39 protein-coding genes and 4 pseudogenes (1 of these 43 only partly in view) are annotated in these 57,671 nt (G+C 70.4%); 31 read left to right on the forward strand and 12 right to left on the reverse strand.

The features are described 5' to 3' along the window. From ilvC to CIB93_RS11540, 6 genes are all read left to right on the forward strand, one after another. Positions 1 to 94, forward strand: partial view of a ketol-acid reductoisomerase gene (ilvC, locus tag CIB93_RS11515; protein WP_096626688.1) — the 3' end only. Its footprint begins 908 nt before the window's first position; the window shows 94 of its 1,002 coding nt (coding positions 909-1,002); its start codon lies beyond the left edge, outside the window; its stop codon occupies positions 92 to 94. A 287-nt stretch (positions 95 to 381) separates the two neighbouring features. Continuing rightward, positions 382 to 1,974, forward strand: coding sequence for a phosphoglycerate dehydrogenase (gene serA, locus CIB93_RS11520; RefSeq protein ID WP_096626689.1), 1,593 nt, complete (start codon positions 382 to 384; stop codon positions 1,972 to 1,974). A gap of 210 nt (positions 1,975 to 2,184) precedes the next feature. Further along, positions 2,185 to 4,704, forward strand: a complete 2,520-nt coding sequence (locus CIB93_RS11525) for a Tox-REase-5 domain-containing protein (protein ID WP_096626690.1) — start codon at positions 2,185 to 2,187, stop codon at positions 4,702 to 4,704. Between the two features lie 145 nt (positions 4,705 to 4,849). Beyond that, the gene (locus CIB93_RS11530; protein ID WP_096626691.1) at positions 4,850 to 5,548 is read left to right on the forward strand and encodes a hypothetical protein; all 699 of its coding nucleotides are present in this window, start codon (positions 4,850 to 4,852) and stop codon (positions 5,546 to 5,548) included. Next, positions 5,545 to 6,090 carry a hypothetical protein gene (locus CIB93_RS11535; RefSeq protein WP_096626692.1) on the forward strand — a complete coding sequence of 182 codons (546 nt, stop codon included), beginning with the start codon at positions 5,545 to 5,547 and terminating at the stop codon, positions 6,088 to 6,090. The genes CIB93_RS11530 and CIB93_RS11535 overlap by 4 nt, the downstream gene beginning before the upstream one ends. A 104-nt stretch (positions 6,091 to 6,194) precedes the next feature. Further along, entirely contained in the window at positions 6,195 to 6,977 is a 783-nt protein-coding gene (locus tag CIB93_RS11540) for an isoprenyl transferase (RefSeq protein ID WP_096626693.1), read from the forward strand. A gap of 226 nt (positions 6,978 to 7,203) precedes the next feature. On the opposite strand, the gene CIB93_RS11550 is transcribed toward CIB93_RS11540, so the two are convergent. Continuing rightward, the gene (locus tag CIB93_RS11550) at positions 7,204 to 8,352 is read right to left on the reverse strand and encodes a CdaR family transcriptional regulator (protein WP_096626694.1); all 1,149 of its coding nucleotides are present in this window, start codon (positions 8,350 to 8,352) and stop codon (positions 7,204 to 7,206) included. Between the two features lie 212 nt (positions 8,353 to 8,564). On the opposite strand from CIB93_RS11550, the gene CIB93_RS11555 reads away from it, so the two are divergent. Both CIB93_RS11555 and pruA read left to right on the forward strand, forming a co-directional pair. Further along, a complete protein-coding gene (locus tag CIB93_RS11555) occupies positions 8,565 to 9,491 on the forward strand; it encodes a proline dehydrogenase family protein (protein WP_096626695.1) in 927 nt (308 codons plus the stop codon). A gap of 79 nt (positions 9,492 to 9,570) precedes the next feature. Beyond that, positions 9,571 to 11,202 (forward strand): L-glutamate gamma-semialdehyde dehydrogenase, encoded by a 1,632-nt coding sequence (pruA, locus tag CIB93_RS11560; RefSeq protein ID WP_096626696.1) that lies wholly within the window; start codon positions 9,571 to 9,573, stop codon positions 11,200 to 11,202. A gap of 147 nt (positions 11,203 to 11,349) precedes the next feature. On the opposite strand, the gene CIB93_RS11565 is transcribed toward pruA, so the two are convergent. Then, positions 11,350 to 12,060, reverse strand: a complete 711-nt coding sequence (locus tag CIB93_RS11565; protein ID WP_096626697.1) for a nitroreductase family protein — start codon at positions 12,058 to 12,060, stop codon at positions 11,350 to 11,352. A gap of 164 nt (positions 12,061 to 12,224) precedes the next feature. Between CIB93_RS11565 and CIB93_RS11570 the strand changes: the two are divergent. Together CIB93_RS11570 and CIB93_RS11575 are read left to right on the forward strand one after the other, a co-directional pair. Further along, positions 12,225 to 12,614: pseudogene (locus CIB93_RS11570) on the forward strand (S1 family peptidase); the annotation flags it as partial. A gap of 122 nt (positions 12,615 to 12,736) precedes the next feature. Further along, entirely contained in the window at positions 12,737 to 13,291 is a 555-nt protein-coding gene (locus tag CIB93_RS11575; protein ID WP_096626698.1) for a GNAT family N-acetyltransferase, read from the forward strand. 77 nt (positions 13,292 to 13,368) lie between these two features. Here the strand turns inward: CIB93_RS11575 and CIB93_RS11580 are convergent, their stop codons facing one another. Next, complete coding sequence (locus CIB93_RS11580) at positions 13,369 to 14,379, reverse strand: NADP-dependent oxidoreductase (protein ID WP_096626699.1); 1,011 nt, start codon at positions 14,377 to 14,379, stop codon at positions 13,369 to 13,371. 147 nt (positions 14,380 to 14,526) lie between these two features. Here CIB93_RS11580 and CIB93_RS11585 point away from each other — a divergent pair, with 147 nt between their 5' ends. The 12 genes from CIB93_RS11585 (at position 14,527) to CIB93_RS11640 (ending at position 29,477) form a co-directional block, all read left to right on the forward strand. Next, a complete protein-coding gene (locus tag CIB93_RS11585) occupies positions 14,527 to 15,444 on the forward strand; it encodes a LysR family transcriptional regulator (RefSeq protein ID WP_096626729.1) in 918 nt (305 codons plus the stop codon). Positions 15,445 to 15,727: 283 nt separating this feature from the next. Next, complete coding sequence (locus CIB93_RS38805) at positions 15,728 to 15,856, forward strand: hypothetical protein (protein ID WP_096626700.1); 129 nt, start codon at positions 15,728 to 15,730, stop codon at positions 15,854 to 15,856. Positions 15,857 to 16,010: 154 nt separating this feature from the next. Next, positions 16,011 to 17,054, forward strand: a complete 1,044-nt coding sequence (locus tag CIB93_RS11595; protein WP_096626701.1) for a 3-isopropylmalate dehydrogenase — start codon at positions 16,011 to 16,013, stop codon at positions 17,052 to 17,054. Between the two features lie 256 nt (positions 17,055 to 17,310). Next, positions 17,311 to 18,414, forward strand: coding sequence for a branched-chain amino acid aminotransferase (locus CIB93_RS11600; RefSeq protein ID WP_096626702.1), 1,104 nt, complete (start codon positions 17,311 to 17,313; stop codon positions 18,412 to 18,414). A gap of 163 nt (positions 18,415 to 18,577) precedes the next feature. Then, complete coding sequence (locus tag CIB93_RS11605) at positions 18,578 to 19,615, forward strand: agmatine/peptidylarginine deiminase (RefSeq protein WP_096626703.1); 1,038 nt, start codon at positions 18,578 to 18,580, stop codon at positions 19,613 to 19,615. 76 nt (positions 19,616 to 19,691) lie between these two features. Next, positions 19,692 to 20,306, forward strand: a complete 615-nt coding sequence (locus tag CIB93_RS11610) for a TetR/AcrR family transcriptional regulator (protein WP_096626704.1) — start codon at positions 19,692 to 19,694, stop codon at positions 20,304 to 20,306. A gap of 311 nt (positions 20,307 to 20,617) precedes the next feature. Then, positions 20,618 to 22,225: a citramalate synthase gene (cimA, locus tag CIB93_RS11615; protein ID WP_096626705.1), complete on the forward strand. Its 1,608-nt coding sequence runs from the start codon at positions 20,618 to 20,620 to the stop codon at positions 22,223 to 22,225. A gap of 216 nt (positions 22,226 to 22,441) precedes the next feature. Continuing rightward, entirely contained in the window at positions 22,442 to 23,923 is a 1,482-nt protein-coding gene (locus CIB93_RS38810) for a family 1 glycosylhydrolase (RefSeq protein ID WP_257002144.1), read from the forward strand. A 70-nt stretch (positions 23,924 to 23,993) separates the two neighbouring features. Continuing rightward, positions 23,994 to 27,116 (forward strand): glycoside hydrolase family 3 N-terminal domain-containing protein, encoded by a 3,123-nt coding sequence (locus CIB93_RS11625; protein WP_096626706.1) that lies wholly within the window; start codon positions 23,994 to 23,996, stop codon positions 27,114 to 27,116. Between the two features lie 67 nt (positions 27,117 to 27,183). Then, entirely contained in the window at positions 27,184 to 28,563 is a 1,380-nt protein-coding gene (locus CIB93_RS11630) for a hypothetical protein (protein ID WP_096626707.1), read from the forward strand. Between the two features lie 187 nt (positions 28,564 to 28,750). Further along, positions 28,751 to 29,236, forward strand: a complete 486-nt coding sequence (locus CIB93_RS11635) for a hypothetical protein (protein WP_306454811.1) — start codon at positions 28,751 to 28,753, stop codon at positions 29,234 to 29,236. Between the two features lie 7 nt (positions 29,237 to 29,243). After that, positions 29,244 to 29,477, forward strand: coding sequence for a hypothetical protein (locus CIB93_RS11640; protein ID WP_096626709.1), 234 nt, complete (start codon positions 29,244 to 29,246; stop codon positions 29,475 to 29,477). A gap of 280 nt (positions 29,478 to 29,757) precedes the next feature. On the opposite strand, the gene CIB93_RS11645 is transcribed toward CIB93_RS11640, so the two are convergent. The 3 genes and pseudogenes from CIB93_RS11645 to CIB93_RS11655 all read right to left on the reverse strand — a co-directional run. Next, positions 29,758 to 32,040 (reverse strand): FlgD immunoglobulin-like domain containing protein, encoded by a 2,283-nt coding sequence (locus CIB93_RS11645; protein ID WP_096626710.1) that lies wholly within the window; start codon positions 32,038 to 32,040, stop codon positions 29,758 to 29,760. Between the two features lie 336 nt (positions 32,041 to 32,376). Next, positions 32,377 to 32,646 (reverse strand): DUF397 domain-containing protein, encoded by a 270-nt coding sequence (locus tag CIB93_RS38815; protein ID WP_096626711.1) that lies wholly within the window; start codon positions 32,644 to 32,646, stop codon positions 32,377 to 32,379. A 41-nt stretch (positions 32,647 to 32,687) separates the two neighbouring features. Next, positions 32,688 to 33,482 (reverse strand): annotated as a pseudogene (locus tag CIB93_RS11655) (Scr1 family TA system antitoxin-like transcriptional regulator); the annotation flags it as partial. Positions 33,483 to 33,595: 113 nt separating this feature from the next. On the opposite strand from CIB93_RS11655, the gene CIB93_RS11660 reads away from it, so the two are divergent. The 3 genes from CIB93_RS11660 to CIB93_RS11670 all read left to right on the forward strand — a co-directional run bounded on the left by CIB93_RS11660 (position 33,596) and on the right by CIB93_RS11670 (position 35,330). Further along, the gene (locus CIB93_RS11660; protein ID WP_096626713.1) at positions 33,596 to 34,009 is read left to right on the forward strand and encodes an ATP-binding protein; all 414 of its coding nucleotides are present in this window, start codon (positions 33,596 to 33,598) and stop codon (positions 34,007 to 34,009) included. A gap of 95 nt (positions 34,010 to 34,104) precedes the next feature. Beyond that, positions 34,105 to 35,064 carry an NAD(P)/FAD-dependent oxidoreductase gene (locus CIB93_RS11665; RefSeq protein ID WP_096626714.1) on the forward strand — a complete coding sequence of 320 codons (960 nt, stop codon included), beginning with the start codon at positions 34,105 to 34,107 and terminating at the stop codon, positions 35,062 to 35,064. Between the two features lie 65 nt (positions 35,065 to 35,129). Next, on the forward strand, positions 35,130 to 35,330 hold the full coding sequence (locus CIB93_RS11670) for a hypothetical protein (protein ID WP_096626715.1): 201 nt from the start codon (positions 35,130 to 35,132) through the stop codon (positions 35,328 to 35,330). Positions 35,331 to 35,412: 82 nt separating this feature from the next. On the opposite strand, the gene CIB93_RS11675 is transcribed toward CIB93_RS11670, so the two are convergent. Together CIB93_RS11675 and CIB93_RS11680 are read right to left on the reverse strand one after the other, a co-directional pair. After that, positions 35,413 to 35,604, reverse strand: coding sequence for a hypothetical protein (locus CIB93_RS11675; RefSeq protein WP_096626716.1), 192 nt, complete (start codon positions 35,602 to 35,604; stop codon positions 35,413 to 35,415). Further along, complete coding sequence (locus CIB93_RS11680) at positions 35,601 to 35,900, reverse strand: hypothetical protein (RefSeq protein ID WP_096626717.1); 300 nt, start codon at positions 35,898 to 35,900, stop codon at positions 35,601 to 35,603. The genes CIB93_RS11675 and CIB93_RS11680 overlap by 4 nt, the downstream gene beginning before the upstream one ends. Between CIB93_RS11680 and CIB93_RS11685 the strand changes: the two genes are divergently transcribed. The 5 genes from CIB93_RS11685 (at position 35,875) to CIB93_RS11705 (ending at position 48,508) form a co-directional block, all read left to right on the forward strand. Next, on the forward strand, positions 35,875 to 36,489 hold the full coding sequence (locus CIB93_RS11685) for an N-acetyltransferase (RefSeq protein WP_179500064.1): 615 nt from the start codon (positions 35,875 to 35,877) through the stop codon (positions 36,487 to 36,489). The two genes, CIB93_RS11680 and CIB93_RS11685, sit on opposite strands and share 26 nt — an antisense overlap. Positions 36,490 to 36,628: 139 nt before the next feature. Beyond that, positions 36,629 to 37,045, forward strand: a complete 417-nt coding sequence (locus CIB93_RS11690) for a VOC family protein (protein WP_096626719.1) — start codon at positions 36,629 to 36,631, stop codon at positions 37,043 to 37,045. A gap of 667 nt (positions 37,046 to 37,712) precedes the next feature. Further along, complete coding sequence (locus tag CIB93_RS11695; protein WP_257002145.1) at positions 37,713 to 41,405, forward strand: LamG domain-containing protein; 3,693 nt, start codon at positions 37,713 to 37,715, stop codon at positions 41,403 to 41,405. Positions 41,406 to 41,778: 373 nt separating this feature from the next. Then, positions 41,779 to 48,051, forward strand: coding sequence for an RHS repeat-associated core domain-containing protein (locus tag CIB93_RS11700; RefSeq protein WP_257002146.1), 6,273 nt, complete (start codon positions 41,779 to 41,781; stop codon positions 48,049 to 48,051). A 64-nt stretch (positions 48,052 to 48,115) separates the two neighbouring features. Beyond that, a complete protein-coding gene (locus CIB93_RS11705; protein WP_143660026.1) occupies positions 48,116 to 48,508 on the forward strand; it encodes a hypothetical protein in 393 nt (130 codons plus the stop codon). A 161-nt stretch (positions 48,509 to 48,669) separates the two neighbouring features. Here the strand turns inward: CIB93_RS11705 and CIB93_RS11710 are convergent. From CIB93_RS11710 to CIB93_RS11725, 4 genes and pseudogenes are all read right to left on the reverse strand, one after another. After that, positions 48,670 to 50,048: pseudogene (locus CIB93_RS11710) on the reverse strand (IS1380 family transposase). Between the two features lie 122 nt (positions 50,049 to 50,170). Continuing rightward, positions 50,171 to 50,797 (reverse strand): YceI family protein, encoded by a 627-nt coding sequence (locus CIB93_RS11715; RefSeq protein WP_096626722.1) that lies wholly within the window; start codon positions 50,795 to 50,797, stop codon positions 50,171 to 50,173. Positions 50,798 to 51,019: 222 nt separating this feature from the next. After that, positions 51,020 to 51,670: a peptidoglycan-binding domain-containing protein gene (locus CIB93_RS11720; RefSeq protein ID WP_096626723.1), complete on the reverse strand. Its 651-nt coding sequence runs from the start codon at positions 51,668 to 51,670 to the stop codon at positions 51,020 to 51,022. Between the two features lie 298 nt (positions 51,671 to 51,968). Beyond that, positions 51,969 to 53,180, reverse strand: coding sequence for a glycoside hydrolase family 64 protein (locus CIB93_RS11725; protein WP_179500067.1), 1,212 nt, complete (start codon positions 53,178 to 53,180; stop codon positions 51,969 to 51,971). Positions 53,181 to 53,602: 422 nt separating this feature from the next. Here CIB93_RS11725 and CIB93_RS11730 point away from each other — a divergent pair. Continuing rightward, positions 53,603 to 57,473: pseudogene (locus tag CIB93_RS11730) on the forward strand (endo-alpha-N-acetylgalactosaminidase family protein). Positions 57,474 to 57,671: the final 198 nt, after the last annotated feature.

A 57,671-nucleotide genomic window follows, 5' to 3' on the forward strand; every position in this document is an offset into this window, starting at 1 on the left:
CGAGTACAAGAAGGCCGACAGCGACCACCTGCTGGAGACCACCGGCCGTGAGCTGCGCAAGCTCATGAGCTGGGTGAACGACGAAGAGGCCTAGGCCTCGGGGAGCGGGGCGGGTCCGGAAGGGCCCGCCCCGCTCCGCATCACCGGAAGCATCACCGGAAGCACTACCGGAAGGTGCGGGTTCTGTGCGGGTGTACACCACGTCCACCCCGTGCGGGTGATCCTTCCACCAGGGCGCAGTAGAAGGCCCTCCGCATGACTACACTTCTCAACACATACACGCGTCAGGGCCCACAGTGTCGTGCGTCTACCACGCGGCTAGCCCCTCCACCGCCTGCGGCCGTCGGGACGGCCGTCCGCACTGGACTTGTGAGGACTCACGTGAGCTCGAAACCTGTCGTACTCATCGCTGAAGAGCTGTCGCCCGCCACGGTCGACGCTCTGGGTCCGGATTTCGAGATCCGGCACTGCAACGGCGCGGACCGCGCCGAGTTGCTCCCCGCGATCGCCGATGTCGACGCGATCCTGGTGCGCTCCGCGACCAAGGTCGACGCCGAGGCCATCGCCGCCGCCAGGAAGCTCCGGGTCGTGGCCCGCGCGGGCGTCGGTCTGGACAACGTCGATGTCTCCTCGGCCACCAAGGCCGGCGTGATGGTCGTCAACGCCCCGACCTCCAACATCGTCACCGCCGCCGAGCTGGCCTGCGGTCTGCTGGTCGCCACCGCGCGGAACATCCCGCAGGCCAACACCGCCCTGAAGAACGGCGAGTGGAAGCGCTCCAAGTACACCGGCGTCGAGCTCAGCGAGAAGGTCCTCGGCGTCGTGGGCCTCGGCCGCATCGGTGTCCTGGTCGCCCAGCGCATGTCGGCCTTCGGCATGAAGGTCGTCGCCTACGACCCCTACGTCCAGCCCGCCCGCGCCGCGCAGATGGGCGTCAAGCTCCTCAGCCTGGACGAGCTGCTGGAGGTCGCCGACTTCATCACCGTGCATCTGCCCAAGACCCCCGAGACCCTCGGCCTCATCGGGGACGAGGCGCTGCACAAGGTGAAGCCCTCGGTGCGCATCGTCAACGCCGCGCGCGGCGGGATCGTCGACGAGGAGGCGCTGTACTCCGCGCTCAAGGAGGGCCGCGTCGCGGGCGCGGGCCTCGATGTGTACGCGAAGGAGCCCTGCACGGACTCCCCGCTCTTCCAGTTCGACCAGGTCGTCTGCACCCCGCACCTGGGCGCCTCCACCGACGAGGCCCAGGAGAAGGCGGGCATCGCGGTCGCCAAGTCCGTCCGTCTCGCGCTCGCGGGTGAGCTGGTCCCGGACGCGGTCAACGTCCAGGGCGGCGTCATCGCCGAGGACGTACGCCCCGGCCTCCCGCTCGCCGAGAAGCTCGGCCGGATCTTCACCGCGCTCGCGGGCGAGGTCGCGGCCCGGCTCGACGTCGAGGTGTACGGCGAGATCACCCAGCACGACGTGAAGGTGCTGGAGCTCTCGGCGCTCAAGGGCGTCTTCGAGGACGTCGTCGACGAGACCGTCAGCTACGTCAACGCCCCGCTCTTCGCGCAGGAGCGCGGTGTCGAGGTCCGCCTCACCACCAGCTCCGAGTCGCCCGATCACCGCAATGTGGTCACCGTGCGCGGCACGCTCTCCAGCGGCGAGGAGGTCGCGGTCTCCGGCACGCTGGCGGGCCCGAAGCACCTCCAGAAGATCGTGGCCATCGGCGAGCACGACGTGGACCTGGCCCTCGCGGACCACATGGTGGTCCTGCGCTACCAGGACCGTCCCGGTGTGGTCGGCGCGGTCGGCAAGATCCTCGGCGAGGCCGGGCTGAACATCGCGGGCATGCAGGTCTCGCGGGCGGCCGTGGGCGGCGAGGCGCTCGTCGTCCTGACCGTCGACGACACCGTCCCGCAGACGGTGCTGACCGAGATCGCCGACGAGATCGGCGCCTCCTCGGCCCGCTCGGTGAACCTCACCGACTGACACACCCCGCACGACCCCGCCCTGTACCCGGTGGCCGGGCCCCTCGTCCCGTACGAGAGGCCCGGACGCCGGGTACAGCGCTTTCCGCGGACAGCCAACCCGCCGGGGTGGGCCCGGGGTTGGGCCCTGGGGCCCACGACGCGCGGCGGCCCCCGACCCTAGGGTGACCGATTATCAGGTCACTCAGGGGTACCGGGGGTCGGATCACGTATGTCTGCTGTCGGTGGCATACCCGTAGCGGGAGGACCGGCCCCGGCCGCCGCCCCGCGGCGTGAACTCCCGGGCCCCCTCGTCCTCGTAAGAGCGCTGCTCCTCGTCCTTCTCGGCGCGACGGTCCTGGGCGCGATCGGTCTCTCCGGCTCCGCGCTCGCCGTGGACGCGATGGGCGCCGAGGTGCTCGGCATCCTGCTGTACGCCTCCGCGCCCGGGGTGCTCGGCGCGCTGCTGGCCCGGCACGTACGGACCGGCGGCACGCGGGTGCGGTGGGGGATCGTCGCCGTTCAGGGGTGGTTGATCCTCGGCGGGCTCGCCAACCTCGGGAACGGTTCTCCGGACGGGCTGACCCAGCTGGTCCTGCCGATCCTGATCATCGTCCTGATCAGCCGGTCCCCGAGCCGTGCGTGGTTCCGGCTGCCGTCGGCCGAGCGGGGCCGGCCGCCGAAGTTCTCGCTCCCGCACATGATCACCTGGCGCCGGGACCGGGGGCAGACCGCCCTGGAGTACCTGGGCCTCGTCCTGATCGTCGTCGCGCTGATCGCGGCCCTGACAGTGGGCGGCCTCGGCGGCCGGATCACTGACGGCCTCCAATCGGCGATCTGCTCGCTGACCGGCAGCTCCTGCCCGGTGTCCGGAGGCAGCGACTCCGTCGAGGCGGGGGACGGCCCGGGCGGGGGAGCGGACGGGGGTACCTCGGGGAGCGCGGACGGCGGTGTGGATGGCGGCGCTGATGGCGGTGCGAACGGGGGTGCCGACGGCGGCGCTGACGGTGGGTCGACAACCACGGGCGGGGCGACCGGCGGCGATGCGACGGGCGGGACGGGGAGCACGGGAGGTACCGGCAGTACTGAGGGGACGGGCGGGACCAGCAGTACAGGCGGGACCAGCAGTACAGGTGGGACCAGTGGTACAGGTGGGACCGGCACCGGCGGCACCGCGTCCGGCGGCTCCGGAAGTACCGGCGGAACCGGGGGCGGCACCGGCGGGCCCGACGACACCGGGCGTCCCGGCACCGGTGAGGACACCTTCCCGGAGGAACACGAGGAGCCCGAGGCCGCCTACGACGTGCCCGCCTCCGCCGAGGGCGAGGGCGGTGGGGAGCAGGCCGAGGAGCAGGAGGACTGCGGCGGCTGGGGCTTCTTCGGCTGCGCCTGGGACCGTACGACCCAGGTCTTCAAGGGCGTCGTGGTCGACGGGATCTGGGGCGACATCACCGGGATCATCGACCTGTTCAAGCCCGAGACCTGGTCGGGCCTCGTGGACTACGGAGGCCGGCTCGCCGACCAGTGGGCGGCCGACTCCGCGGGCGCGGGCGACAAGTGGGCGGACGGCGACTACCTGGGCGCGCTCCGGGACTGGGGCGGGGCCTCGGTCAACACGGTGATCACGGTCGGCGACGACATCTTCGTCGGGGACGAGGTCCGTGAGCGCTGGAACAACGGGGAGAAGACCCGGGCCGTCACCGATGTGATCTGGAACGTCGGCTCGCTGTTCATCCCCGGCTACAACGTCGCCAAGGTGGTCAGCAAGGCCGGGAAGCTCGGCAAGGTCGGCAAGGCGGCCTCCGAGGTCGCCGACGCTGCGGGCGACGCGAGCGCGGCCGCCCGCCGGGCTCGCCAGGCCGCGGAGGCGGGCGACCTGGACGGCGTACGCAAGGCGGCGAGGGAGGCCGACGAGGCGGCGGACAGCGCCGAGGACGCGGCGCGCCGGACCGGTTGCGCCATCGCGTCCGGGACGCCGTCGGTGCGGTACGGGGGAGGCGGCACCGGTGGAGTGCCCGGCTCCGGTACCGGGGTGCTGGCGGGCGGCCCGCCGGGCCGGATCATCCTCGCGGAGGGCGGCTGCGACGAGGCGGCCAGGAAGTCGGCCGAGGAGGCGCGGGCGGCGGAGCGCCAGGCGCATCTGGACCAGAAGCGGCTGGAGGAGCCCGAGCGGGCCCGGAAGGCCGAGCTGGACAAGAAGAAGTACCCCGAGCCGCAGCGCAACGACACCTCCGACCCGCGCAACTACAACCCGCCGTCCTGGGCCGACGGCCTCAAGGACCGTACGCTCGGCGACGCCGACGCGGGCGACGGCTACTGGGCCGGCCGGGACCGCAACCCCGCGCCGAACTGGAAGAACGAGTCCTGGCTCCGCTACCAGGAGCAGATCACCGGGACGAACCGGGGCCAGGAGTACGTCGTACCGCACCCGCGCGAGGGCAAGCCGGCCGTGGAGTACGACGGGTGGGACTCCTCCCGGCAGACCTACCTGGAGGCCAAGAACGGCTACGGCAGCTATCTGTCCAAGACCGACCGCTCCAGTCTCACCCCGTCCGGCAAGGACAAGTTCGTCGCCGAGGCACGGGCCCAGGTGGAGGCGTCCGGCGGCCGCGCCGTGGAGTGGCACTTCTCCGACCCGGACGTGGCCAAGGCGGCCCGCAAGGCGTTCCGTGAGGAAGGGCTGCCGATCAAGGTGATCAACACCAAGCCGCACCCCGGCGACAGCACCAGGAAACCGGAAGCATTCGACTGAGGGCTGTCCCGCCAGGGATGACCCGACAGCCCTCAGCGGCCGAGTAGCCTGCAACGCGTGGTGCCCCCGGCCGTCGGGCCCCGTCGGCGTGCGGCTGGGGGAGCCGCGCGACGCGGGACGGCCGGCCGACGGAGGAGAGACGAGCATGCGACGTGTAGTGCGGGGCTTCTGGGGTCCGAGGCCCGAACCGGTCGAGGCCCTGGCCGACCGTTGGCAGCGGACCCTGGACGGGTTCGCCGAGCTGGTCCCGCAGGCGGCCGACGTCTGGAGCCAGGTGCACGGGAACGGACCCGCGACCGCCTTCACCGCAGGAGAGGACGGTCTGCTCGGCGCGCTGCGGACCGCCCAGGACGCGGCCGACTGGTCGGACCTCACCGGTACCGGGCTGCGGCTCGTCGGCACGGGGGCGCCCGGCTGGGAGGCGGAGGTCAGCGGACTGGCCGGGGGCTCACCGCGGTTCCTGCTCCAGTCGCTCGCGATCGTCCTCCACGCACCGGACATCGCCGTGGTCCCGGAGGAGGAGATCCTGTCCCTCCTGGCCCGGGTGTGGGAGCCGGACTTCGGTGACGTGAGCGACGACGACGTGCTGGACGCCCTGGAGGATGACGCCGGGTATTCCGTCGGCGACCCGGTCGTCGGCCGCACCGGCTACCTCTCCCCGGCCCGCGCCGCCCTGGTCCCGGCCGGCCTGGACGTGGTCCGGCAGCAACTCCCGGCAGGCGGTGAGCTGCTGAGTATCGCGGCCCCCGGCGACAGTGCGACGGTGGTGCGGGTGTACGAACGGCTGCGCGAGGCGGGGGCGCTGGCCCCGCTGCCCCGCCCGTTGGACCGGCCCGTACTGTGACCGCCCGGGCCGGGGAGGCCTTCGACGCGGACCGGGCGGCCGCCGAGGTCGAGGAGCTCCTCGCCGCCCCCGTACGGGCCACCGGCCCCACCGCCGCCGAGGGCGACCCGGCCACCGGCGAGTGGACGCTCAGCACGGGGGCGGGGTTCCGGATCGTGCCGCTGTGGGAGGGCGACCCGCTGACCGGCGTGTACGCCCCCGAGTGGAACGACGCCGAGGAGGCCGCGGCCGCCCGGCTCGACTCCCTGGCCCGAGTACTGGACACCCGCTGGGGTCCGCGCCGCACGGTCCCGCTGCACGGGCCGCTGCTGCGGTGGCAGGGCGGTTCGCCCGTGGAGCCGCTGTTCGAGGCGCTGTTCGCGGAAGATCTGTACGGGGACCTGAGCGTCTGGGGTCCGGTCGGCTCCGACGGAGCGGCCCCGGGCGGCCGCTGGGTCGCGCTGACCGTCGGTCACAGCGACGCGGACGCGCCGATGGTGCTGGCCGCACTGGTCAGCGACCGGCCGGTGGTCGAACCGGAGGGCGCGGACGGCCCGTTGTGAGGCCCCCAGGCCCCGCCGTCGTGCTCCCGTGCGACCCCGCCGGGGGTGGCCGCGGACGCTGGTAGGGTCCTTCGGCACCACCCATCCCGTGATGGAGAAGGTCCATGAAGCTGCTCCCCCTGTTCCTGCGACGCCCGATCGAAGCGGTGTACGAGCGTCGGCTCGCCGCCACCCTGGTGGGGCTGCCCCGCCCGCAGCACGTCGGGATCATGGTGGACGGCAACCGGCGGTGGGCCCGCAAGGCCGGGCACACGGACGTCCGGGAGGGGTACCGGGCGGGCGGCGCCAAGGTGACCACGTTCCTCGGCTGGTGCACCGCCGCGGGGATCGAGCACGTCACCCTCTTCATGCTCTCCGACGACAACCTGGGCCGCCCCGCCGAGGAGCTCGGCCCGCTGATCGAGGTCATCGAGGAGACCGTCCGCGACATCACCGCCGAGGGCCGCGACTGGGAGGTCCAGGTGATCGGCTCGCTCGACATGCTGCCCGGCTCCAGCGCCCGGGTGCTCAAGGAGGCCACCGCCGCCACGAGCGGGCGCGGCGGGCTCAAGGTGGACGTGGCGGTCGGCTACGGCGGCCGGCGCGAGATCGTCGACGCGGTGAAGGCCGCCTTCGAGGAGCACATGGCCGCCGGGGGCGACCCGGCCGAGCTGGTCGCGCGGTTCGGGATCGACGACATCTCCCGGCACCTCTACTCGCCGATCGCCGACCACACCGACTTCATCATCCGGACCTCCGGCGAGCAGCGGCTCTCCGGCTTCCTGCTCTGGCAGTCCGCGTACGCCGAGATGCACTGGGTGGACTGCTACTGGCCCGCTTTCCGGCACGTGGACTTCCTGCGGGCGCTGCGCTCGTACGCGAACAGGGAACGCCGCTTCGGCAAGTGACGCTCCCCGCACCGCACTCAGGTCCCGGAGCGATCCGTCACGGTGCGCGGGCCGCCCGTCGACGACCGTGGGCAGCACCGGCAGATCCGGCAGCTCGGTGGCCGCGGTGGTCAGCGGGCTGTCGGCCAGGACCGTGTGGTCGGCGCGGCAGCCGCAGGCGAGCCGCCCCGCCTCGGCCCCGCGCCGTCCGCCGCAGGGCCGATGTCACGGGACCCGGTGAAGCGGACTACAGCCGCGCCCGCTTCACCGCCATGTGCAGCAGCAGCCGGTCCTCGCCCTCGTTGAGGTCGAGGCCGGTGATCTGCTGGATGCGGGAGAGCCGGTAGTAGAGCGTCTGGCGGTGGATGCCAAGGGCGGCGGCCGTCCGGCTCGCCTGACCCGCGCAGTCCAGGAACACCTCCGCCGTGTGCGCCAGCTCCCGGTGCGGCGGGGTCAGCAGCGAGGCGACCGCCGGGTCCCCGGCGTCCGTGCCGGTGCCCGGGAGCGCGGTCAGCAGGCGGTACGGGCCGATCGCCGACCACCGGGCGACCGGGCCGAGACGGGTCTCCGCCCGGGCCGCGCGGGCCGCCGCCACCGCCTCCCGCCACGAGACCGTCAGCTCGTCCAGCCCTCGGCGGGGGCCCGCGATCCCCCCGGTGGCCGCCGGCGGGCCACTCGCGCGCAACCGGTCCGCCGCGTTCAGGGCCGGGTCCAGACGGTCCGCCGAGCGCAGCCGGATCAGTGCCGCCAGCGCCGCGGGCCCGGCGGCCCCGGGTGCGGCGACCGTCGCCAGCGCGGCCGCCGAGGCCACGCCCCGTACCGAAGGCGTGTCGTCCGTCCACGGGGTCACGCACACCACCGCGTGCAGCCCCTCTGCGTCCCGCCCCAGCGCCTCGCCCAGCGCGGCGACAGCGCTGTCGTGCTGCCGCCCCGGCCCGGCGGTCAGGACCGCGCCGAACTCCCGCGAGAGGTCGGCACCCGCCCGCGCCTCGTCGGCGAGCAGCGCCCCGATCCGGGCGGTGACCTCCATCGCGGCGGCCAGCCGTTCGTCAGCAGGCCCCGGGTCGGTGTCGAGCAGCCAGACGTAACCGAGGACGACACCCCGATGGCGTACCGGAAGGCAGACGCGGTCCCGGAACACCCCGGCCTCGGGGGCGGCGGGGATGCGGACGGGGCCGGTGGCCCGGGTGATGCCGAAGCCCTCGAACCAGGCGCGGACGGCGGGGGTGGAGCGGCGGGTCAGGATCGAGCGGGTGCGGACCGGGTCCATCGCCGTGTCGTCGTCGCTGTCGTGGGCCCCGAAGGCGACCAGTCCGAAGTCCCGGTTCTCCAGGGTGGCCGGGGCGCCGAGGAGGGCGGAGATCTCGTCGACCAGTTCCTGGTAATCGCCTGTCACCCGGCCATTCTCGCACCCCCTCCCGGCCATCTTCAGACAGATGTCTGAGATGGCGGCCACGGATGCGTGACAGGTGTCGATGGCACAGGGTCGGCGGGGTGCCTAGATTTCACGGTGGTTATCCGTGCCGTACCAGTGTGTTCATGTCTGTACACCTACGTTCATGTACGTACCGTTACGGCCCTTCGTTCGTTCATCCGTGGAGGTACCCCGTGCTGGGTCCCGTGATTCTCGCCGCATCGCGCAGCGACAAGATGCGCCGGTTCGTCTCGGCCGCGCCCGGCACCAAGCAGGTCGTCGACCGCTTCATCGCCGGGGAGACCGTCGACCAGGTCGTGCCGATCGTCGTGGACGCCGCGGACAAGGGCCTGGAGGTCACGCTCGACGTCGTCGGTGAGGACATCACCACCCCCGGGCAGGCCGAGGCCGCGCGCGACGCGTACCTGGAGCTCGTCGAGCGTCTGAAGGCCCTGGACCTGGGCACCCGCGCCGAGATGTCCGTCAAGCTGTCGATGTTCGGCCAGGCGCTGGAGAACGGCCACGAGCTCGCCCTCGCCAATGTGCGCCCCGTCGTCGAGGCGGCGGCCGCCATCGGCACCACGGTCACCCTGGACGCCGAGGACCACACCACCCTCGACTCGATGTTCGCCATCCACGAGGAGCTGCGGAAGGACTTCCCGCAGACCGGCTGCGTCATCCAGTCCTACCTGTTCCGCACCGAGGACGACGCCCGTCGGCTCGCCGCCGCGGGCAGCCGCGTACGCATCGTGAAGGGCGCCTACAAGGAGCCCGCCTCCGTCGCGTACCAGGACAAGGCCGAGATCGACAAGGCGTACGTCCGGATCACCAGGATCCTGATGGAGGGCGAGGGCTACCCGATGATCGGGTCCCACGATCCCCGTCTCATCGCCATCGCCCAGGAGCTGGGCCGCCAGGCGGGGCGCAAACTGGATGAGTACGAGTTCCAGATGCTGTACGGCATCCGCAGCGACGAGCACATCCGGCTCGCGGCCGAGGGCCACCGGATGCGCGTCTACACGGCGTACGGCACCGACTGGTACGGATACTTCATGCGACGCCTCGCGGAGAAGCCGGCCAACCTGCTGTTCTTCGCCCGTTCGGTCCTCACCAAGGGCTGAGCACCCGGCCCCGACCCCGGGCTGAACCGGCCACGGCCGACACACCCATCCCCGCCGAAACCAAGGAGACAAGGCAACCATGGACGCCGTCACCCAGGTCCCCGCGCCGGTCAACGAGCCGGTCCACTCCTACGCCCCGGGTTCCCCGGAGCGCGCCCGCCTGGAGGTGAAGCTCAAGGAGCTCGCCGACAATCCGATCGACCTGCCGATGACCATCGGCGGCGAGAAGCGGATGGGCGGCGGCGAGCGTGTGAACGTCGTACAGCCGCACAACCACAAGGCCGTCATCGGCACCTTCGCGGGCGCCACCGAGCAGGACGCGCAGGACGCCATCGACGCGGCCCTCGCCGCCGCTCCGGCCTGGCGCGCGATGTCCTTCGACGACCGCGCGGCGATCATCCTGCGCGCCGCCGAGCTGCTGTCGGGCCCCTGGCGCGAGACGCTGGCCGCCTCCACGATGCTCGGCCAGTCCAAGACCGCCCAGCAGGCCGAGATCGACACCCCCTGCGAGCTGATCGACTTCTGGCGCTTCAACGTGCACTACGCGCGCCAGATCCTCGCCGAGCAGCCCCCGGCTAACTCCCCGGGCGTGTGGAACCGCATGGACCACCGCCCGCTGGAGGGCTTCGTCTACGCGATCACGCCGTTCAACTTCACGGCCATCGCGGGCAACCTCCCCACCGCCCCCGCCCTCATGGGCAACGTCGTGGTGTGGAAGCCGTCCCCGACCCAGACCCACGCCGCCGTGCTGCTGATGCAGCTCCTGGAGGAGGCCGGTCTGCCCAAGGGCGTCATCAACCTGGTCACCGGCGACGGCAAGGCCGTCTCCGAGGTGGCGCTGAACCACCGCGACCTGGCCGGTATCCACTTCACCGGCTCGACCCCCACCTTCCAGCACCTGTGGAAGACCGTCGGCAACAACATCGCCAACTACCGCACCTACCCGCGGCTCGTCGGCGAGACCGGCGGCAAGGACTTCGTCGTCGCGCACCCCAGCGCCGACCGCGCCGTCCTGAAGACCGCGCTGACCCGCGGCTCCTTCGAGTTCCAGGGCCAGAAGTGCTCGGCGTCCTCCCGGGCGTACGTCCCGGCCTCCATCTGGAACTCCGGTTTCAAGGAGGAGTTCGCGGCCGAGGTCGACTCCATCAAGATGGGTGACGTCACCGACCTGACGAACTTCATCGGAGCCGTCATCGACGAGCGCTCGTTCGCCAAGAACAAGGCCGCGATCGACCGCGCCAAGTCCGACCCGGCGTGCACGGTCGTCGCGGGCGGCACCTACGACGACTCGGTGGGCTACTTCGTCCGTCCGACCGTCATCGAGTGCTCCGACCCCGAGAACGAGGTCTTCACGACCGAGTACTTCGGCCCGATCCTCGCGATCCACGTCTACGAGGACGAGAAGTACGACGCCATGCTGGAGCAGATGGAGTCGGTGTCCGACTACGCGCTGACCGGCTCGGTCATCGCGGGCGACCGCGCGGCCGCCGCGTACACGATGGACAAGCTCCGCTACGCCGCGGGCAACTTCTACATCAACGACAAGTCGACCGGCGCCGTCGTCGGCCAGCAGCCCTTCGGCGGCGGCCGTGCCTCCGGCACCAACGACAAGGCGGGCGCCCCGCAGAACCTCCAGCGCTGGACTCTGACCCGGGCCATCAAGGAGACGCTGGTCCCGCCGACCGACTACACCTACCCCCACCAGGGCTGACGCCCTCCCGGGGCGCCGCAGCACGCCGCCCCGGGCCCCAGGGGCTCTCCGCCGCGGGAGAGCCCCTCCTGAGCACCGCCCCCCGACCGGTCCCCCTACCGGCCGGGGGGCGGTTTCCATGGCGGGGCCTTTCCGCTAGGCGGCCCGTCAGATCTCCACCAGCACCTGATCCAGCGACTTGCGCACCAGGTCGGGGACCTCGCAGTCGTCCGCGGGATGGCCGACGGGGATCACGGCGAACGCCTTCTCGTTCTCGGGTCGGCCCAGCACCTCGCCGAGGAAGCGCATCGGGCTCGGGGTGTGGATCAGCGCGGCGAGCCCGGACAGGTGCAGGGCGGTGAGCAGCATGCCCACCGCGATCCCGACCGACTCGTCGACGTAGTAGTGCTTGCGCTTGGTGCCGTCCTCGCCCAGCCAGTAGCGCTGCTGGAAGACCACGATCAGGGCGGGCGCGTCCGTCATATGGGCCTTGACCGCGTCGGTACCCAGCGGGCGCAGGGCGGCGAGCCACTCCTCGCCGAGCCGCCCGTCGTAGCTCAGCTTCTCCTCGTGCTCGGCGGCCTCGCGGATGCGGCGGCGTACCTCCGGGTCCTTGACCAGGACGAAGGTCCACGGCTGCTGGTGGGCGCCGGAGGGGGCGGTGGCCGCGCAGGCGATGGCGTCGCGCAGCACCTGCTCGGGGACGGGGTCGGGGGAGAAGGCGCGGACGGTCCTGCGCTCGTCCATCCGGCGGCGCAGCCGGGCGGCATGGGCCAGGGATGTCCTCGGGGCGATCCGTTCGGGGCGGTAGGGCGTGGGGCGGTACGGGGCGCCATGGGTGGGCGACCACTGCTGAGGTGCGGGTGTCGTGTCGGACATGGGCGCAGTGTGCGCGGTGGCGGAGGCCGGGGGGAAGCGGTGCTTCGGACAGGAGGGGAGCGGGTCCCGGTCAGTGTCCGATGACCGGGACCGGCCGTCCGCCGGTGCCCCTGGGGTGCGCGGCCTTGGACGCCCCGGGGCACGCACCCTTGTGGTTAGGTAACCCGACCAACGACTACGGCATCGTCCGCTACACCGACGGCTCGTCGCCCGCCGGAACCGTCGACCTCTACAACGGCTCCACCCAGGACATCACCTCCGCGGGCAACGCCGTCGTCGGCCAGGCGATCCGCAAGAGCGGGTCCACGACCAAGGTGACCTCCGGAACGGTCACCGCCGTCAACGTCACCGTCAACTACAGCGACGGGCCCGTCTACAACATGGTCCGCACCACCGCCTGCTCGGCCGGAGGGGACAGCGGCGGCGCGCACTTCGCCGGATCCGTCGCCCTCGGCATCCACTCCGGCAGCTCCGGCTGCTCGGGCACCAACGGCTCGGCCATCCACCAGCCGGTGACCGAGGCGCTGTCCGCGTACGGCGTCACGGTGTACTGATCCGCCACCGGTTCCCCCCTCCGCACTCCACGGTCCGCCCGGACCGGCACGCGCCGGGTCCGGGCGGACTACCGGTCCTTCTCACGTGCGGACCGGACCGCCCGCGCGCGAGGATGGGCGGCATGACCGAGCCCGCCCCCGCCGTGCGTACCGTCCACACCGTCGAGCTGACCGCCGCCGAGCGCGCGAAGATCCGCGCCCTGCTCGACACCGCCTTCGACGGCGACTTCGCGGACCAGGACTGGGAGCACGCACTCGGCGGCATCCACGCCCTGATCCACGGCGAGGACGGCCTCCTGGTCGCCCACGGCGCCGTAGTCCAGCGCCGCGTCCTGCACGCGAACCGCTCCTACCGCGTCGGATACGTCGAAGCCGTCGCCGTCCGAGCCGGCCACCGCCGGGGCGGCCTCGGCCACCGGGTGATGGCCGCGTTGGAACACGTCATCGACACGGCCCACGACTTCGGGGCCCTGTCCGCCTCCGACGCGGGCGCCGCCCTTTACGCGGCACGTGGCTGGCAGGTGTGGCCGGGCCGCCTCACCGCCCTCGGCCCGGACGGCCCGGTCCCGCTCCCCGAGGAGGAGGGAAGCACGTACGTACGCCCCGCGGCCGGACGCCCACTGCCGGCCCCCGTCCACCCGCTCGCCTTCGACTGGCGGGAGGGCGACCTGCTGTGACGGCGAGCCGCTGTGACGGCCTCCTGTGACGGCGACCTGCTGTGACGGCGATCCGCTGTGACCGGGGAGGGGCGCGCTCAGCCGGCGATCCGGATCAGCATCTTCCCGGTGTTCTCGCCCCGCAGCATCCCGAGGAACCCGTCCACGGTCCGCTCGAACCCGTCCACCACGGTGACGTCCGGCACGACCAGCCCGCTCCGCAGATGCGGCACCAGAAGGGCGTCCAGCTCCTGCTGCACGCCGTAGTGGTTGCGGACCATCACCCCTTCCAGGCGCAGGCTTTTGCCCACGATGTCGAACAGGTTGCGCGGGGCGGCGGGCGGCTCGTGCGCCGAGTGGTACTGGGAGATCGCACCCACCCACGCGATCCGGCCGTGCTCGCGGAGCACCGAGATCGCGCCCTCCAGATGGTCCCCGCCGACGTTGTCGACGTACGCGTCGATGCCGTCGGGCGCCGCCTTCGCCAGCAGCTCGCCGACCGGTCCTTCGTGGTAGTCGAAGGCCGCGTCGAAGCCGAGCTCCCCGGTCAGCCGGGCGACCTTCGCGGGCGACCCGGCGCTGCCGATCAGGCGCCCCGCGCCGAGCAGCCGGGCCATCCGCCCCACCGCCGTGCCGACCCCGCCCGCGGCCGCCGAGACGAACAGGTCCTGGCCCGGCCGGAACTCCAGGGTGCGGGTGAGCGCCACATACGCGGTGAGCCCGGTGCCGCCGAGCAGTGAGAGGTGGGCGGTGAGCGGGACCCCTTCGTACGCCGGGACCTTGCGCACCCCGGCCGTGCCGAGGGAGACCAGCGCATGGGTCCGCCAGCCCTCGCGGTGCAGGACGAGATCGCCCTCCGCCAGCCCCGGGTCGCGCGAGGCCGTCACCCGGCCCAGCGCCCGCCCCTCCAGCGGCACGCCCAGCTCCCAGCCGCCGTCCATCTCCTCCCGGTGGTAGGGGTCCACCGACAGATACAGGTTCTCCACCAGCGCGGTGCCGGGGGCCGGCTCCGGTGCGGGGGATGTGTCGACGGCGAAGAGGTCGGGCGTGGGGAAGCCGTCCGGGCGGGCGGTCAGCCGGAAGGTGCGGGCGGTGCGCTGTGTCGTCATGCCGCTGACGGTAGAAGGGGCCGGGGGTGTTCGGGCAGGGGGTGGCGTCGATGGAAGAATCGTTTCCATGAACAGCTCTCATAGGCAGAGGTCACGGGCGTTCGGGCGGAGGTCTCGGGCGTTGCGCGGCGGGTGGTGCGGGTCGCGATGACCGACCTCGCCCCGCGTGAACTCCGCGTCATCGTCGCCGTGGCCGAGGGCCGCGGGTTCTCCACCGCCGCCCGGGCCCTCGGCATGACCCAGTCCGCCGTGTCCCACTCCGTACGCACCAGCGAGCGCAAGATCGGCGCCGTGCTGTTCGACCGGGGCCGCCTCGGCGCGACCCCCACCCCGGCCGGGGCGGCGGTCGCCGGTCACGCCCGGCGCGTCCTGCGGCTGCTCGACGTGCTGGGTGCCGAGGCCCGGGGGATCGCGGCGGGGCCCGGCTCCGCGGACACGGTGAGCGGACCGCTGCGGATCGCCGCGTTCCGCAGCGCCGCCCTGTATCTGCTGCCGCCCGCGCTGGAACGCCTCACCGCCCGCCATCCGGGCATCGAGCCGGTGGTGCGGATGGTCCGCGAGCTGGGCCCGGGCACGGCGGGCGAGGTGCTGGACGGGCGGGCCGACGTGGCGGTCGCGACGCTCGGGACCGCCTCTCCCCTGCCGCCCGGGCTGGTGGGCGGAGTGCTGCTGGAGGAGGAGTACGCCCTGGTGCACCCCGCCGGGCACGCCGCGCCCCGGAGCCTGCCGTTGGTCGACTGGGCCGAGAACTGCACCTCGTACACCCGCGACTGGTGGGCGGCCCAGGAGTGGATCCCCCGGGCGACCGTGGAGGCCGAGGACGACGGAGCGGTGCTCTCCATGGTGTCCCGCGGTCTCGGCATGGCGATCATGCCCGCTCTGTCCCTGCGCGGCGCACCCGACGGCATGGACATCACCGCTCTCGGACCCGACCGGCCCACGCGCTCGATCGGCTATGTCACCACGCCTGAGCAGGCGCGATCCCTCGCCGTACGCGCGCTGATCCGGGAACTGCGGGCGGAGCGCGGAGAGGAGGCCGTCTCAGATAGTAGGAAGTCCGACTAACTGTGGAGACAGAGCGGCTCGGCTGTCCTAGCTTGGTAGAAGCCGAACGAATCGCTCGATCGAGCGACTGCGGCGGTTGCGGGCGCACGCCCCGAAGCAGGTAACCCCTGCGGCGTACGCTCCCCGCCCCTTCCGGCGCCTCGAAATCCGATCCCGGCCCGGCCCCGGCACCGCACCGCCCCGCAATGCCCCGCACGGCACTGTCCTGCACGGCACTGCATCGCGATGCGCCTGCCCGCCCGCCCCTCCCGGCATCCATGCGATCTCAAGGAGTCGATCCATCATGGCCAACACCACCACCCGCCGCGTCCGCCGCAGCTCCCGTCCGGCCGAGGCCGAGCGCAAGAACGCAGCCGCCGCCCTCCAGCGCGCCCTCGACCGCCGCGACAACGGTGGCGAGACCGGCCACTGAGCCACCGGCCCGCTGAGTCACCGGCCCACCGCCTGCGGCCCCGGAGTCGCAGGCGCACCGCCCGCGCACACCGTCCCCACCCCGAACACCCTTGCCGCGTCCGTATGGTGGACATCGGATGTCATGGGGTGGGACGCACCGTTAGGCTTCCCGCATGTCTCGCAGCATCGATCTCGCAGTGATCCCCGGTGACGGAATCGGCCAGGAAGTTGTGGCCCAGGGCCTCAAAGTCCTCAACGCTGTCCTCCCGCAGGATGTGAAGCTGGAGACCAAGGAGTACGACCTTGGCGCCCAGCGCTGGCACCGCACCGGCGACACCCTCCCGGACGCGGAGCTGGAGGCGCTCAAGAACCACGACGCCATCCTCCTCGGCGCGATCGGCGACCCGTCCGTGCCGTCCGGCGTCCTGGAGCGCGGGCTGCTGCTGAAGCTGCGTTTCGCCTTCGACCACTTCATCAACCTGCGGCCCTCCAAGCTCTTCCCGAACACCGCGACCCCGCTCGCCGGCCGCCCCGACATCGACTTCGTCGTCGTCCGCGAGGGCACCGAGGGCCCGTACACCGGCAACGGCGGCTCGCTGCGCACCGGCACCCCCGCCGAGGTCGCCACCGAGGTCAGCGTCAACACGGCGTACGGCGTCGAGCGCGTGGTCCGGGACGCCTTCGAGCGCGCGGCCGCCCGCCCGCGCAAGAAGCTGACGCTGGTCCACAAGAACAACGTCCTCGTCTACGCCGGCCACCTGTGGAAGAACACCTTCGACCGGGTCGCCGCCGAGTACCCGCAGGTCAGCACCGACTATCTGCACGTCGACGCCGCGACGATCTTCTTCGTCACCCAGCCGGAGCGCTTCGACGTCATCGTCACCGACAACCTCTTCGGTGACATCCTCACCGACCTCGCCGCCGCTGTGACCGGCGGTATCGGCCTGGCCGCCTCCGGCAACATCAACCCGACGGGCGCGTTCCCGTCGATGTTCGAGCCGGTCCACGGCTCCGCCCCCGACATCGCGGGGCAGGGCAAGGCCGACCCGACCGCCACGGTCCTCTCCGTCGCCCTCCTGCTGCGCCACCTCGGCCACGAGGCCGAGGCCGTACGCATCGAGGACGCCGTCTCCGCCGATCTCGCGGAGCGCGACGGGGCCGCCACGCGTACGACCGACGAGATCGGCGACGCCCTCGCGGTACGCGTAGCGAGCTGACCCGACGACTCCACTTCGAAGCCGCCGGGTCGCAACAGCGCCCGGCGGCTTCACCTGTGCGGCCACCGGGTGCCACCATCGATCCCTGGACCGCATTCACACCGTTTCGTGCACGGCCCCCCGCGAGTGATAATCGAACGCGGGGCCGTGGCTCGCGGTAAAGCTCGGACGTCCTAGGACCTGACCGGAAAGCGTCGGGCATGAACGGGCGTGGGCGCGGTCCATCACACACAAGACCGGTGAAGGACACGCACTCATGACGACGCCCACGATCGAGCTCAAGCCCTCCTCGAACCCGCTGTCCGACGCGGAGCGCGAGGCGATCCTGGCCAGCCCCGGATTCGGCCGGCACTTCACCGATCACATGGTGACGATCCGCTGGACCGAGGGCCGCGGCTGGCACGACGCCGAGCTGGTCCCCTACGGCCCGCTGTCGCTGGACCCGGCCAACATGACCCTGCACTACGCGCAGGAGATCTTCGAGGGCCTCAAGGCCTACCGCCAGCCCGACGGCTCGGTCGCCTCCTTCCGCCCCGACGCCAACGCCCGCCGCTTCCAGCGCTCGGCCGCCCGCCTGGCCATGCCCGAGCTGCCTGTCGAGACGTTCATCGCGGCCTGTGACGCGCTGGTGCAGCAGGACAAGGCGTGGGTCCCGGCGCACGGTGGCGAGGAGTCGCTCTACCTGCGCCCGTTCATGATCGCCACCGAGGTCGGCCTCGGCGTGAAGCCGGCCAACGAGTACCTCTTCCTGGTGATCGCCTCGCCCGCCGGCGCCTACTTCCCCGGCGGCGTGAAGCCCGTCTCCATCTGGCTCTCCGAGAACCGCGTCCGCGCCGTCCCGGGCGGCATGGGCGACGCCAAGACCGGCGGCAACTACGCGGCCTCCCTCCTCGCCCAGGCCGAGGCCGCCGAGCACGGCTGCGCCCAGGTCGCCTACCTCGACGCGGTCGAGCACAAGTGGGTCGAGGAGCTCGGCGGCATGAACCTGTACTTCGTGTACGAGCAGGAGGACGGCTCCAAGAAGATCGTCACGCCCGCCCTCACCGGCTCGCTCCTCGCGGGCGTCACCCGCGACTCCCTCCTCAAGGTCGCCCGCGACCTCGGTTACGGCTCCGAGGAGGGCCGGATCTCCATCGACCAGTGGCGCGAGGACACCGCGAACGGCACCCTCGTCGAGGTCTTCGCCTGCGGCACCGCCGCCGTCATCACCCCGGTCGGCCTGGTGAAGTCCGAGGGTGGCGAGTGGACCCAGAGCGGCGGCGAGCCCGGCGAGGTCACCATGAAGCTGCGGGAGCGTCTTCTCGACATCCAGCGCGGTGTCGTCGAGGACACCCACGGCTGGATGCACCCGCTCGGCTAGGGGCTCCTCAGTCCAGGATCAGGCCGCACCCGGCTTCTTGCCGGTGCGGCCTTTTCCGTACCCGGGGATTAGAGCGCCACTCGAAAGGCCATGGGGAAAACTTCCGTAACAACCTCGGCCGCCGTTAGAGTGGCACTCAAATCATCGAGCCCAGGAGCCTCCCATGGCAGTCACCCCGGCCCCCGCCGCCTTCCGCATGCCCCCCGAGTGGGCGCCCCACGAGCGCACCTGGATGGCCTGGCCGGGACCCAACCACACCTTCGCCTCCGACGCCGAGCTGGACGAGGCCCGCCACGCCTGGGCCGCCGTCGCCCGGGCCGTACGACGGTTCGAGCCCGTCACGATGGTCGTCGGGCCCGGGCAGGAGGAGGGTGCGGCGGCGCTCCTCGGGCCGGACGTGGAACTGGTCCTGCGGCCGCTCGACGACGCCTGGATGCGGGACATCGGGCCCACCTTCGTCACCGACGGCCGGGCGCTCGCCGCCGTCGACTGGAAGTTCAACGGCTGGGGCGCCCAGGGCTGGGCCCGCTGGGAGAGCGACCAGCACATCGCCCGGGCCGTCGCCGAGCTGACCGGTGTCCCCGCGCACAGCTCCCCGCTCGTCAACGAGGGCGGCGCGATCCACGTCGACGGCGAGGGCACCGTCCTGCTCACCGAGACCGTCCAGCTCGGCAAGGAGCGCAACCCCGAGTGGACCCGCGAGCAGGTCGAGGCGGAGATCCACGCCCGCCTCGGTACCGAGAAGGCCATCTGGCTGCCGCGCGGACTGACCGGTGACTACGGGACGTACGGCACGCTCGGCCATGTCGACATCGTCGCCGCCTTCGTCCGCCCGGGCACCGTCGTCGCCCACGTCCAGCCGGACCCGGCCCACCCCGACCACGAGGTCGGCCGGGAGCTCCTGGCCGTGCTGCGGGCCGCCACCGACGCCAGGGGGCGCCCGCTGGAGGTCGTCGAGGTGCCCGCGCCCACCGTGCTGCGCGACGAGGACGGGGAGTGGGTCGACTACTCCTACATCAACCACTACCTCTGCAACGACGGCGTGGTCCTCTGCGCCTTCGACGACCCGCGCGACGAGGAGGCGGCGGCGATCTTCCGGAGCCTGTTCCCGGACCGTACGGTGACCCTGGTCGATGCCCGTACGATCTTCGCCGGTGGTGGAGGCATCCACTGCATCACCCAGCAGCAGCCCAGGATCTGAACCCGGCAGCAGCCCGGGATCTGGCCCCGGCAGCAGCCCAGGATCTGTACCCGGACCCGTCCCGAAAGCCCCGCCCATGACCCCCGCCCCCCGCCGCACCCACCACGCCGCCCCGCCCCGCGAGGACGTCCTCGCCGCCGCCATGGCCACCATCGCCGAGCGCGGGCTCGACGGGCTGACCATGGCGGGGCTCGGGCGCGAGGTCGGGATGAGCAGCGGGCACCTGCTCTACTACTTCCGCACCAAGGACGAGCTGCTGCTCCAGACCCTGGAGTGGAGCGAGAACCGCCTCGGGGCCGAGCGCCGTGCCCTCCTCGCCGAACCGGGGGCCGCCCGCGAGCGGCTGGACGCGTACATCGACCTCTACCTGCCCGCCGGGCACAGCGACCCCCACTGGACGCTCTGGCTGGAGGTCTGGGGCCGCTCGCAGAACGCGGACGACGAGGCCAGGGCCCGGCAGGCCGCCATCGAAGGGGCCTGGCACCGGGACCTGGTCGCGCTGCTGGCCGAGGGGGTCTCGCGCGGGGAGTTCCGGGCGGTGGACGCCGACCGGTTCGCCGCCCGGCTGAGGGCGCTGCTGGACGGTTTCAGCGTCCATGTGACGGTGGGGATTCCGGGGACGGGCCGGGAGCAGGTGCTCGCCCAGGCCGCGGAGTTCCTGGACGAGACGCTGACGGCGGGCGCCGCGTGAGAGGTGCGACGAGCGTCACGACCGCATCCTGAGACACCCCCGTCACGGGCGCGTCACTGTGCGAGACTTCTGCCGTGTCCTCGTTCGTCATGATTATTGGCAGCAGGCGCGCCGGTCCGCAGTGACCGTGCCGTACCACCCCGTACGGCACGGACATCGTGCCCCAGACCCGCGCGCAGACCTCTCGCACCCGCGAGGGGTTTTTTCGTTTTCCGGCCCGCACCCCGGGCCGGAAAGGAGCGCGCGGGATGATGGGGGCAAGTGGAGCCCGATCGTCCGGATCCACTCATCCGACAGGAGTCAGATTCAGCATGACCACCAAGGCCAACGCCACCGACGACAGTTTCCATGTCTTCGACACCACACTGCGCGACGGTGCTCAGCGTGAGGGCATCAACCTGACGGTCGCCGACAAGCTGACCATCGCCCGGCATCTGGACACCTTCGGGGTCGGCTACATCGAGGGCGGCTGGCCGGGGGCCAACCCGCGCGACACGGAGTTCTTCGCCCGCGCCCAGCAGGAGATCACGTTCGAGAACGCCCAGCTCGTGGCGTTCGGTGCGACCCGCAGGGCGGGCGGCAGCGCGGCCGACGACCCGCAGGTCAAGGCGCTTCTGAACTCCGGGGCCCCGGTGATCACGCTGGTCGCCAAGGCGCACGACCGCCATGTCGAGCTGGCCCTGCGCACCACGCTGGAGGAGAACCTGGAGATGGTCCGCGACACCGTCTCCCACCTGCGCGAACAGGGCCGCCGAGTCTTCGTGGACTGCGAGCACTTCTTCGACGGCTACCGCGCCAACGCCGCGTACGCCAAGTCCGTGGTCCGTACCGCGCACGAGGCGGGTGCCGAGGTCGTCATCCTCTGCGACACCAACGGCGGCATGCTCCCCGCCCAGATCCAGGCCGTCGTCTCCACCGTCATCGCCGACACCGGCGCCCGGCTCGGCATCCACGCCCAGGACGACACCGGCTGCGCGGTCGCCAACACCCTGGCCGCCGTCGACGCGGGCGCCACCCACGTCCAGTGCACGGCCAACGGCTACGGCGAGCGCGTCGGCAACGCCAACCTCTTCCCGGTGGTCGCCGCCCTGGAGCTCAAGTACGGCATGAAGGTGCTGCCCGAGGGCGCCCTCGCCGAGATGACCCGGATCTCACACGCCATCGCCGAGGTCGTCAACCTCACCCCCTCCACCCACCAGCCGTACGTGGGCGTCTCGGCCTTCGCCCACAAGGCCGGGCTGCACGCCTCCGCGATCAAGGTCGACCCCGACCTGTACCAGCACATCGACCCGGAGCTGGTCGGCAACACCATGCGGATGCTGGTCTCCGACATGGCGGGCCGCGCCTCCATCGAGCTGAAGGGCAAGGAGCTCGGCGTCGACCTCGGCGACGACCGCGCCCTGGTCGGCCGGGTCGTGGAGCGCGTCAAGGAACGCGAACTGAAGGGCTACACCTACGAGGCCGCCGACGCCTCCTTCGAGCTGCTGCTGCGCGGCGAGGTCGAGGGCCGGGCCCGGCGCTACTTCCGTACGGAGTCCTGGCGGGCCATCGTCGAGGACCGCCCCGACGGCACGCACGCCAACGAGGCCACCGTGAAGCTCTGGGCCAAGGGCGAGCGAATCGTCGCCACCGCCGAGGGCAACGGCCCGGTCAACGCCCTGGACCGGGCCCTGCGCGTCGCCCTGGAACGGATCTACCCGCAGCTCGCCAAGCTGGAGCTGATCGACTACAAGGTCCGCATCCTGGAGGGCCGCACCGGCACCGAGTCCACCACCCGGGTCCTGATCACCACGGGCGACGGCACGGGCGACTGGTCGACCGTGGGGGTCGCCGAGAACGTCATCGCCGCGTCCTGGCAGGCGCTGGAGGACGCGTACACCTACGGGCTGCTGCGCGCGGGCATCGAGCCCACGGAGTAGCCCGGCCGTACCGCAGTATGCCGGAGCCGCCGCCCCGATCCCGGGGCGGCGGCTCTCTCGCGTTCAAAAGGTGAACACACAACGCCTTCTGTCCGCCCGGCAGTTGAGACCTGCCCAATCTCGGCGTGAAGTATTGACGGCCCTGTATCGGCGCGGTTAACTCCAGCCGCAACGCCGGTACCGGTTCCGGAACCGGTACCGAACGCCTCGCCCGGCATGCCCACCACCCTGCACCTGCCCGTCCCTTGCCTGCCCTGCCGCCCTGACCTCAGAAAGGCCCAACGCGCCGACCGGGCCAAGGAGTTGCTCGGCCTGGCCGGCATCTCCGCCGACCGGCTCGCCGCCTACCCGCACCAGCTCTCCGGCGGCATGCGGCAGCGCGTGATGATCGCGATGGCCCTCGCCCCGGATCCCGAGATCCTCGTCATGGACGAGCCCACCACCGCGCTGGAGGTCGTGATGCAGCGGCAGATCCTGCGACGGCTGGTCCGGTTGAGGGAACAGCTGAACTTCTCGGTCGTGTTCATCACCCACGGCATCTCGCTCCTGATCGAATTCTCGGACCGGATCGCGATCATGTACGGGGGCCGCATCGTGGAGGAGGCGGGCGTGGCGGAGATCTACCGCGACCCACGCCACCCCTACAGCGACGGGCTGCTCCACTCCTTCCCCGCGCTGCACGGCCCCCGCCGCGAACTGACCGGCATCCCCGGCTCTCCGCCCCACCTGTCCGCGATGCCCAACGGCTGCGACTTCCACCCGCGCTGCACCCAGACCTTCGCACCCTGCGCCACACAGATCCCGCCGCTCGCCCCGCCCGCGCCGGGACCGGCCGCTGAGGCCGCCGTCCCGGGCGAGGCACCCACACCCGGCCGCCGCGACCTCGGGGCCGCCCTGCACGCCGTCCACCACCTGCTCCTGGGCCACGGACTGGCCGCCGGTGCGCTGCGGGACGCGGCGGGCGGCAACCCCCTGGAGCTGGGCATCACCCTCAACCTGGGCACCGCCACGCCCGAGACTGACAGCGAGGCCGACCGCGAGGCGTGCCGCCGCGCCGACGGCATGGGCGCCCGGCTCTACCTCGACCCGGTCGTCCACGGCCGCTATCCCGAGGACGTCATCGCGGACCTGGCCGCCCAGAACATCGAACTCCCGGTACGGGACGGCGATGCGGCGGCCATCGCCACCCCGATCGACGTGCTCAGCGTCAACTTCTACCGGGGCGCGCTGTTCTCCGGGGTCACCGACGACGGCTCGCCCATCGACGCCGAAGGGGTGCCGGTGGTCCGGATGGTGGACCGTGATCGGCCGCGTACGGCCATGGGCTGGGAGATCAACCCCACCGAACTGACCGACCCGCTCCTGCGGTTGGAGCGTGACTACGGACTGCCGACCGTCATCACGGAGAACGGCGCGGCCTTCGATGACACCGTGGACCCCGACGGCTCCGTCCCCGACGCCGACCGCACCGCCTACCTCGCCGACCATATAGCCGCCGTCGTCGCGGCCCGCGCCCAAGGGGCCGACGTCCGGGGCTACTTCGCCTGGTCGCTGATGGGCAACTTCGAGTGGGCGTACGGCTACGCCAAGCGGTTCGGCATCGTCCGCGTCGACTACGACACCCAGGTCCGCACGCTCAAGGACAGCGCGAAGTGGTACCGCGACACGATCGGCCTCACCCGCGCCGGGACCGCCTGACCCACCAGAACCGCCAGGGCGCGCCCGGCAACTCCCCGAGCAACTCCACCCCCAAGAAGAGAGCGCTCCCATGTCCCGCATCCCGCACCCCCGCTCCCGCCCCCGCAAGGGCGGAAGCAGACCCGCCACGGCTGCCTTCGCCGCCGCGGCCGTCCTGGCCACCCTGCTCGCCGGACCGGCCACCAGTACCGCCGTCGCGGCCGCCGACGACCCGGCCCCCGTCCTCATCGACCGCTTCGAGGGCGAGGTGCCGCTCGGCAGCACCCCGCCCGCCGACGCGATCTTCACCTGGGGCGGCGACGCGGACGACCACCCGCGGCTGGAGCTCGCCGAGCGTGCCGACGCCCCCGAGGGCGGACACGTCCTCGAAGGCTCCTACGACATAAGCGCGTACGGCGGGTTCAGCCATGAGTTCGCCGTGGACACCCCGCCGCAGGACTGGACCGCGCACCAGGGCATCCGCTTCTGGTGGTACGGCCAGAACACCGCGCCCCTGCCGCCCGGTTCGGGCAAACGGATCAACTTCGAGATCAAGGACGGCGGAGCCAACGGCGGCGCGTCCGAGCTGTGGACCACCTCCTTCACGGATGACTGGGAGGGCTGGCAGCTCGTCGAGATCCCCTTCACGGACTTCGAATACCGCACCGACTACCAGCCCGTCGGCGGCATCGACCAGGTCCTCGGCCTCAACGAGATGTGGGGCTACGCCCTCACCCTGCCCGGGGGCGCACCCGGCGACTTCGCCCTCGACGCCGTCGAGCTGTACGGCAAGGCCGACCCGGCCCTGACAGCAGCCGTGGTCACCGACGCGGCGGTCCACCCGCTGAAGAACGGCGAAACGGCCCAGGTGGCCATCTCCGTCGCCACCACCGGCTCCGTCCCCACCGAGGAACCGGTCACCGTCACGTACGCCACGAAGGGCGGCACGGCCGAGGCGGGCAAGGACTACACCCCGGTCACCGGCAGCCACACCTTCCCCGCGGGCACCCCCTCCGGCACCACGCACAAGGTCGCCGTCCGCACGGCACAGGCGTCGAAGGCCTCCGAGGCGAGGACGATCCCCCTGGAACTGACGGTCACCGGCGCGAAGGCCCCCCGGGAGAACCCGCAGGTCGTCATCGACGCCCACGGACTCCCGTACCAGAACGCCGAGTTGCCCGTTCAGCAGCGGGTCGCGGACCTGCTGTCACGTATGTCACCCGCCGAAAAGGCGGGCCAGATGACCCAGGCCGAACGCAACGCCCTCCGCGCCCCCGGGGACATCGCCGCCTACGACCTGGGCTCGCTGCTCTCCGGCGGCGGCTCGGTCCCCACCCCCAACACGGCCGCCGCCTGGGCGAAGATGGTCGACGCCTACCAGCTGCGCGCCCAAGCCACCCGCTTCCAGATCCCGCTGATCTACGGCGTGGACGCGGTGCACGGCCACAACAACGTCGTCGGCGCCACGATCATGCCGCACAACATCGGCATCGGCGCGGGCCGCGACCCCAGGAGCGCCGAGAGGACCGGTGCGATCACCGCCAAGGAAGTCCGCTCCACCGGCGTCCCGTGGGACTTCGCCCCGTGCGTCTGCGTCACCCGTGACGAGCGCTGGGGCCGCTCCTACGAGGCGTTCGGCGAGGACCCGGCGCTCGTAGAGGCCATGGAGACGGTCATCCAGGGCATGCAGGGCAGCCCCTCCGGCAAGGACCTGCACCGCAATGACAAGGTGCTCGGCAGCGCGAAGCACTTCGTCGGCGACGGCGGCACCGCGTACGGCTCATCCACCACCGGCTCGTACACGACCGACCAGGGCATCACCAAGGTCACCCGCCAGGAGCTGGAGGCGGTCCACCTGTCCCCGTTCGCGGAGTCGGTGAAGAGGGGCGTCGGCACGATCATGCCCTCGTACTCCTCGCTCGACATCATCGGCGACGGCCGGGGCCCGGTGAAGATGCACGCCCACGCCGAGATGATCAACGGCGTCCTCAAGGACCGGATGGGCTTCGAGGGCTTCGTGATCAGCGACTGGCAGGCCATCGACCAGATCCCCGGCGACTACCCGAGCGATGTCCGTACGGCGGTCAACGCCGGTCTGGACATGATCATGGTCCCGACGGCGTACCAGGACTTCACCAGGACGCTGAAGGAAGAGGTCGCGGCGGGCCGGATCAGCCAGGCCCGGATCGACGACGCGGTCTCCCGCATCCTCACCCAGAAGTTCCGCCTCGGCCTCTTCGAGAAGCCGTACGCGGACACCACCCACCTGGACAAGGTCGGCTCGGCCGAACACCGTGCGGTGGCCCGCGAGGCGGTGGCGAAGTCGCAGGTCCTGCTGAAGAACGGCAACAGGAACGGGGAGGCGGTCCTGCCCCTCAAGCCCTCCCAGAAGGTGTACGTCGCCGGGTCCAACGCCGACGACATCGGCAACCAGGCCGGCGGCTGGACGATCAGCTGGCAGGGCTCGTCCGGGAAGATCACCCCGGGCACGACGATCCTTGAGGGTATGAGAAAGGCGGCGAGGAACCCGGACTCGGTCACGTACTCGCGGGACGCCTCCGCCGCCACGGACGGACACGACGTGGGCGTGGTCGTCGTCGGGGAGACCCCGTACGCCGAAGGCATCGGAGACGTCGGCAACGGACACGACCTGGAGCTCACCGACGCCGACCAGGCGGCGGTGGACAAGGTCTGCGCGGCCATGAAGTGCGCGGTCCTGATCGTCTCGGGCCGCCCGCAGCTCATCGGCGACCAGCTCGGGGACATGGACGCGCTGGTGGCCTCCTGGCTGCCGGGTTCCGAGGGCGACGGCGTGGCCGACGTGCTCTACGGCAAGCGCCCCTTCACCGGGCAGCTCCCGGTGACCTGGCCGAAGTCGCAGGCGCAGCTTCCGATCAACGTGGGGGACACGGCATACGACCCGCAGTTCCCGTACGGCTGGGGCCTGACCACCCTGAAGCAGCCCCCGGCCGGCGGTGAGCTGACCCTCGCGGCCCTCGCCGTGGCCGCCCAGGTCGCCGAGAGGGCGAAGCTGGGCAGGACCCCGGCGGGCAAGGCGATCGTGGACCGGGCGAGGCTGCTGGTCCAGCAGAGGATCAACGGGAAGTTCACCCAGGCGGTGTCGAAGCCGTTCGCGGAGGCGGACCACCTGCTGCTCACGGGCGATCTGACGGGCGCGGTGGCCAAGCTGCGTACGGCGTACCGAGCCGCGTAGGCCGCGTAGCGACCAAGGGCTCCAGGCGGGCGACGCCGTTCTTCGCCCGCCTGGAGTAGCGTTAAGTATGAGGAAAAGGCTCTTCCCCTCGCTGTTGGCGGGCCTGCTGCTCATCTTGGCAGCGGCTGCATTCGCCCTGACCTCCCCTGCGTCGGCCGCCGCCCCCGCCGCGACCATCCAAGACGCCGCCCAGGCCCTGCGCGACGACCCGGTGTATGTGGACCCGGACGCTCGCGATCAGCTTTCCGTCGCTGACGAGAAGGCCCTGGAAGAGAAGATCACGGACGCCGACAAGCCGGTGTTCGTGGCAGTCCTGCCCGACACCGAGGCCTTCCCTGAGGAAGGCCTTCTCCAGACCCTGCGCAGCGACACCGGCATCACCGGCGTCTACGCGGTCCGGCTCGGCGACGGCTTCGACGCGGGCGCGGACCCGCAGGTCATGCCGGTCCGGGCGGTGCAGAACCTCACGGCTTCCGTGGAGAACCCCGCCATCGCCACGGACACGAACGCCCAGCTCAACGCCTTCGTCGACAGAGCCGTGGAACAGGCCAGGGGCACGGCCCCCGCGTCCTGGTCCGGCGGCGGCGCGGCGGACGACCCGGGAGCCCCCGTCTCCGGCCTGATCACACTCGGCGCACTGGTGGCAGCGGGCGGTGCGGGCGCGTACGCGATCTCCCGCCGCAACAAGCGCCGCAAGGAGGAAGAGGAGCGCATCGCGCTCGACAAGCTCCGGGTCGTCGTCGACGAGGACATCACCGCGTACGGCGAAACCCTGGAGCGCCTGGACTTCCACCCCGCCGAACCGGGCGCGGACGACACCATGCGCACCGACTACGAACGGGCCCTGGACTCCTACGAGAGCGCCAAGACGAAGATGGACAAGGCCGCGCACCCCTCTGACGTGCGCGGAGTCACCCAGTCCCTGGAGGAAGGCCGCTACGCCCTCGCGGTCCTGGAGGCCCGCCGCACCGGCGCGGAACTCCCGGCCCGCCGCCCGCCGTGCTTCTTCGACCCGCGCCACGGCCCCGCGGTCACGGAGGTCCTGTGGACCCCGTCCGGCGGCGCGACCCGCGAGGTCCCGGTCTGCGGCGCGGACGAGATCCGGCTCAGCCGGGGCGAGGACCCCATGAGCCGTACGGTCGACGTGGGCGACGGCAACCGCCGCCCGTACTGGGAGGCGGGCCCGGCCTACGGCCCCTGGGCGGGCGGCTACTTCGGCGGCGGCCTGCTCCCCGGCCTCCTCATGGGCACCATGCTCGGCTCGATGCTCGCGACCCCGGCGTACGCCTCCGAATACGGCGGCGGTGACTTCGGCGGCGGCGCGGGCGGCGACTGGGGCGGCGGCGACTTCTCCGGCTCCGACTTCGACTCCTCCGGTTTCGGCGGGGGCGGCTTCGGTGACGGCGGAGGCTTCGGGGGCGGAGGCTTCGACGGAGGCGGCTTCTGAGCGCCCAGGCGTACAGGATTCCAAGCGTCCCGGGTTCCGGCCGATCCCCTCAGCCGGGGCCCGGGGCTCGGGGCTCGGACCCCGGGGGAGAGCCGGAGGCAGCCCCCGTGCGAGGCTGCGGCGCATGGGGTGGACATGCAAACTGCACGGGGGTGTCGCGTCGGGGTTGGGCGCGGTACTTCTGACGATGGCCGCGCTGACCTGGCTGCCGGGAACGCTGCCGTGGGGCGAGGCGCAATGGCCGGTGGTGACGGCATTCGCGCTCGCCCTCGTGATCTTCGTAGCGGCCATGGCGCGTATGGTCCTGACGGGCGCGGACCGGGGCACGATGTGGCGGGCTTTCCGGTGCCTTCCCGGCAGGGCACAGGCCGGACTCGCGGTCCTGGCCGTGTCGGCCGCGACGATCCTGGCCCTTGGCATGGCGGGGACGGACCTCCAAGCCCCCGAGGCGAGGGACGGCCGGTACTACGCCTACGACACGAGCCCGCGCGGCACGGTCGAGATCCCGGAGAGCGAGTACCGGGCCCTCCAGGAGAGCGGCCTCCGGATGATGCTCGCGATCCCCGGCCTGCTCCTCGTCACCGCGGCCGGCACCGTGCTGGCGGCCGGAGAACTGCGCCGGGCGGACCGTGGACAGAAGACGGGCGTGCCCTTTACCGGCGGGAGCCGTTGAACCGGGCATGAAGAAGCGAAGCGTACTTGCCGTTGTCACTCTCGCCACCGGGGCCGTCATCGCCGCCATCAGCCCGCCCCCGGGAGGCGGGGACTCGGCCCACGCGGCCGAACCGCCCGTCTCGCTGGGCGCACTCGACAACGTCGGCGACCTCGGCAAGCTGGTCGAAGGCGCGGCGGACACGACGACCTCCACCGCGGGCACGGTGACCACGACGGTCTCCGAGGCCCGGTTCAGCTGACCCCACGCAGGATTGCTCACCACGTTCCGCGCTGAGGGCTGCCGGAATCCGGCAAGGCGCGAGGACGTGCCGAGCCCACCGCATGCTGGTGCCCGTCGACAGAGTGCGAGGGCACCAGCAGTGGCCGAGGCCGAACGCCGAAACGGGACATGTTCACGCGGTGGTTCCCGTCGAACCCTCCGCCCCGCACGGGGGTTTCCGAGCCCGGCCGTCCGTCCCGTGCGGAAGTTTCCTGAGCCCCGCACGGGGCGGACGGCCGGGGCCCCGTGCGGGGCCGGGCTCAGTCGGTGACCCTCAGGGTGCCCGAGGACGTGGCGTCCGCCCCCGTGCCGTCGGAGGGCTTGGCGGTCAGCCGCCATGTGTAGCCGCCGGTCGGCACGGTGTCGCCCGACGCGGACGTACCGTCCCAGCTGACACGTACCGTGCCGCGTGTGTCCTCGCCCGTCCAGGTGCGGACGACCTCGCCGGTCGCGCGGCGGGTGACCGTCAGCTGCCAGGACGCCGCCGGCTTGGAGAGCCACCACGCGGCACTCCAGCCGCCCGCCGCGGTGGCGGGAACGGCGCTGTGGGTGATGCTCAGCGGGGAGACGGCCTGCTGCGGGGCGGTGACGTGGACGGTGTCGTCGGTCCCGACCCAGGCGAGCTTGCCCGCGTCCGCGTCCAGGGTCCAGGTGGAGCCGCGGCCGTCGCCGTCCGCGGGCGGCTTCACGCCCGTGACGGTGCCCAGGCCGGCGGTGGAGCCGTCGGGACGCAGGGCCGTGAGACGCAGCTCCCCGGACGCATCGCTGTGGGCCAGGAAACGGTCGCCCAGCAGGACCCGGGACACCGGGGCGGGGTAGTCGCGATGGGTCGCCGTGTCGTACACGCCCGCCGCGTCCTCGGATGCGCAGTTCCAGTACAGCAGGGTGCCGCTGTGCTGGAGTTCGCCGGGCACGCAGTCGGTACCGAGGTCGTGGCGCCCGGTCGACTTCCCGGAGCGGAGGTCGATCACGTTCACCATGCCGGGCTTGCCGGGCGCGGACTTGTACAGCCGGTCCCCGGCCAGCACCGCGCCCTGCGCCGGCTGTTCGCGGACGACGAGGTCGCGGGCGACGTCGATGACGTACTGCCGCCCGCCCGCCTGGTACAGCACGAACTCCGGTGACGTGTCGATGATGCGTCCGCCCGTGCCGGGCAGGGGCATGCCCTCGCCCGGCCGGTCCGGGTCGTCGCCGGTCACGAGTACGTCGGCGCCGGCGCCGGAACCGGTGACCAGCCGGGCCAGCCCCTCGTCCGTGCCGTCGGCGAAACGGCCTGCCACGAGTCCGGGGAAGTCGGCGAGCCGCGCACCGTCCGCCGGGTCGAGCCCGGTCCCGATGTCCTTGCCGTGCAACGTGTCCGTCCCGGCCAGCGAATTGACGTACCGCAGCCGCCCCCGGTCGAGGCTCAGCGCCCCGATCACGCCGTCCGCCGTCTTGACCTTCGGAACCTCCCGCAGCAGCAGATCGGAGATGAGCCCCAGGCCGTCCTTGCCGAACGAGTGGATGGCCCGCTTTCCGTCGGCGTCCCTGCCGAGTGCCACCACGTTGCCGTCGCCCTCGGCTCGGAGGAAGGTCGTCTCGACCTCGCTCAGGAGCGTGCGCTCGGTGTCCGCCCCGGCGAACGGCGTGAGACGCAGCGGGCCGCCGGTGTCCTCGTGCCAGACCACGTTGTCGGCCACCACGAACGTGGTGACCTCACTGTCGGGAGACTCCGTGGCGAGCGGGACGACACGAGGTGCGGCCGTGCTGCCCAACGGCATGACCCTGACTCCCTGGCCTCCGCTGCCGTCGCGCGAGAACCAGCTGACGGTCGTCTGGGTGATGCGGAAGCTGCTCGCCTCACCGGTCACGGGCAGCGGAGCGACCCGGCCGTTGTACGCGGTCAGGATGCCGTAGCCCGGGGAGCCGTCGGCGGTGCGGTAGCCGATGACGACGTTGCTGGAGTAGGCACCGAGCACCACGGGCTCGGCGTCGGTGCTGGCTCCGGCGGGCAACTGCACGACGGGATCGTCCGCCGCGGCCCCGCCCCGGGCCACCCGCATCTCGTACGTCCCGTCGCCGCGGTCGACCGTCGCGAGCACCCAGCCGCCCGCGAAGCGCAGATTGAGGTATCCGGCGGGCACCTTGAGGGTGCTGTTGAAGGCGGGGTCCTCGATGCCGACCCGTACGACGTCCGTCCCGCCGTCGGCGCGCTGCTGGGTGTAGATGGCCCGGTTGTGCTCGTCATGGCCGCCCACGAGCAGGTGCTGCGGCACCGATGCGATCTCCGTGACGACCCTCGTACGTCTGTTGTACGAGTTCGTCCAGAGATAGCTCCCGCCCTCGCGGTGCAGTACGCCGTATCTGCCGGTCGCCAGTATGGTCTCGGGCCCCTCGCCGAAGGCGTCGGGCGCGGGTATCAGGACTTCGGCCGCCTCGGCGGCGTGCGCCGTGACCGGTAGTGCCGTGGCGAGCCCCCCGGCCAGCACCACCGAGATCGCCGCCGCTCCCACGGCCCGTCCGGTACGTCGGGTACGGCTGCTCGTGTACAGGTGTCGGGACACCTGAACCCCCCTTGTTCGTTGAACGACCATGCGCATCTGTGATGCGAACACGATCAACTTTATTCACAGGTGGGGAAGTTGTGTGAGAAATACGCGCAACCGGTGCCGTGAAGTGATCAGCCCTGGCCGCGCTGACCCGGCTGCCGGGTACGGCTGCCGGCGCTGCGGCCGGAGAATCGGGAGCGTTCCCTTTGGCCGGTGCCGACCGTTGATACCGGCATGAGGCGGGGACGCGGCGCACGCCGCCGAACCGCCCGTCAGTCTGCCCCGCTTCGGGCCGCGTTTGTCGGCTGGAGGCGGGGCAGCTCTTTCCGTGTACGGGGTACGGGGTGCGGCTCAGAGGGCCGTGCCGCTGTGCACGAAGGCGCTCCAGGCGGCGGGCTCGACGGTGAGGACGGGACCGTCGGTCACTTTGGAGTCGCGGATGTGGATGGCGGAGGGATGGGCGGCGACTTCGACGCAGGCTCCGCCGTCGCCGTCGCTGTAACTGGACTTGTGCCAGTGGTAGGCGACTTCGATGCAGTTGCCGCCGTCGCCGTTGCTGTGGCTGGACTTGAACCAGTGGAGGGCTGTGGGACCGGGGGCGGGGTGTGCTGCGCGAGGCATGTCTCTCCAAGCAGTGCGTCAAGCAGTGCGTCCAGTAGCCGGGTGCTCTCCTCGACGGTGAGCGCCTGGGAGCGCAGCATCCCATATCGCTGCATAAGAGCGCTGACGTCAGCTGGTTCGTCATAGAGCTCTGCCCGCAACTGGCCGCTGATGTAGGCGAGCTGATCGTGGTCGGGGGTCTCTAGTAGAACGAGCGGCCCCGCGAGCGCGGCATGCCGAGGGGTGTTTCGAGGCATGATCTGAATGGTGACGAATGGCAGATCCATGCACCGCCGCAGATGGAGAAGCTGCTCCCGCATCATTTCGGGGTCGCCCAGTCCGATGTGCAGGATGCTCTCCTCCAGGATGAAGGTGAGGACGGGCCGGGGTTTGCGCTCCAGGATCTTCTGGCGGTCGAGGCGGTCCGCCACCCGCTTCTCGATCTCCTCCACTTCGAGCGGTGGATAGTTGCAGCCGAAGACGAAGCGTGCGTACGCCTCGGTCTGGAGCAGTCCCGGAATGAGCTGCGACTCGTACCAGAGCAGACTCACCGCGTTCTGCTCGTACTGCACGAAGTCCTTGACCAGCGCCTGATAGCGCTCCTTGCGCGGGATCTTCTCCACCGCGACCCGCAATACGCCCTTGGTGTCCAGTAGTTCATCGAGCCGGATGGCCAGGTCCAACTGAAGCGCCCGCCGCCCCTGCTCGATCGAGGCGATGGTGTCCTCGCCCACCCCGGCCTGCTCGGCGAGGGCGGCCTGTGTCCGCCCGGCGAGTCTGCGGAAGTGGCGCAGCTGCGCCCCGACCAGCTGCCATGAAGTAACTCGCCTGATGCCGCTCTGCTTTCCCGGTTGCATGACCTGGCTCTCCCCGTTCCGGTCCCGCTGTCAACCCGTCAGAACCCGTACAAAAGCATTTGTACGTCTCTCTGCTCTGCTGAAGCGTAGTCACGTTGTGTGAGCGTGGAAGCATGAACGAGGCAACCCAACTCCCCTACTTCCGCGCTGCTTTCTACTGCCGAGAGCGCAAGTCGATCCCCGTCGTACGCAAGTTCACCCGCAAGGCCCTGGTCGATTGGGAGTGCGAGGAGCGCGCCGACGACGTACTGCTCTGCGTAACCGAACTGGCGACCAACGCGCTCCGCCACGGCGTCCCGCCGGGCCGTGGGTTCCGTGTCCACATCTACCTGGAGCGGATGGAGAAGGCGATCCGGATCGAGCTGCACGACAGTGGCGACGGCGAGGTCCGCGCGGCGGACGGGCTCCCGGGGGCCGAGGAGGAGGGCGGTCGAGGGCTGCTGCTGGTCGAGGCGCTGGCGGACAAGTGGGGGGTGGGGGAGCGGAACCCCGGCAAGATCGTGTGGTGCGAGTTCACACTCGCGTGATTTGCGGTTTCGGCAAGGTTACTTGTCGTTTCAGCCTCACGGGCGCACTCTCGTCATCGAGCGGAGATGCCCCGCAGGGGCGAAGGAGGAGCGACATGAAGCAGCAGCGGTACGACGTGGTGATCGTGGGCGGCGGGGCCGCCGGTCTGAGCGGGGCGCTGACCCTGGCGCGGGCCCGGCGCTCCGTCCTGGTGATCGACGCGGGCGAGCCCCGTAACGCGCCCGCGTCCCATGTGCACAACTACCTGGGCCGCGAGTCGACCCCGCCCGGCGAGCTGCTGGCGATCGGCCGGGGCGAGGTGACCGGGTACGGGGCGGAGGTCGTCGAGGCCCGGGTGGTCGCGGCCGAGCGGCTGCCGGGGGAGCGGGGCTTCCGGGTGGTGGTGGAGGGCGGCGGCGCGGTGGAGGCGCGGAGGCTCCTGGTGACGACGGGGCTCGTCGACGAACTGCCGCCTGTGCCCGGCCTGGTGGAGCGCTGGGGCCGGGAGGTGCTGCACTGCCCGTACTGCCACGGCCACGAGGTGGCGGACCGCCCGATCGGTGTGCTGGGCGCAGGGCCCCTCTCCGTACACCAGGCGCTGATGTGGCGGCAGTGGAGCGATGACATCACGCTCTTCCGCCACACGGGTCCGGAGCCGTCGGACGAGGAGTACGAGCAGCTGGCGGCCCGGGGTGTGGCGGTGGTGGACGGGGAGGTGACGGGCCTGGAGATCACGGACGACCGCCTCACCGGCGTACGACTGGTGTCCGGACGGGTGATTCCGCGTGAGGCGCTGGTGGTTCAGGCTCGCTTCACGGCCCGCTCGGCCGTCCTGGAGTCCCTGGGCCTGGTGCCGGTCGCGCAGGAGATGGGCGGCACGGTGATCGGTTCGTACATCGCGGCCGACCCGACCGGCGCGACGGAGGCCCCCGGCGTCTGGGCGGCGGGCAACGTCACCAACCTCACCGAACAAGTCATCGGCGCGGCGGCGGCAGGTCTTCGAGCGGGGGGCGCGATCAACGGGGACCTGATCGCCGAGGACACCCGGCTGGCGGTCGAGGCCCGCAGGGGGTGAGCGGAGGAGAGGAGGGGCGGAGGCTTCGGTGATCGCCGCCGGTTCTATGGTTGACCGCAGGGGGGATGATGCGGCCATACGACTGGTACGACGGTGATGGGGCCGATGGGAACGCCGACGTGGAAGCCGAGGCGCTCAAGGCGAAGGCGCACGCCGGAATCGCGATGGGCTGCGGGGTGACGGTGATGGTGATCGTCGCTCTGGCCGTGGTCGCTCTGGTCCTGTTGGTGACGCCGATCTTCCTGTGGGTGGCCTCGCGCTACTGAGCCCGCGTGGGCGCGCGGGATGTGGGCCGCATCAGGATGCCGAGGCGGCGAGGTGAACAGCGATCGCGGTGATCAGGCCGCTTTAGGCCACAGCGGTGATGAGCCGCCCGCGACTTCCGGTCGACGCGCGGCCCGGCAGCGCCCCGCCACTGGCGAGCACCACCCGCCAACTGGCGGACGCCGTAAGAGCGGCGAGAACGAATACGGCCTTCTCCGTGGTGCCCGCAGTCGCTGTGGTGCCGCTGCCGAGCACGAGTGCCGCGAGGTAGATCACGTCATCGGGTTCACCATCGTGGGCGCCAGCAGCCCCGTGCATGCCCGTGCGGGAGTGAGGGGCGGCCTGTCGTCGGCGCGGGCCGTCGTCTGCCGACGGCGGTATTGGTGTACGGCCGTGGCGGCACCCCGGAGAGCCAGCACGACGAGCACCGAGGCGGAGACCCAGCGCAGGGGAAGCGTGGCCGGTTCGATGGAGGGCGTGATCGCGGAGCCCGCGACGACGGCGCCTCCTGCCCCGCCCCCTCGCTCAAGATCATCGGGGTGCAGAATGACCCGTATGTCGATAACGAACATGCCGCAGGCGGCCACGCTCGACGATGCGGAGTCGATCAGCCGCACCCTGGCCCGCGCCTTCGCGGACGACCCGATGATGGGCTGGTTCTTCCCCGGCGCGGCCTCGCGCGAGCTCGACCTCGTCCGCTACTTCACCACGATCTTCACCCGGCAGTACGCCCGTCACGGGGTGTGCGAACGTACCGCGTCGGCGGCCGCGTTCTGGGTGCCGCCGGAGGGCCAGCCCAAGGCCGTTCCCGACGCGGACACCGTCGCGGAGCTGGAGGAGATCCTCGGCGACCGGGCGCCCCTGTTCCGGGACGCGGTCGCGGCGGCCGCCGAGCACGGGCCCCAGGAACCGCACTGGTACTTGGCGGTGGTCGGTGCGGACCCGGCCGCGCGGGGCCAGGGGCACGGAGCGGCTCTGCTGCGTTCCGGACTGGCCAAGGCCGACGCGGCGGAGCTGCCCGTCTACCTGGAGTCCTCCAAGCCGGACAACCTGCCCTTCTACGAGCACTTCGGCTTCACGGTGCTGGGGGAGACCCGGCTTCCGGGGGACGGGCCGCTGCTGTGGGTCATGCGGCGCGAACCGCGCCCGGCCGACGCGTAATACGACTCGGGAACCAGGACGAGATACGACTCGGGACCCAGGACGAGCGCCCGATGCGCGCGTGATCGTCGGCTTCGTACGGTACGGGGACGAGCAGCCGGTCCACGGGAGGGCCATGCGCCGAACCGGAAGGAATCCGATGCCGGAGTACGCCACCGCCCATGTGCGCATCGCCCGCCCGTCCCGCGACCTGGGGGCGGCCGAACGCTTCTGGGTCGCGGGGCTCGGCCTCGGCGTCCAGTACCGCCACGAGGCGGACGGCACTCCCGGCCACCACTCGCTGCTCATGGTCGGCTGGCCGGACGCCGCCTGGCACCTGGAACTCGTCCGCGATCCGGCGGCCCCGGTGGAACCACGCCCGACCCCCGAGGACCTGCTGGTGGTCTACCTCGGCGAAGAGGTGCCGGACGCTCTCGTGGAGCGGCTCGAAGAGCACGGCGGCAGGAGGGTGCCCGCGCACAATCCGTACTGGGACACCTGGGGCGTCACGCTTCAGGACCCGGACGGCTACCTGCTGGTGCTGTCCAGCCGGACGTGGTCGTCGTTCGCCGACTGACGGCGCGCCGGGGAGGGGCTCGCCACCTCCCGCGCCTGAGAAGCTGTCGAGTGGCCCCGGGCCGGGCGGCCACTTCCCAGCACGCGCGCTTGTGACGTTGCCGTCGGTCGACGACGCTCCGCGTCGCCTCCCTCTTCCGCCCTCCCTCCTCCGCCTGGGAATCACCCGCACCGGACCGCCCCCCTGTCCGACCCGAGGCCACCCGACAGCCTCTGCGAACGCGAGGGGATCACCGTCTGCTACGGCGATTCCTGCACCACGCCGGTCGATGTCGTGCCCGAGCCTGAGCCTCGACGTTGGCCAGGCTCGGCGCAAGGGAGCTATGGAGGCGCATCCGTCCACGTTTGCCTACAGGAACTCCGCGTGATGGGCGTGAGGGAACCTCGCAAGATCCTTATCCGCGTGATCGTGTCAAATCCGCTTGTCCCACGACGAGTTACCGAAGTGACCGACCGGCCGGTCCGTTTTCGTGCAAGCGACCCTAGTGTCTCCCTTCGGTCGAACTCGCCCATCTTTGCTATCGCTACGTGCGGAGATAGTGGGCCGGATCACACTTGACGGGTCCACTGCAACCCCTGATATTTAGCTGACTTTCGTGAAGGCTATGTGGAAACGGGGCGGGTTTGTGGCTGGCGGGGGGTGGCGTCGAGGGCGTCACGGTGTGTGCGTGACGGCTGTTCTGGCCACTGTGTTGAGTGTGGTCCCTGCCCTGAACTCGCAGGCAGTGGCGTTGCCTCCCCTTCAGGTGCCCCTGAACTCGCCGGAGCTCCGGGCCTCGGCTGCCGCCGTCGAGGCGGGCGAACGTGTGGAGGTTGTGGAGGAGCGCTCCGAGCGAGAAACGGTTTTCGCCAACCCGGACGGGACGACGTTCACCCTGGAGAAGTCGATCACTCCGGTCCGCGTGGCTCGCGAAGGGAAATGGGTTGAACCCGACCCGACCCTGGTACGCGACACGGACGGGTCGGTCGGTCCGGCGGCGGCAGCTGTGGACGTTTCGTTCTCCGCCGGGGGCGACGGCGCGGACCTCGTCACCATCGCCAAGGGCGAGCAGTCCGTGTCGCTCGGCTGGCCCGGCGCGCTGCCCGCGCCGCGTCTCGACGGAGAACACGCGGTCTACGAGGACGTCCTGCCGGACGTGAATCTGATTCTCACCGCGACGGTCGAGGGCTTCCGGCAGGTACTGGAGGTGAAGACCCCCCAAGCGGCGGCGAACCCGGCGCTCAAGGCCATCGAGTACCGATTCGGGGCGGAGAACCTGACGGTCCAAGCCGGAGCCGGCGGGGGACTGGACGCTCTGGACGGCAACGGCCGACCGGTGTTCCGTTCACCCGCGGCCCGTATGTGGAACTCCGCCGGCGACGGCACTGCCCCCGCCCCGGCCCGGCGTTCGCTCTACCTCGCCGCTCCCGCCGAATCCGGTACGGATCAGCCCGTCGCTGCTGGCCCGACCGAAGAGGGCGACCGATTGGCCGGTCCCGAGCCCGGTGACGACTCCTCGGTGATGGACCTGAAGCTCACGAACTCGACGATGACGGTCGAGCCAGACGCCGAGATGTTGTCCAGCACCGAAGAGAAGGACTTCCCCCTCTACATCGACCCGCCGGTCGAACTGAACGAATCCGAGCGCACGGTGCTCTCCTCGGACGGCGATGTGTTCTGGAACTTCTCCGGGGGTGCCAACGGCATGAGCGTCGGCAAGTGCGGTTCGGCGGTCATCGGAGGCGTCTCGTACTACTGCGGCAACGGCTATGTGAACCGTATGTACTTCGAGTTCGCCCCCGGAAAGCTCAAGGGCAAGCACGTCCTGGACGCCACCTTCGCCGTCACGGAGACGTGGTCGTTCTCCTGCGACGCGCGCTGGGTCGACCTGGAGCGTACGAACAACATCTCGTCGTCGTCGAAGTGGCCCGGCCCCAAGAAGCTGGACCAGATGGGCGACCGTAAGGTGTCGGCCGGCCGTGGCAGCCGTTGCTCACCGTCCCAGCCGCGCGCACCCATCGAGTTCCACGACTACGCGCCGGAGCCCGACGAGAACCTGACGCCGACCGTCCGCAGCTTCGCCGACGGAAAGATCTCCCGGCTGACGCTCATGCTGATGGCCAAGGACGAGTCCGACACGATCGCATGGAAGCGGTTCGACGACGATGCTGTCCTGAGCGTCGACTACGTGGGTAAGCCGGCCAAGCCCAGCAACATCGGCCCTGTCGTGGGAAAGTCGCACGACTGCAACACGGTCGAGTCCGCTCCGGCGATCGTCACCGACCCCACCCCCGATCTGACAGCCACACCTCAGACCGCGTCCGGCGGTGAGTCCGGCGCGAAGCTGCGGGTGGCCATGGACGTGGACAAGAAGCAGAGCGACGGCACCTGGGTCAACGCCATGAGCGAGATCGTCCGTCCCAGCAGTGGATACGTCGGCGACAACGTGAAGGTCACAGCAACCGCCCCGGCTCTGCCGGAGAACACACTCCTGCGCATGCGCGCATGGACACGGTCCCACTACGGCTCCACGTGGCTGGCCGGGCCTTCCAACGGGTCCACCACGGGATGGTGCTACTTCAAAATCGACAGCAAAGCGCCGAAGCCACCGACCATCACGTTCAACAGCACCGGGACGGACTCCTACACGCCCTGCACGCCGAATGACTGTGTTCCCCACGGCAAGCCGGGGAAGGCGGGCTCCTTCACGCTCGGCCCGGCGCCCGGCGACGTGAACACCGGCTACCGCTACAAGTTGTCCAGCGGGTCCTACAGTTCGGGCTGGTCCTCCTACGTATCGGGAGCAACCGCAAAGATCAGCCCTGTGCCACCCGTCTCCGGCACGATGACCTTGCACGTCGAAGCGAAAGACAACTATGGGCCGGGGGCCGGCAACTCCGTTGACTTCGTGGTGAAGGAGGGCGACGGACCCGTCGCCCGCTGGAACTTCGCCGAGGCATCCGGCGCGGCTCTGGATACGTCCACCGCTGATCCGAGTCTGCGGGACAACGCGAACCTGACCGGTGGAGCGGCCCGTACCGACCAGGGCCGCCGGGGCGAGGTCACCGTCACCCCCGCGACCGAGACCGCTCCTGCTGTCAGGACCACCGACAGCGGCCTCGAACTGAACGGCACCACGTCCTACGCGGCCACGACCGGACCGGTCATCGACACCCGAGCCTCCTACACCGTCGCCGCATGGGTCCGGATCGACGCCCCCTCGCGCAACGCCACCGTGATGGGCCAGGACGGCGTCAACCGCAGCCCCTTCCTGCTGGGTTACGAGCACAACCTCAAGAAGTGGACCTTCCGGGAGGCCACCGTCGACGCCCCCGCGGGAGGAAGCTGGCCGTACGAGCGCGTCGTTTCCAAGAACGAGGCAGTGCCGAAGGTCTGGACGCACCTTGCGGGCGTCTTCAACGCCGTCGACAACACCATCAGCCTCTACGTCAACGGTGAGCTGCAAGCATCCACCGCCTTCACCACGCCATGGGCAGCCAAGGGACCCTTGCAGATAGGCCGGGTTCACTGGTCGGGCGTCTACACGGACTACTTCCCCGGAGTGATCGACGAGGCGGCTGTCTGGCAGGAGGCCCTGACCGGGGCACAGATAGCGCAGGAAAGCGCCCTTCTGGCTGCCGACGGCAAGGCCTCGGTCGAACTCGTCGCCGCGTGGAACCCGGCCGGAGCGCAGGGGGCGTCCCGGGCGGACGGTGTATCGGGCTACGGCCGCGCCCTGGCCCTCTCTTCGGGCGCTTCGCTGACCGATGAGGGTCTGGTGCTGGACGGCACTGCTGGAGCGGGTACGACACCTGGACCGGTGGTGGACGACTCGGGTTCCTTCACCGTGACCACACAGGCGATGGTGGATGGGGCGAAGGTGCTGACAAAGCCGAACGGCTACAAGGCCCAGGTCCTGGGCCAGCGCACCGCGACCGGCTCCTCATGGAGTTTGTGGTTCGAGAAGACCGGCACGAGGCAGGAACCGGAGTACGACGAGAACGGCGATCCGGTCATCGACGAGAACGGCAACCTCAAGACCATCACCGTTCCCGTCGGCCGCTGGAACTTCGGACGCCTGACCGCGGACGGCAGCGGCGCATCCGTGCAGAGCATGGAAGAAGCGCTGGTGGATACGGAGACCCGCCTCACCGGCGTCTACAACGCGCAGGACAGAACGATCCAGCTGTATCTCACGTCCGACCAGCAGACCAGCGACGGCATCGCCTACTCCGCACAGGTCGGAACCGGTGAACTCGCGGTCGGCAAGGGCTATCTCGGCTCCTGGGGCAACTTCCTCCCCGGCCGACTCAGCGACATCCGCCTCTGGGCGGGAGCGCTGAGCGACAGCGAGCAGGTCTCCGACGTCGTCGGGACCTGAACATTCCGCCCCGCGCCCCGAACCCTCGGGCGTGGCCGGCTCCGTACGAGCCGGCCACGCCCTCCCTCCCCGTACTCCACCCTGCTGTCCCGCCTTCGAGCGGTTCGGCCGCTCCCGGAGAGAAGACGTGTCCGTGTCCCGATCCCTTCCCGCCTTCATGAGGCGCACCACGCCAGGCCGCTCCGGCTCCGGTGGCACCCGGAAGTTCCGTGTACCCCTGGTCGGGGCGTTGGCACTCGCCCTCTCCGTACCCGCCGGACTCACGCCGATGGCGATAGCCGCAGCCCCCTTGGGACGTCCCGACGTTCCGGCACCTCGGGTCAGCAAGGTCACGGCTGTCCCTGCCCTGGGGACGAGCAAGGCGCGCGAGCGCGTGGCGAAGAACAAGGCCCTCAACGCCAGGCAGGCGGCACAGGCCCGCAGTGAGCACGCGGCCCGCTGGCCCAAGCCCTCCCGGAGCGACCAGGAGATATCCGGCAAGCAGGGCGCACCGGGTGCCGGGCCCGTCTCTCTGACCGCGCCTCGCCTCAGCAAGGCCTCGGCCCGTGCGGCGAAGTCGGCACCGACTGCTGACGGCACCGCCAAGGTGAGCGTTCTCGACCAGAGGACCGCTCGCAACGCGGGCATCACCGGTGTGGTGTTCACCGCCGCGGTGGACTCCCCGGGCGACGCCGGGCTGACCGTCGACTACTCCTCCTTCGCCGACGTGATCGGCGGAAACTGGGGTTCTCGCCTCGGGCTCGTGTCCCTTCCCGCCTGTGTGCTGAGCAGCCCGCAGAAGCGGGAGTGCCGGACACAGACCGCCGTGCCGTCCCGGAACGACGCCGTGGCGCAGACGGTCTCCGCGCAGGTGGCCGTACCCCGGGCTGCCGCTGCCAAGGGCGGCACGTCCTCGGCGGCCGTCTTCGCCGTGACGGCTTCCGCCACTGCGGCGTCCGGCGCGGGCGACTACAAGGCGACGCCGCTCGCCTCCTCCTCCAGTTGGGAGGCCGGTGGCTCGTCGGGATCGTTCACCTGGTCCTACCCCCTGAGCGTGCCGCCCGCAGCCGCCGGTCCTGCGCCCTCGCTGTCGGTTTCCTACGATTCGGGCAGCGTCGACGGCCGGACCTCGAACACCAACAACCAGGGTTCCATGCTGGGTGAGGGATTCGACCTCACCTCCTCCTACATCGAGCGCAAGTACGGCTCGTGCGAGGACGACGGCCAGGACGACAAGTCCGACCAGTGCTGGAAGTACGAGAACGCCTCCCTCGTTCTGAACGGCAAGGCGACCGAACTCGTCAAGGACGACACCACGGGTGTCTGGCGCCTGAAGAACGATGACGCCTCCCAGGTCACTCACGAGACGGGCGCCGCCAACGGCGACGACGGCGACGACATCTCGGGTGGCAAGGGCGACGGCAAGGGTGAGTACTGGAAGGTCGTCACCGGTGACGGCACGGTCTACACCTTCGGTCTGAACAAGCTGCCCGGTGCGGGCACGGAGCGGACAAACTCCGTCTGGACCGTCCCCGTCTTCGGCGACGACTCAGGCGAGCCCGGCTACTCCTCCGGCACCAGCTTCTCCGGCCGTGCCAAGACCCAGGCGTGGCGCTGGAACCTCGACCTCGTCACCGACGTCCACGGCAACGCCTCCACCTACTGGTACAAGGCGGAAACGAACCACTACGCCAAGAACGGGGACAAGACCGAGCTCGCCGAGTACACCCGCGGCGGCTACCTCCGCGAGATCAAGTACGGCCAGCGTTCGGACACCTTGTTCACCGGCAACGCGTCCGGGAAGGTGTCCTTCGACTACAGCGAGCGCTGCACCGCCGATGACTGCTCCTCGCTGACCGAGGACACCGCGAAGCGGTGGCCGGACGTTCCGTTCGACGCCATCTGCACGGCCGGGGAGACCGACTGCCTGGCCACCGGGCCGTCCTTCTTCACCCGCAAGATGCTCACCTCCATCGAGACGAGGGTGTGGTCCACGGCTGCCGAGCCCGACGCGTACAAGCTGGTCGACAGCTACGCGCTCGCGTACCAGTTCCTGGACGGCGGGGACATCGGCAACCTCTCGGACAAGACGCTGGTCCTCAAGTCGCTCCAGCGGACCGGCAAGAACGGCGGATCCGTCACCGTGCCGCCGGTGGAATTCGGCTACCACATGCGGCCCAACCGGGTCGACGCCACCGACGACATCCGCCCGCTGACCCGCCCGCGTATCAACACCGTCACCACCGAGACAGGCGCGATCACCACGGTCACGCTCTCCGACCCGCAATGCGTCCGGGGCAGCAAGATGCCCAAGGCGGAGGACGACAACAACCTCTCCTGCTACCCGGTGTACTGGCCGGTCAACGGTGGCGACCCCCAACTTGACTGGTTCCACAAGTACAACGTTCTCGCCGTCACTACATCCGACCCCGCGGGCCAGAACCCCGCGGTGGAGAACGCGTACACCTACGAGAACCCCGGCTGGCACTACAACAACGACCCCTTCACCCCCGAGGACGAGCGGACCTGGTCCAACTGGCGCGGCTACCAGAAGGTCACCACCTACACCGGTGACACCGACCACCCGCAGTCCAAGACGGTGCGTCTCTACATGCAGGGCATGCACAAGGACAAGCGCCTCGACGGCACGACCCGTAGCGCGAAGGTCCTGGGAATCGACGTCGCGGGCCTGAACGCCTCGGATGCCACCGACTATGAGCAGTACGCCGGATTCCTGCGTCAGGAAATCACCTACAACGGCAGCCAGCCGGTGTCCGTAGCCTTCAACAGCATCTGGAACAAGGTGACCGCGAGCCAGCAGCGGTCCTATGCCAACACCAAGGCCTACTTCGTACGCACCTCCCGCACAACCCAGTACACCTACCTGCCTGTCAGCAACACCTGGCGTCGCGGCTACACCGCCCATACATACGACGCCACCTACGGCATGGTCACTCGAACCGAGGCCATCGGCGACCAGGCCAAGACCGGCGACGAGACATGCAGTCGTACGTGGTATGCCCGCAATCCCGCCAAGGGACTGACCAGCCTCGTCTCCCGCACACGCGTCGTCGGATCAGCCTGCCTGGACTCCGCCGGGACGACCATCACCGACGACGAACTGAACCTCCCCGCGAACTCCAAGACCCGCGGAGACGTCCTCTCCGACACCGCGGCCGTCTACGACAACGCCTCCGCGACCGGCTGGACCGCATCCCAGACCCCGACGCGCGGGCTCGCCACCTGGTCCGGGAGAGCCAAGGCCTACCCGGCTGCCGCAGGCACCAGTGACCGACACCCCGCAGTGAACGGCGGCTGGCAGACCGTCGCCAAGACCACCCACGACACCCTCGGCCGCCCTCTGACCGTCACCAACGCCAAGGGCTACGTCACCTCCACCGCGTACTACCCCGCCGCGGCAGGTCCGCTGACCGCCACCATCGTCTCGGCACCCAAACTCACCTCCTCCAACGGCAAGATCCACAAGGCGTACACCTACCTGGACCCGGCACGAGGATCGGTCGTCAGAACGCTCGACGCCAACCTCAAGAAGACCGAGAGCGCCTACGACGCTCTGGGTCGTGTCACTGCCACCTGGGCGCCGAACCGGACCAAGGGCATCGATACGCCATCGGCGAAGTACGACTACAACATCGCGCGTGGCAGCCAGCCCTGGAGCTCCGTCAGCACCCTCAGGGCCGACGGCCAGAACTACCGGACCAGCTTCGCCATCGCCGATGCCCTGCTGCGTCCGATCCAGTCCCAGACCGAATCCCCCCTCGGCGGCCGGATCCTGACCGACACCCGCTACGACTCTCGCGGACTCGCCTACGAGACGTACGCCGACATCTACGACAACACGAAGGGCCCGAACGGCACCTACACCCGTGCCTCCTACGCCCACACCCCGGCCCTGACCCGGACCGCATACGACGCGGCGGCCCGGCCCACGACGACCACGTTCACGGTGTTCGGTGAGGACCGGTGGTCCACCACGACCAGCTACACCGGGGACTCGACCGCCACCACCGCGGCCAAGGGCGGCAACGCCACGCGCACCATCACCGACGCGCTGGGCCGTACCACCGAAACGCGTACGTACGGGGGCACGACACCGGCGGACACGGCGTACGGAGCCACTACTGGTACCTCGTACACACGGGTGAAGTACGAATACACCCGGGACGGCAAGCCGTCGCTGATCACCGGTATCGACGACGCCAAGTGGAGTTATTCCTACGACCTGTTCGGCCGCGAGATCAGCGTGACCGACCCGGACAAGGGCCGCACCCGCACCGATTACACCGACCTGGACCAGATCGCCCTCACGACCGACTCGCGCAACGCGAAACTGCTCTACGAGTACGACGAACTGGGCCGCAAGACCGGCCTGTGGCAGACGGCCAAGACGGACGCCAACAAGCTCGCCGACTGGACCTACGACAGTCTCCTCAAAGGTCTCCCCGACGCGTCCACCCGCTATGTGGGCGGAGCCGCCGGCAAGAAGTACAGGAAGCAGGTCACGGCATACGACACCCTCGGCCGTGCCACCAGCACCGACGTCGTGCTGCCGACCGACGATCCGTTGGTCACCTCCGGGGCCGTCACGTCCACTCTCACCTTCGGCACGGCCTACCTCCCGGACGGGAGCATCGCCAACACCAAGGAGCCGGGCGCCGGGGGCCTTGCCGCTGAGATCGTCTCGCCCAAGTACAACTCCACCGGCCTGGTAACGGAGCTCTCGGGCACCAGTTCCTACCTCCTCGGTGTCACGTACTCCGCACTCGGTCAGGTGGAGCAGCTCTCCCTGGGGGCGGGCGCAAAGAAGACCTACATCACCAACAAGTACGAACCGGGCACCGGCCGCCTCACCCGCAGCCACGTCACGGACCAGACCCACCCGTACATGCTCCAGGACCTCAACTTCGCCCGGGACGACGCCGGGAACGTCCTGTCGATCCTCGACCCCACGACGCTGGGCGGCACTGCCAAGGCCGACAACCAGTGCTTCGCCTACGACGCACACCGTCGCATGACCGAGGCCTGGACCCCGAAGTCCGCCGACTGCACCACCTCCGGCCGCACCACGGCCAACCTCGACGGCGCGGCACCGTACTGGACGAGTTACACGTACAACAGCGCGGGCCAGCGCAGCACCGAGACCACCCACACCGCGACCGGCAACGCGACAACCAACTACGAGTACAAGACACCGGCCGGCCAGCCCCACCCCCTGGTGAAGACCACCGGGGCGAAGGCCGCCACGTACGGCTACGACCAGGCGGGCAACACGACCACCCGCCCCGGCACCCAGGCCACCCAGACCCTGGCCTGGAACTCCGAGGGCGAACTGGCCTCCACCACCGAACCGGCGGCCGGGGCCAAGCCCGCCCTGGGCACCGGCTACCTGTACGACGCGGATGGAGAACTGCTGATCCGCCGCGCGACCGGGGACGGGGACACGGTCCTCTACCTCGGTTCGACGGAGGTACGCCTCACCGTCAAGGGCACCGCGAAGAAGGTCACCGGTACGCGCTACTACAGTGCCGCCGGGCAGACGCTCGCCGTCCGCACGGCCACGTCGGGCACGGCCGGCACCAAGCTCAGCTTCCTCGCCGCCGACCACCACGGCACCAGCAGCATCGCGACCGACGCCACCACCCAGGCCGTCACCAAGCGCTACAGCACACCGTTCGGCGCTCCACGCGGCACCAAGCCGACTTCCTGGCCGGACGACAAGGCGTTCCTGGGCAAGCCGGCGGACTCGGCAACGGGCCTGACTCATATCGGTGCCCGCGAGTACGACCCGGGGGTCGGCCAGTTCATCAGCGTCGATCCGCTGCTCGAAATCGACAAGCACCAGACGCTCAACGGCTACAGCTACGCCGGCCAGGCCCCGGCCACGAACTCCGACCCGACCGGCACCTGCCTGGACCCGGGCAACGGCAGGTGTCAGCCGGGCAACAACAGCGGCAAGCCTGATCCGGCGTTTCCCAAGAACACTAACCCGGCGCCGCCGAAAGCCACGTCGCCTTCAAACCGTGGTGGAACTTCCAGCTCTTCTGGCCCGGCCGCTGCGAAAGCCCCCGAGGTGACATCCTCAAGACTTCAGGGAATCCTCAACGACATCTATCTCAAGCCCGGATCGATTCCAGAGGTCGGAACGGGCAAGGTAGGTGAGGCATTGATCAACGAACTGGAGACAGGGAAGCCGACCAAAGGCTTGTGGCATGTGGCAGACGCCGCGGATCAACTGACCCGGATCGCGAAACTTCTGGAAGATGACAGGAAGGGGGCGATTCCACCTCTCTCTGCTGCCGACAGGGCGGTAGCCCTGAGTGAAGCGGACGAGTTGTGGAAGGCCCTCGACACCAAGGACAAAGCTGGCAAAATTACGGCAATCCTGGAATCCAGCAAAGAGGTATCCTCTTCGGTGAAAGCTGCGGCGAGGCGAGTTATCCGTGCACCCTCCATGTCTTCTGTTACTGGAGGAATCTATGAAGAGGTCCCGCATAAGGCGCCCAGGCTTGTCAACAGCCCGAAACTGCCCAAGGTAATTTTTGGGCTAGGTGTTGCTGGTGAATTGCTGTGGTTCCTGGATTCCGTGAAGAGTATCGTCGAAGGCGACTGTGTCTACGACTGCGATTACAGGCCACAGGTGGCCTGAGTCGCTACTGGGGTAGGGTGCCGGGTGCTTTCGGTGCCCCACCCCACCTTTGAGTGGAGGTAAAATGGGTGACTATGATTTTGTTCGCGGTGTAATTTGGAATTCATTGCCAGAGCTTCGCAGGACCCTGATGGAAATCGAAGCCGAGCAGGCGGAATTTGATGAAGGTGAGGATACTCCTTCTACGGTGAGCATCTACTCGCTTGCTAGCGATGTATTTATCGACGGCGCCCTCGCCCCCTTGTTGTCCAGCGAGGAAATCGAGAAAGATGTTGCCATCAGGTGTGCCGGCGTGATCGAGACGCTCCTTCTGCGCGGGTCCACCGAGGTTCGGCAAATGGTAAGTATCCGAATCACCGACTATCTCCTCGGGTGGAATCTTTGGGAAAAATTCTCTCAGCATTCGGGTCCCGCTCTCTTGGAGGAGGTAGGTCGCAGAAAGCGCTACTATTTTTAACCTCGATCTTTCGTGACGGTCCGTCGGTTGGTCTGGCGGGCCGTTTCGGTTGTCCGGGCTGGTGGTGGGCACGCTGATGGCCCGGCTGTCGCGTCGGGTGGGCGCCGGGTTCCACTGCTCCGGTCGGGGTGGTGCTGCTCGTAGGGACGGGAACTGGCTGGTCAGCCGGGGTTCGGGAGAGCTTCGAGCCGTGTCAGGGCGTCGGTGATCGCATTGGTCCAGGGCCAGTGGCGTGCGAATCTCAGATGCCGGCGGCGGGCGGTGGTGACGATCTGCGCTGCGGCGGAGAACAGGCGGAGTCTCAGACGGCGGGGCTCCCACCTGCGGGTTTTCCCGGTCAGGGCGAGCATGGGCATCCATGCGAGGAGGTCGAGGGCGATCTGGACGATCTCCAGCCAGATCTGGTTCTGCGCGGTGTCGTGTAGGGGCAGGTTACGCAGGCCGGTGGCGCGGGCGGCACGGATGCGGTCCTCGGCGCGTGCCCGCTGGCGGTGCCGCAGTTCGAGTGCAGCGATCGGAACGTCCGCCGTGTTGGCGGCGAACGCGGTCAGCCGTAGTCCATCGGCGTCGGTGATCCGCAACTGGGCTCCGGGGTGGGGCCGTTCCTTGCGGACGATCAGCCGCATCCCCTTCGGCCAGCCCTTGAGGGCGTCGCCGGTGATCTCGGCGACCCAGGCCCCGTCCCGGATTTCACCTTCCGGTTCGACGGCGGGTGTCCACGCGGGGTGGGCGGGACCTTCAAGGTGGCCTGGTGGATGGCGTCGGTGATGGTCATGCCGACCGAGTACGACAGCCACCTGCCCCGCTGGGCGAGCCAGGCGACGAACTCATGAGTGCCGCCGCCGGAGTCGGTACGGATCAGCGTCTGACGTCCGCGCCGGTACTTCGTCGGCAGCTGGGCCAGAGCGAGCCGGGCTGCGGTGATGTGGTCGGCGGCAGTGTTGCTGCCAGCGTTTCCCGGCCTGAGCAAGCCGGCCACCGGCTCCCCGGACCCGCCGCTTCCGTGATCGACGAAGGCCATCAGAGGGTGGTGGCCGAGGGTCTTCTTCCAGGTCGCGGTGGCGTCCTGCTTGTCGGAGTGGGCCAGCACGAGCACCCCGTCCAGGTCCACGATCACCTGCCCTGAGGCGTCCGGAGCCGCGTTCTTGGCGAGATTCCAGACGCGCTCGCGGGCCTCTGCCCGAGCGGCTCGTATCGCGGCCAGGGCCTTCGGTCCAGCAGTGGCGAGAGTGTCGATGAGTCGGGAGACCGTCGGGTCGGAGGCCACCGGCCCGAACAGGCCGGGTTCGGCCCGCAGCATGGCGACATCGGCGAGGCAGTCGCCGCCGAGCGCGACCGCGAGCGCGAGATTCAGCACTGTCTTGCCGGGATCGTGCACCGCGCGGGACTTCCGCCAGGATGCCAGTGTCGTCGATATGGCCTGATCCAGACCGGACTTGCGGACCGTCTCTACCAGCAGCACCGCCCCGGCCTGCGAGACCACCCCGCGACCGCCATCCTCAACGCGGACACGCGGGTACGACCCGATACGCTTCTTCACCTGGAAAGTGCCTCCGACAGGGGCGGGAACAAGGGCCTAGACAATCCTCATTCTCGCTGGGCAGAGGCACTTTCTGCTGTCTCGATCACCTGCTGGACAGCCCACTTCGTGAAAGTGCGAGGCTAGAAACCACCCCCCGGGGCCGCCGCCTTGATCGCGGAGATGTCGAAGGTCAGCTTCACCTTGTCGCTGACCATCACACCGCCGGTCTCCAGCGCCGCGTTCCAGGTCAGGCCCCAGTCGGAGCGCAGGATCTCGGCGCTGCCCTCGAAGCCGACGCGCTCGTTGCCGTAGACGTCGGTGGCGGAACCGTTGAACTCCAGGTCGATCGAGAGCGGGCGCGTGACGTCCTTGATGGTCAGGTCACCGGTGATGCGGTACGCCTCGCCGCCCAGCTGCTCGGCCCGCGTGGAGCGGAAGGTCATGAGGGGGAACTTCTCGGCGTCGAAGAAGTCGCCGCTGACCAGGTGGCCGTCTCGGTCGGCGATGCCGGTGTCGACACTGGCGATCTTCACGTCGATGGCTGCGGTGGAGTTCGCCGGGTCGGTGCCGTCCAGGACCAGGGTGCCCTCGTGCTCGCCGAAGGAGCCGCGCACATTGGTGACCATCGCGTGGCGCACCGTGAAGCCGATGCTGCTGTGCGCCGGGTCCAGGGTGTACGTGCCGGTCAGCGCGGCCAGCGCCGGGTCCACCGCGGGGGCTTCGGCGGTGACGGGGGCGGCGGTCGACTTGCGGGTGAACAGAGCCATGGCTCCTCCTCGGGGTGTCCTGCGGGGGCGGGATCGAACGGCTGCCGAAGGCATTGTTTAACCTTCAACGAAAATGACTCTAGCGCCATCTAGTTCAAAGTTCAACTTTTACGCCTCCGGGATCTCCGGAATCTCCGGGGCTCACTCTTCGTTCCTAGGGTCGACGGCTGCTGAACCCCGGCGCAGGCGCGGGTGGCCCGCGCCGGGAGCCGACCGCCGGTCTCACGGGATCGGTTCGGCGTCCGGCCCCTCCTGTTCCAGCAGCTCCCGGGCGAAGTCCTCCCACTGCGCGTACCGGTCCGGATGCGCGGACCCCTGGACCGCCTGGCACACGTCGCCCGGGGCCATCGACTCCCAGCCGTCGATCTGGAGCAGCCCCGGGTTGGCGCTGGGCGAAGGCAGCCCGTAGAAGGACTTGGACGCGGTCGGCACGTGGGTGATCTGGGCCGGGGTGCCCCAGCCCATGCTGGGACGCTGCTGGAAGACGCCGAGCGAGTCGTGGTCGACCGGGGAGGTGTAGTTGACGAACTTCGACTCCTGCATCGCCGTCATCAGGGCGATCACCTGGGCTTCCGCGGGGAGGGCCGCACCCTTCCCGACGCCGATGACCGTACGGGCATGGGCCAGTTGCTCCCGACCCAGGTCGGACGGGTCCGCGAAGGCCTCCCGCAGCTCGCTGTCCGGGGCCGCCTTGAGCAGATGGGCGGTGACCGTGTCCACCTCGCCGGTCGGAGGCAGCCCGTAACTCTGCTGGAAGTCCCGCAGGCCCTGAGCGCCAGGGGCCTGGGGGGCGGGTGACGGCGGCGGGGCGGGGTCCGCGTGTGCCGGGGCTGCCGCGGTGAGCAGGAATCCGGCGACGGTCACCGCGAGCATGCGGTGGAGGAGTCGGCTCTTCCTCCGATTCGTTCGCGTACGGCCTCCTCCCGTACGGACCCTTCCCGCACGGACCTCGCCCGTACGGCCCCTTCCCGCAGGAGCCTCTCCCGCACGGACCTCCCGCATACGGATCATTCGCATACGGAACCGTCCCGACGTGCCGTCGCGAAGTCAAGAACGCCGCACGCCGTGTCGATCAATGAGGTGTCGCCCAAAGGTCACTGCGACTGGACATGCCGGTGCCCCCGCCCGGACGGACAGGGGACCTGGCCTGCGGGCCTGCGGGCCCGGCCCGTCAGGACCCCACGCTGAGCGTGAACCGGCGCGGGCTCCCGTCGTGTGCCGCGCCCGAGACGTCCGGCTCGCCGTCCGGGCGGACGTCGTCGTACGGGAAGGCGTAACCGATCGGGCTGTTCGCGTGGACCACCCGGGACCAGTGGTTGGTCACCGCCGCCCTGTAGTAGTCCGCCGTCGACGTGCCGTTCGGCTGGCTCGGGTGGCTCAGCATGATCGAGCGGTTGAATCCCGCCGCCAGCCGGGCCAGGATCGCCTTCCTGTCGTCGGAGTCGCCCGGGTTGTTCGTGAACGGGCCGTGGTTGCAGGTGAAGATGTCCTTCGACTCCGGCTTGGTGAACGTGTGGCCGCCCTCGAACGTGAGGACGTCCCCGCTCACCCGGCCCGCCCGCGAGCCCCGGCCGCCCTGGAGGTCGATGCGCAGGTCCTCGGAGCGGTACTTCGCCCACACCTCGTCGATCTGAGCGGCGAAGAGGTCCCGGAACGGCATCTCGGCCGGGCGGTCGAAGTACGGGGCCATGATGTTCTGCGGCGAGACGACCCGCAGGACGCTCCCGTCGGAGCCCCGGGTGATCAGCCTGTCCCAGGGCTGCCCGTCGGCGGCGGCCTGGGCGGTGAGGTCGTCGGCGATCCGCCGCACCGCGCCGTCCGGGAGCGGGGCCACCGTGTGCGTACCGTCGCCCTCCAGTGTGATGCCGATCGGCAGGGCGGTCACCAGGTCCACGTAGCTGATGTTGGAGTACAGCTGCTCCGTGTTGAACGTGAACTCGCAGAAGGACCAGGTGCGCCCGTGGTTCGGGTCCGAGGGCGTCGCGAAGGCGGGCTCCACGAGCGCGGGGCCCGGGTTGAGGTAGAAGTCCAGCTTGTCGTCGCGGACGAAGTAGACCCGTGCCCCGTACATCCGCGGCAGGGTCAGCACGACCGGGCCCGCACCCGCGGACTTGAGCGGGATCGCGCAGTCGACGGGCAGGGGGGTCTGCGGGGCGCCAGGGGAGTCGGGGCGGTAGACCTCGCCGTTCGGCCGCAGCAGCAGCCAGCGGCCGGTGCCCAGCTCGTGGCCGGTGACGTACGCGTGCACCGTGCCCGGCAGCGACGTGTTCTCCAGCGCCAGTTCACAGGTCGCTGGGGCCGCGGAGGCGCGCGGGCCGAGAGCGGTTCCCCAGGTGGGGTAGGTCAGCGCCGAGGCCGTGGCGGCGGCACCGGTCAGGAACATTCTGCGCGAAATCACGAGGGAGCTCCCTGGGTGTGTGGGGGCGCAGGCCGGGCGGCGTGGTGGGAGGAGTGGGGGTGTCGGGGGTGGGGGTGCCGGACCGTGGGGTGCCTGCGGTGCGCACCACTCTCGCGAGGCCCGGGGTAAGCGTCAAGACTTGCGACTGAGAGCGCTCTCAGAAATTCAGGGTCTTTACAACTCGACGCCGGGAAGCGGCACTTGCCGGAACCGAGCGGGTGTGAAGCGTGACCACCCGGAAGTGGCCCGGAACAAGAGGTGAACGAACCCCCGGTCCGGCCCGCCGGCTCCCCGCCCCGGCCTGTGCACCCCCCACTTGGACTTACGCACCGGGGTTGTTGGACGGAGTCGGCCCCCGGAGCCGAAGTTCGTTGACGGTGTCCCGGCACGGCGGCTACTCAGGGGCCATGTCGCCAAGATGCCCCTCCGTCGGCCTGGTCGCCGTCGCCTCAGCAGCCGTTCTGGCGCTCGTGGGGACCGCCCTCCCCGCCGCAGCCGCCGATCCGTCCCCCGCACCGGCTGGGGCGGCGAAGCCCAGCGGCTCCGCCACCATCGGCTCCCCCCCAGCTCACGGTCGCCGTCGGCGACGACTTCCCGCGCGTCCTCTCGTACACCGACAGGGCAAGTGGCAAGCGGCTCCTGGGCTCCACCCGGCCGGTCACCGCCGTCACCCTCAACGGCACGGCCCACCCGGTGAAGCTCAAGAGCGCGCCGAAGGTCACCGGCTCCGCCGCCCGCTACACCCTCGCCTTCGACGGGCTCCCGGGCGTCGAGATCGACGCCTCGCTGACCGTCTCCGGGCGGGCCGCCACGTTCAAGGTGACCGCCGTCCGGGATACCGCCGCCTTCCGGGTCGGCACGATCGGCATCCCGGGGCACGACCTCATCTCCGTCGGCTCCGCCGAGGCCGGGGCCGCCACCGCGTTCACCACGCTCGACCCGGACTCCACCCGGACCGCCGACCGGTTCGCGAAGGTCACCGGGCAGACACGCCCCGACGCCGCGCCCGTCGGGGCCAGTTACGCGATCCTCAGCACCGGCTCGCTGGCCGCCGCGATCGAGTCCAACTCCTCGTACGACAAGCCATCCGGCCCCACCGGCGGTGACGACGCCCGCTTCTGGCACCAGGCGCGCGCCGAGGAGGGCGGCGGTGTCCGGGTCGGCGTCTGGTCCGGACAGTGGACCTACCGGGGCGAGGGCGCGCCGAAGCCCGAGAGCGGCGAGAACCTGCCATGGGCCAAGGTCGTCATCACCCCGGACGCCAACGGCGACAAGACCGTCGACTGGCAGGACGGGGCCATCGCCTTCCGCTCCATCGGCGTCACCGCGCCCGGCAGCGAGGACACCGCGAAGCGGGTCGTGACCCACATCCCGTTCAACTTCGCCAGCCAGGCCACCCACCCCTTCCTGCGCACCCTGGACGACGTCAAGCGGATCTCCAAGGCCACCGACGGCCTCGGCCAGCTCGCCGTCCTCAAGGGGTACGGCTCCGAGGGCCACGACTCCGCCCACCCGGACTACGGCGGCAACTACAACAAGCGGGCGGGCGGGCTGAAGGACCTCAACACCCTGCTCAGGAAAGGCGAGAAGTGGGGTGCCACCTTCGGCGTCCACGTCAACGCCACCGAGTCCTACCCGGAGGCCAACGCCTTCAGCGAGCAGCTCGTCGACAAGACCAAGCCCGGCTGGAACTGGCTCAACCAGAGCTACTACATCGACCAGCGCCGCGACATCAACAGCGGGGACCTGGAGAAGCGCTTCCAGCAGCTGCGCGACGAGACCGACCGGAACCTCAGCTTCCTCTACATCGACGTCTACTACTCCCACGGCTGGATCGCCGACAAGACCATCCAGTCCGTGCAGAAGCAGGGCTGGACCGTCGGTACCGAGTGGTCCGACAAGTTCGAGCGCGCCTCGCTCTGGTCGCACTGGGCCAACGACCTCAACTACGGCGGGGCCACCAACAAGGGCCTGAACTCGCAGATCATCCGGTTCATCCGCAACGGCGAGAAGGACATCTGGAACGATCACCCGGTCCTCGGCCAGAGCGCCCTGGAGGACTTCGAGGGCTGGACCGGCGAGACCGACTGGAACGCCTTCACCGCCAACATCTGGCAGAAGAACCTGCCCGCGAAGTACCTCCAACAGCAGAGGATCACCCGCTGGGACGGCGACGACATCACCTTCACCGGCGGGGTGCGCGGCACGGTCGAGGACGGGAAGCGGACCTTCTACGAGCAGGGCCGCAAGGTGCTCAGTGGCACCGGCTACCTGCTGCCGTGGGACGCGGGCAGGAAGCTCTACCACTACAGCGAGACCGGCGGCACCAGCAGCTGGGAGGTGCCCGGCAAGGGGCCGTACACCGTCTATGAACTGAGCGACAACGGCCGCGAGAAGGTCGCCACCGTCCGTCCGGTGAACGGGAAGATCACGCTCACCGCCACCGCCGGGCAGCCGTACGTCCTCTACCACGCCCGTGCCCCGAAGGAAGCCGCCGCCGACTGGGGGCAGGGCACGCACCTGAAGGACCCCGGTTTCAACGACCGTGCCCTGAAGGGCTGGAAGAAGACCGGCACCGCCGTACGGCACACCGACGAGCAGGGGCGCAACAGCGCAGCCCTCTCCGGCCCCGCGCAGGCCGCCCTCTCCCAGACCGTCACCGGCCTCAAGCCCGGCAAGCGCTACACCGCCTCCGCCCTCATCGAGGTCGAGCCGGGCAGGACCCGGCGTACGGTGCTGAGCGCGGGCGGGACGTCGGTCGCCGTCGACCGTTCCACGGTGAAGGACCACGTCGCCGCGTCCGACTGGCACGGCACCTACTTCCAGCGCGCCAAGGTCAACTTCACCGCCCCCGCGAACGGCCGCACCGCCCTGCGGATCGCGGCGGCCGCGGGCAGCGGGGCGAGGGTCCGCGCCGATGACGTACGGATCGTGCAGAACGCCCCCGCGACCCGGCCCGGCACGGTGGTGTACGAGGACTTCGAGGCGGTCGACCAGGGCTGGGGCCCCTTCCTCAAGGGCGATGCGGGCGGCTCCACCGACCCCCGCACCAGCATCTCCCAGCTCCACGCCCCGTACACCCAGTCCGGCTGGAACGGGAAGCTGATCGACGACGTGCTCGGGGGCGAGGAGTCCCTGAAGTCCCATGAGGAGAACACCGGGCTCGTCCACCGGACCGCCCCCTGGACCGTCCCCATGCGGGACGGCCACCGCTACAAGGTGGAGTTCGCCTACCAGTCCAGCCACGCCGGGGCCTACAGCTGGGTCGACGGCTACGACCGGGCCGCGGGCGGCAGGGCCACCTCCACGGAGACCCGCTCCACCCCCATCGGACAGCAGCGCACCACCGGCCACTTCAGCCGGACGCTCACCGCGGGCTGCGGCGACACCTGGACCGGGCTGCGCAAGAGGGCCGGAGCGCCCGAGGGCGCGGATTTCGTGCTCGACGACTTCACCGTCACCGACCTGGGCCCGGCCCCCGCGGGGCAGGAGGCCGTCTGCGGCACGCTCGACGTGGCCGCCGACGCGGAGACCCTGGAGCCGGGGGCCGCTAACACGGTCAAGGCGACCTTCGCCAACGACGAGGCGACGGCCGCCACGGGCGTGCGGCTCGCGCTGACCGTGCCAAAGGGGTGGCGGGCCGAGCCCGCGGGCCCGGTCGCCTTCGACACGGTCGCCCCGGGCGCGAAGGTGACCGGCAGCTGGCGGGTCACCCCGCCGGCCGACGCCCCTTACGCGACGTACCAGTTGGAGGCGAAGGCCACGTACGCCGTCGAGGGCGCCGGGCGCACGCTCGGCGCGGGGACCTCCGTCCGTACCCTCCCGCCGCCGCCCACCGAGGACAGCTGGGCCAGTGACCTCGACTGGACGGCCTCGCAGAACGGCTGGGGGCCCGTCGAGCGCGACCTGTCCAACGGGGAGACCGGCACCGGTGACGGGGGCCCGCTGAAGATCGGCGGGGTCGCGTACGCCAAGGGGCTGGGCACCCACGCCCCGGCGAAGATCCGCTACTACCTGGGCGGGAAGTGCGCCTCCTTCACCGCCGAGGTGGGCGTGGACGACGTCCAGGCCACCCGGGGGAGTGTGCGGTTCTCGGTCACCGCCGACGGTACGGAGAGGGTGAAGTCGCCGGTGCTGGGTGCCGCCGATCCGGCCTGGCAGCTCGCCGCCGACATCACCGGAGCGAAGTACGTCGAACTGATCGTCGACGACGCCGGTGACGGCAACGGCAACGACCACGCCGACTGGGGCAACGCCCGTTTCCACTGCGGAAGTTGATGCAGAGGGGCGATACAGGGAGGGGTGGCGCCGGAACCGGAGCCGCCCCTTCGGCCTTTCGTCCCGGAGCGCTGGGCCATACTGGGGGGAGCTCGGCGGCCCCCTCCGTGCCGTGTGGCCCACCGCACACCTTCCCTTTGTGGGGTCTCTACAATGCAAGGCGGCGTTTCGCTGGTGGATCGCCTGCATGGTGCAACG

This window comes from Streptomyces sp. WZ.A104 (assembly GCF_002382885.1).
Lineage (GTDB): Bacteria > Actinomycetota > Actinomycetes > Streptomycetales > Streptomycetaceae > Streptomyces.

Excerpts from the sequence above, each read along its gene's own strand:
- CIB93_RS11575 (WP_096626698.1), top strand. The coding sequence starts at position 12,737 with ATGACCGAGCCCGCCCCCGCCGTGCGTACCGTCCACACCGTCGAGCTG.
- CIB93_RS11580 (WP_096626699.1), bottom strand. The coding sequence starts at position 14,379 with ATGACGACACAGCGCACCGCCCGCACCTTCCGGCTGACCGCCCGCCCG.
- CIB93_RS11680 (WP_096626717.1), bottom strand. The coding sequence starts at position 35,900 with ATGTTCGTTATCGACATACGGGTCATTCTGCACCCCGATGATCTTGAG.
- CIB93_RS11660 (WP_096626713.1), top strand. The coding sequence starts at position 33,596 with ATGAACGAGGCAACCCAACTCCCCTACTTCCGCGCTGCTTTCTACTGC.
- CIB93_RS11630 (WP_096626707.1), top strand. The coding sequence starts at position 27,184 with ATGAGGAAAAGGCTCTTCCCCTCGCTGTTGGCGGGCCTGCTGCTCATC.
- CIB93_RS38810 (WP_257002144.1), top strand. The coding sequence starts at position 22,442 with ATGCCCACCACCCTGCACCTGCCCGTCCCTTGCCTGCCCTGCCGCCCT.
- CIB93_RS38815 (WP_096626711.1), bottom strand. The coding sequence starts at position 32,646 with ATGCCTCGCGCAGCACACCCCGCCCCCGGTCCCACAGCCCTCCACTGG.
- cimA (WP_096626705.1), top strand. The coding sequence starts at position 20,618 with ATGACCACCAAGGCCAACGCCACCGACGACAGTTTCCATGTCTTCGAC.
- CIB93_RS11610 (WP_096626704.1), top strand. The coding sequence starts at position 19,692 with ATGACCCCCGCCCCCCGCCGCACCCACCACGCCGCCCCGCCCCGCGAG.
- CIB93_RS11720 (WP_096626723.1), bottom strand. The coding sequence starts at position 51,670 with ATGCTCGCGGTGACCGTCGCCGGATTCCTGCTCACCGCGGCAGCCCCG.
- CIB93_RS11640 (WP_096626709.1), top strand. The coding sequence starts at position 29,244 with ATGAAGAAGCGAAGCGTACTTGCCGTTGTCACTCTCGCCACCGGGGCC.
- CIB93_RS11525 (WP_096626690.1), top strand. The coding sequence starts at position 2,185 with ATGTCTGCTGTCGGTGGCATACCCGTAGCGGGAGGACCGGCCCCGGCC.
- CIB93_RS11715 (WP_096626722.1), bottom strand. The coding sequence starts at position 50,797 with ATGGCTCTGTTCACCCGCAAGTCGACCGCCGCCCCCGTCACCGCCGAA.
- CIB93_RS38805 (WP_096626700.1), top strand. The coding sequence starts at position 15,728 with ATGGCCAACACCACCACCCGCCGCGTCCGCCGCAGCTCCCGTCCGGCC.
- CIB93_RS11685 (WP_179500064.1), top strand. The coding sequence starts at position 35,875 with ATGACCCGTATGTCGATAACGAACATGCCGCAGGCGGCCACGCTCGAC.
- CIB93_RS11670 (WP_096626715.1), top strand. The coding sequence starts at position 35,130 with ATGATGCGGCCATACGACTGGTACGACGGTGATGGGGCCGATGGGAAC.
- CIB93_RS11625 (WP_096626706.1), top strand. The coding sequence starts at position 23,994 with ATGTCCCGCATCCCGCACCCCCGCTCCCGCCCCCGCAAGGGCGGAAGC.
- CIB93_RS11600 (WP_096626702.1), top strand. The coding sequence starts at position 17,311 with ATGACGACGCCCACGATCGAGCTCAAGCCCTCCTCGAACCCGCTGTCC.
- CIB93_RS11690 (WP_096626719.1), top strand. The coding sequence starts at position 36,629 with ATGCCGGAGTACGCCACCGCCCATGTGCGCATCGCCCGCCCGTCCCGC.
- CIB93_RS11540 (WP_096626693.1), top strand. The coding sequence starts at position 6,195 with ATGAAGCTGCTCCCCCTGTTCCTGCGACGCCCGATCGAAGCGGTGTAC.
- CIB93_RS11635 (WP_306454811.1), top strand. The coding sequence starts at position 28,751 with ATGGCCGCGCTGACCTGGCTGCCGGGAACGCTGCCGTGGGGCGAGGCG.
- CIB93_RS11595 (WP_096626701.1), top strand. The coding sequence starts at position 16,011 with ATGTCTCGCAGCATCGATCTCGCAGTGATCCCCGGTGACGGAATCGGC.
- CIB93_RS11725 (WP_179500067.1), bottom strand. The coding sequence starts at position 53,180 with ATGTTCCTGACCGGTGCCGCCGCCACGGCCTCGGCGCTGACCTACCCC.
- CIB93_RS11705 (WP_143660026.1), top strand. The coding sequence starts at position 48,116 with ATGGGTGACTATGATTTTGTTCGCGGTGTAATTTGGAATTCATTGCCA.
- CIB93_RS11605 (WP_096626703.1), top strand. The coding sequence starts at position 18,578 with ATGGCAGTCACCCCGGCCCCCGCCGCCTTCCGCATGCCCCCCGAGTGG.
- CIB93_RS11565 (WP_096626697.1), bottom strand. The coding sequence starts at position 12,060 with ATGTCCGACACGACACCCGCACCTCAGCAGTGGTCGCCCACCCATGGC.
- CIB93_RS11530 (WP_096626691.1), top strand. The coding sequence starts at position 4,850 with ATGCGACGTGTAGTGCGGGGCTTCTGGGGTCCGAGGCCCGAACCGGTC.
- pruA (WP_096626696.1), top strand. The coding sequence starts at position 9,571 with ATGGACGCCGTCACCCAGGTCCCCGCGCCGGTCAACGAGCCGGTCCAC.
- CIB93_RS11585 (WP_096626729.1), top strand. The coding sequence starts at position 14,527 with ATGACCGACCTCGCCCCGCGTGAACTCCGCGTCATCGTCGCCGTGGCC.
- CIB93_RS11665 (WP_096626714.1), top strand. The coding sequence starts at position 34,105 with ATGAAGCAGCAGCGGTACGACGTGGTGATCGTGGGCGGCGGGGCCGCC.